The sequence below is a fragment of the Pseudomonas sp. TYF_14 genome (genome assembly GCF_043105275.1).
Lineage (GTDB): Bacteria > Pseudomonadota > Gammaproteobacteria > Pseudomonadales > Pseudomonadaceae > Aquipseudomonas > Aquipseudomonas alloputida.
Genome location: NZ_JBICLK010000029.1, coordinates 56,813 through 114,174 on the forward strand (window position 1 = coordinate 56,813; position 57,362 = coordinate 114,174).

The 57,362-nt window shown below is 64.3% G+C and carries 48 protein-coding genes; 15 read left to right on the forward strand and 33 right to left on the reverse strand.

Translation table 11 applies throughout. From position 1 onward, the window contains the following. Positions 1-113: 113 nt before the first annotated feature. A complete protein-coding gene (locus ACF8O8_RS08010) occupies positions 114-1,325 on the reverse strand; it encodes a M24 family metallopeptidase (RefSeq protein WP_010954506.1) in 1,212 nt (403 codons plus the stop codon). Between the two features lie 161 nt (positions 1,326-1,486). Continuing rightward, positions 1,487-3,742 carry a catalase/peroxidase HPI gene (gene katG, locus ACF8O8_RS08015; protein ID WP_392509485.1) on the reverse strand — a complete coding sequence of 752 codons (2,256 nt, stop codon included), beginning with the start codon at positions 3,740-3,742 and terminating at the stop codon, positions 1,487-1,489. Positions 3,743-4,128: 386 nt separating this feature from the next. Here katG and ACF8O8_RS08020 point away from each other — a divergent pair, with 386 nt between their 5' ends. Then, a complete protein-coding gene (locus tag ACF8O8_RS08020; protein ID WP_020192324.1) occupies positions 4,129-5,034 on the forward strand; it encodes a LysR family transcriptional regulator in 906 nt (301 codons plus the stop codon). Positions 5,035-5,093: 59 nt separating this feature from the next. On the opposite strand, the gene ACF8O8_RS08025 is transcribed toward ACF8O8_RS08020, so the two are convergent. Next, a complete protein-coding gene (locus ACF8O8_RS08025) occupies positions 5,094-5,972 on the reverse strand; it encodes a DMT family transporter (protein WP_010954509.1) in 879 nt (292 codons plus the stop codon). A 244-nt stretch (positions 5,973-6,216) separates the two neighbouring features. Between ACF8O8_RS08025 and ACF8O8_RS08030 the strand changes: the two genes are divergently transcribed. Beyond that, a complete protein-coding gene (locus ACF8O8_RS08030; RefSeq protein WP_350298023.1) occupies positions 6,217-7,041 on the forward strand; it encodes an aldo/keto reductase in 825 nt (274 codons plus the stop codon). Positions 7,042-7,055: 14 nt separating this feature from the next. On the opposite strand, the gene ACF8O8_RS08035 is transcribed toward ACF8O8_RS08030, so the two are convergent. The 5 genes from ACF8O8_RS08035 to ACF8O8_RS08055 form a co-directional block, all read right to left on the reverse strand. Then, positions 7,056-9,155, reverse strand: coding sequence for a putative bifunctional diguanylate cyclase/phosphodiesterase (locus tag ACF8O8_RS08035; RefSeq protein WP_392509486.1), 2,100 nt, complete (start codon positions 9,153-9,155; stop codon positions 7,056-7,058). A 161-nt stretch (positions 9,156-9,316) separates the two neighbouring features. Continuing rightward, complete coding sequence (locus tag ACF8O8_RS08040; protein WP_010954548.1) at positions 9,317-9,811, reverse strand: GNAT family N-acetyltransferase; 495 nt, start codon at positions 9,809-9,811, stop codon at positions 9,317-9,319. A gap of 116 nt (positions 9,812-9,927) precedes the next feature. Then, complete coding sequence (catA, locus tag ACF8O8_RS08045) at positions 9,928-10,863, reverse strand: catechol 1,2-dioxygenase (RefSeq protein ID WP_392509487.1); 936 nt, start codon at positions 10,861-10,863, stop codon at positions 9,928-9,930. A gap of 43 nt (positions 10,864-10,906) precedes the next feature. Continuing rightward, positions 10,907-11,197: a muconolactone Delta-isomerase gene (catC, locus tag ACF8O8_RS08050; RefSeq protein WP_010954550.1), complete on the reverse strand. Its 291-nt coding sequence runs from the start codon at positions 11,195-11,197 to the stop codon at positions 10,907-10,909. A gap of 21 nt (positions 11,198-11,218) precedes the next feature. Next, the gene (locus tag ACF8O8_RS08055; protein ID WP_010954551.1) at positions 11,219-12,340 is read right to left on the reverse strand and encodes a muconate cycloisomerase family protein; all 1,122 of its coding nucleotides are present in this window, start codon (positions 12,338-12,340) and stop codon (positions 11,219-11,221) included. Positions 12,341-12,475: 135 nt separating this feature from the next. Here ACF8O8_RS08055 and catR point away from each other — a divergent pair, with 135 nt between their 5' ends. After that, the gene (gene catR, locus ACF8O8_RS08060) at positions 12,476-13,348 is read left to right on the forward strand and encodes an HTH-type transcriptional regulator CatR (protein ID WP_010954552.1); all 873 of its coding nucleotides are present in this window, start codon (positions 12,476-12,478) and stop codon (positions 13,346-13,348) included. A 132-nt stretch (positions 13,349-13,480) separates the two neighbouring features. Here catR and ACF8O8_RS08065 read toward each other — a convergent pair whose 3' ends face one another. The 15 genes from ACF8O8_RS08065 to ACF8O8_RS08135 form a co-directional block, all read right to left on the reverse strand. Continuing rightward, positions 13,481-14,323 (reverse strand): helix-turn-helix transcriptional regulator, encoded by an 843-nt coding sequence (locus ACF8O8_RS08065; protein ID WP_049586547.1) that lies wholly within the window; start codon positions 14,321-14,323, stop codon positions 13,481-13,483. Positions 14,324-14,376: 53 nt separating this feature from the next. After that, positions 14,377-15,789 (reverse strand): aminotransferase, encoded by a 1,413-nt coding sequence (locus tag ACF8O8_RS08070; protein WP_392509488.1) that lies wholly within the window; start codon positions 15,787-15,789, stop codon positions 14,377-14,379. Positions 15,790-15,823: 34 nt separating this feature from the next. Next, entirely contained in the window at positions 15,824-16,927 is a 1,104-nt protein-coding gene (locus ACF8O8_RS08075) for a polyamine ABC transporter substrate-binding protein (protein ID WP_392509489.1), read from the reverse strand. 193 nt (positions 16,928-17,120) lie between these two features. Beyond that, complete coding sequence (locus ACF8O8_RS08080) at positions 17,121-17,822, reverse strand: NAD(P)H-dependent oxidoreductase (RefSeq protein WP_014590556.1); 702 nt, start codon at positions 17,820-17,822, stop codon at positions 17,121-17,123. A gap of 98 nt (positions 17,823-17,920) precedes the next feature. Beyond that, positions 17,921-19,111, reverse strand: a complete 1,191-nt coding sequence (locus ACF8O8_RS08085) for a pyridoxal phosphate-dependent aminotransferase (RefSeq protein WP_350298028.1) — start codon at positions 19,109-19,111, stop codon at positions 17,921-17,923. 24 nt (positions 19,112-19,135) lie between these two features. Beyond that, a complete protein-coding gene (alr, locus tag ACF8O8_RS08090; protein WP_010954558.1) occupies positions 19,136-20,365 on the reverse strand; it encodes an alanine racemase in 1,230 nt (409 codons plus the stop codon). A 34-nt stretch (positions 20,366-20,399) separates the two neighbouring features. After that, positions 20,400-22,007 carry a 5-guanidino-2-oxopentanoate decarboxylase gene (locus ACF8O8_RS08095; RefSeq protein ID WP_392509490.1) on the reverse strand — a complete coding sequence of 536 codons (1,608 nt, stop codon included), beginning with the start codon at positions 22,005-22,007 and terminating at the stop codon, positions 20,400-20,402. Next, positions 22,000-24,117, reverse strand: a complete 2,118-nt coding sequence (locus ACF8O8_RS08100; RefSeq protein WP_010954559.1) for an acetate--CoA ligase family protein — start codon at positions 24,115-24,117, stop codon at positions 22,000-22,002. Before ACF8O8_RS08100 ends, ACF8O8_RS08095 begins: the two co-directional genes overlap by 8 nt. Positions 24,118-24,134: 17 nt before the next feature. Then, complete coding sequence (locus tag ACF8O8_RS08105) at positions 24,135-25,295, reverse strand: acyl-CoA dehydrogenase family protein (RefSeq protein WP_010954560.1); 1,161 nt, start codon at positions 25,293-25,295, stop codon at positions 24,135-24,137. 33 nt (positions 25,296-25,328) lie between these two features. Beyond that, positions 25,329-26,123: an enoyl-CoA hydratase/isomerase family protein gene (locus tag ACF8O8_RS08110; RefSeq protein ID WP_392509491.1), complete on the reverse strand. Its 795-nt coding sequence runs from the start codon at positions 26,121-26,123 to the stop codon at positions 25,329-25,331. Positions 26,124-26,362: 239 nt separating this feature from the next. Then, the gene (locus ACF8O8_RS08115; RefSeq protein ID WP_010954562.1) at positions 26,363-27,769 is read right to left on the reverse strand and encodes an amino acid permease; all 1,407 of its coding nucleotides are present in this window, start codon (positions 27,767-27,769) and stop codon (positions 26,363-26,365) included. 196 nt (positions 27,770-27,965) lie between these two features. Further along, positions 27,966-30,218 (reverse strand): ATP-binding protein, encoded by a 2,253-nt coding sequence (locus tag ACF8O8_RS08120; RefSeq protein WP_392509492.1) that lies wholly within the window; start codon positions 30,216-30,218, stop codon positions 27,966-27,968. Next, entirely contained in the window at positions 30,215-30,997 is a 783-nt protein-coding gene (locus ACF8O8_RS08125; RefSeq protein ID WP_010954564.1) for an ABC transporter substrate-binding protein, read from the reverse strand. The genes ACF8O8_RS08120 and ACF8O8_RS08125 overlap by 4 nt, the downstream gene beginning before the upstream one ends. Next, the gene (locus ACF8O8_RS08130) at positions 30,994-31,710 is read right to left on the reverse strand and encodes a response regulator (RefSeq protein WP_010954565.1); all 717 of its coding nucleotides are present in this window, start codon (positions 31,708-31,710) and stop codon (positions 30,994-30,996) included. The genes ACF8O8_RS08125 and ACF8O8_RS08130 overlap by 4 nt, the downstream gene beginning before the upstream one ends. 73 nt (positions 31,711-31,783) lie before the next feature. Then, on the reverse strand, positions 31,784-32,428 hold the full coding sequence (locus ACF8O8_RS08135) for a TetR family transcriptional regulator C-terminal domain-containing protein (RefSeq protein WP_010954566.1): 645 nt from the start codon (positions 32,426-32,428) through the stop codon (positions 31,784-31,786). Positions 32,429-32,544: 116 nt separating this feature from the next. On the opposite strand from ACF8O8_RS08135, the gene ACF8O8_RS08140 reads away from it, so the two are divergent. Further along, the gene (locus tag ACF8O8_RS08140; protein WP_010954567.1) at positions 32,545-33,291 is read left to right on the forward strand and encodes an enoyl-CoA hydratase-related protein; all 747 of its coding nucleotides are present in this window, start codon (positions 32,545-32,547) and stop codon (positions 33,289-33,291) included. 53 nt (positions 33,292-33,344) lie between these two features. On the opposite strand, the gene ACF8O8_RS08145 is transcribed toward ACF8O8_RS08140, so the two are convergent. The 3 genes from ACF8O8_RS08145 to ACF8O8_RS08155 are packed head-to-tail and all read right to left on the reverse strand — an operon-like array spanning position 33,345 to position 37,517. Beyond that, entirely contained in the window at positions 33,345-34,403 is a 1,059-nt protein-coding gene (locus tag ACF8O8_RS08145; RefSeq protein ID WP_392509493.1) for a lipocalin-like domain-containing protein, read from the reverse strand. After that, positions 34,393-36,852 carry an ABC transporter permease gene (locus tag ACF8O8_RS08150; RefSeq protein ID WP_392509494.1) on the reverse strand — a complete coding sequence of 820 codons (2,460 nt, stop codon included), beginning with the start codon at positions 36,850-36,852 and terminating at the stop codon, positions 34,393-34,395. The genes ACF8O8_RS08145 and ACF8O8_RS08150 overlap by 11 nt, the downstream gene beginning before the upstream one ends. Beyond that, a complete protein-coding gene (locus ACF8O8_RS08155; protein WP_392509495.1) occupies positions 36,852-37,517 on the reverse strand; it encodes an ABC transporter ATP-binding protein in 666 nt (221 codons plus the stop codon). The genes ACF8O8_RS08150 and ACF8O8_RS08155 overlap by 1 nt, the downstream gene beginning before the upstream one ends. A 280-nt stretch (positions 37,518-37,797) precedes the next feature. Between ACF8O8_RS08155 and ACF8O8_RS08160 the strand changes: the two genes are divergently transcribed. Next, entirely contained in the window at positions 37,798-38,865 is a 1,068-nt protein-coding gene (locus ACF8O8_RS08160) for an aromatic ring-hydroxylating dioxygenase subunit alpha (RefSeq protein WP_010954571.1), read from the forward strand. 12 nt (positions 38,866-38,877) lie between these two features. Continuing rightward, positions 38,878-39,828: a PDR/VanB family oxidoreductase gene (locus tag ACF8O8_RS08165; RefSeq protein WP_392509496.1), complete on the forward strand. Its 951-nt coding sequence runs from the start codon at positions 38,878-38,880 to the stop codon at positions 39,826-39,828. Between the two features lie 6 nt (positions 39,829-39,834). Here the strand turns inward: ACF8O8_RS08165 and ACF8O8_RS08170 are convergent, their stop codons facing one another. From ACF8O8_RS08170 to ACF8O8_RS08180, 3 genes are all read right to left on the reverse strand, one after another. Next, positions 39,835-40,548, reverse strand: a complete 714-nt coding sequence (locus ACF8O8_RS08170) for a GntR family transcriptional regulator (protein ID WP_003256147.1) — start codon at positions 40,546-40,548, stop codon at positions 39,835-39,837. Positions 40,549-40,693: 145 nt separating this feature from the next. Further along, the gene (locus tag ACF8O8_RS08175) at positions 40,694-41,947 is read right to left on the reverse strand and encodes an OprD family porin (RefSeq protein WP_020192871.1); all 1,254 of its coding nucleotides are present in this window, start codon (positions 41,945-41,947) and stop codon (positions 40,694-40,696) included. Between the two features lie 102 nt (positions 41,948-42,049). Then, positions 42,050-43,390: an MFS transporter gene (locus tag ACF8O8_RS08180; RefSeq protein ID WP_060489344.1), complete on the reverse strand. Its 1,341-nt coding sequence runs from the start codon at positions 43,388-43,390 to the stop codon at positions 42,050-42,052. Positions 43,391-43,950: 560 nt separating this feature from the next. Here ACF8O8_RS08180 and mrdA point away from each other — a divergent pair. Next, the gene (gene mrdA, locus ACF8O8_RS08185) at positions 43,951-45,846 is read left to right on the forward strand and encodes a penicillin-binding protein 2 (RefSeq protein ID WP_392509497.1); all 1,896 of its coding nucleotides are present in this window, start codon (positions 43,951-43,953) and stop codon (positions 45,844-45,846) included. Positions 45,847-45,888: 42 nt separating this feature from the next. Here mrdA and ACF8O8_RS08190 read toward each other — a convergent pair whose 3' ends face one another. Next, on the reverse strand, positions 45,889-46,515 hold the full coding sequence (locus ACF8O8_RS08190; RefSeq protein ID WP_392509498.1) for a glutathione S-transferase family protein: 627 nt from the start codon (positions 46,513-46,515) through the stop codon (positions 45,889-45,891). Between the two features lie 220 nt (positions 46,516-46,735). Between ACF8O8_RS08190 and ACF8O8_RS08195 the strand changes: the two genes are divergently transcribed. After that, positions 46,736-47,053 (forward strand): DUF2388 domain-containing protein, encoded by a 318-nt coding sequence (locus ACF8O8_RS08195; protein ID WP_014590534.1) that lies wholly within the window; start codon positions 46,736-46,738, stop codon positions 47,051-47,053. Positions 47,054-47,113: 60 nt separating this feature from the next. Here ACF8O8_RS08195 and glcC read toward each other — a convergent pair whose 3' ends face one another. Continuing rightward, complete coding sequence (glcC, locus tag ACF8O8_RS08200) at positions 47,114-47,878, reverse strand: transcriptional regulator GlcC (RefSeq protein WP_392509499.1); 765 nt, start codon at positions 47,876-47,878, stop codon at positions 47,114-47,116. 194 nt (positions 47,879-48,072) lie between these two features. Here glcC and glcD point away from each other — a divergent pair, with 194 nt between their 5' ends. The 6 genes from glcD to ACF8O8_RS08230 all read left to right on the forward strand — a co-directional run bounded on the left by glcD (position 48,073) and on the right by ACF8O8_RS08230 (position 54,263). Next, positions 48,073-49,572, forward strand: a complete 1,500-nt coding sequence (gene glcD, locus ACF8O8_RS08205; protein ID WP_392509500.1) for a glycolate oxidase subunit GlcD — start codon at positions 48,073-48,075, stop codon at positions 49,570-49,572. Next, positions 49,572-50,624: a glycolate oxidase subunit GlcE gene (gene glcE / locus ACF8O8_RS08210; protein ID WP_392509501.1), complete on the forward strand. Its 1,053-nt coding sequence runs from the start codon at positions 49,572-49,574 to the stop codon at positions 50,622-50,624. Before glcD ends, glcE begins: the two co-directional genes overlap by 1 nt. Positions 50,625-50,633: 9 nt before the next feature. Next, the gene (gene glcF, locus ACF8O8_RS08215) at positions 50,634-51,869 is read left to right on the forward strand and encodes a glycolate oxidase subunit GlcF (protein WP_274144663.1); all 1,236 of its coding nucleotides are present in this window, start codon (positions 50,634-50,636) and stop codon (positions 51,867-51,869) included. Beyond that, on the forward strand, positions 51,862-52,260 hold the full coding sequence (locus ACF8O8_RS08220; protein ID WP_020192880.1) for a heme-binding protein: 399 nt from the start codon (positions 51,862-51,864) through the stop codon (positions 52,258-52,260). Before glcF ends, ACF8O8_RS08220 begins: the two co-directional genes overlap by 8 nt. 139 nt (positions 52,261-52,399) lie before the next feature. Then, complete coding sequence (locus ACF8O8_RS08225) at positions 52,400-52,738, forward strand: hypothetical protein (protein WP_012051955.1); 339 nt, start codon at positions 52,400-52,402, stop codon at positions 52,736-52,738. A 91-nt stretch (positions 52,739-52,829) separates the two neighbouring features. After that, positions 52,830-54,263 carry a PLP-dependent aminotransferase family protein gene (locus ACF8O8_RS08230; protein ID WP_350298039.1) on the forward strand — a complete coding sequence of 478 codons (1,434 nt, stop codon included), beginning with the start codon at positions 52,830-52,832 and terminating at the stop codon, positions 54,261-54,263. Here the strand turns inward: ACF8O8_RS08230 and ACF8O8_RS08235 are convergent. Further along, entirely contained in the window at positions 54,256-55,452 is a 1,197-nt protein-coding gene (locus tag ACF8O8_RS08235; RefSeq protein WP_392509502.1) for a CynX/NimT family MFS transporter, read from the reverse strand. The genes ACF8O8_RS08230 and ACF8O8_RS08235 overlap by 8 nt on opposite strands. Positions 55,453-55,652: 200 nt before the next feature. On the opposite strand from ACF8O8_RS08235, the gene ACF8O8_RS08240 reads away from it, so the two are divergent. Then, positions 55,653-56,090, forward strand: a complete 438-nt coding sequence (locus tag ACF8O8_RS08240; RefSeq protein ID WP_064493037.1) for a carboxymuconolactone decarboxylase family protein — start codon at positions 55,653-55,655, stop codon at positions 56,088-56,090. 79 nt (positions 56,091-56,169) lie between these two features. Here the strand turns inward: ACF8O8_RS08240 and ACF8O8_RS08245 are convergent, their stop codons facing one another. Continuing rightward, positions 56,170-57,258 (reverse strand): AraC family transcriptional regulator ligand-binding domain-containing protein, encoded by a 1,089-nt coding sequence (locus tag ACF8O8_RS08245; RefSeq protein ID WP_392509503.1) that lies wholly within the window; start codon positions 57,256-57,258, stop codon positions 56,170-56,172. Positions 57,259-57,362 lie beyond the last annotated feature (104 nt).

Genomic DNA, 57,362 nt, shown 5'->3' on the forward strand with positions numbered 1-57,362 from the left:
ACGGGGATCTTGTTGTTGTCTGGGCCGGCCTATTCGCGGGTGAACCCGCGCCTGCGAAAACGGTGAAATCCCCGCAGGAGCGGGCTTGCCCGCGAAGCAGCCGACGCCGATGCTTATTTGCGAATGATGTTGTGCTCCGGCCCATACGGGAACTTGGTGATGTTCTCGGCGCCGCTGTCGTTGACGATCAGGATGTCGTGCTCGCGATAACCGCCCGCCCCCGGTCGCCCTTCAGGCAGCATGATCATCGGCTCGATCGACACCACCATGCCCGGTTCCAGCACAGTATCGATGTCCTCGCGCAGCTCCAGCCCCGCCTCGCGGCCGTAGTAATGGCTGAGCGTGCCGAACGAATGGCCATACCCGAAGGTGCGGTACTGCAGCAGGTCGTGGCGCAGGAAGATCTCGTTCAGTTCGCGGGCGATATCGCTGCAGCGCATGCCTGGGCGCACCAGTTGCAGCCCGGCTTCGTGCACTTCGACGTTGGCCTGCCACAGGCGCAGGTACTCGTCCGGGCAGTGGTCAAGGAACAGGGTGCGCTCCAGCGCGGTGTAATAACCGGCGATCATGGGGAAACAGTTGAGGCTGAGGATCTCGCCCTTGCCCACACGGCGGCTGGTGACCGGGTTGTGTGCGCCATCGGTGTTGAGCCCGGACTGGAACCAAGTCCAGGTGTCCATCAGCTCGGCGTCGGGGAAGCGTTTGGCAATTTCGCGCACCATCGCCTGGGTGGCATGCAGTGCCACCTCGTACTCGGGCACCTGCTCACGCAGGGCTTCGACCACTGCCGCCCCGCCGATGTCGGCCACCTGTGCACCGTGACGGATAAGTGCCTGCTCCTCGGCCGACTTGATCATGCGCATACGCATGCACGGCGCAGCGATGTCCACCAGCTCGGCCTTGGGGTAGCAGGCGGCGAGTTTGCCGTGGTTCTGCAGGTTCAGGTGGTCGTACTCCACGCCGATGCGCGAGGCCAGCGGCAACGCCTGCTGGATGGCGACGAAATAGTTGTCGCGCTGCCAGTCGGTGTAGACGATGTTGTCAGTGCCCACCGTGCGCCGCCAGGGTTGCCCGCCGTCGATATTGGCGCTGATCGAGACCACCTTGTCCTGGGTGATCACCAGCGCATAAGGGCGGCCGAACGAGCAGTAAAGGAAATCGCTGTAATAGTTGACGTTGTGATACGAGGTGAAGATTGCCGCCTCAATGTCCTGCTCGGCCATATAGGCCCGCAGCCGGGCGTGGCGAGCAGCGTATTCCTGAGCGGAAAAGGTTGGCTGCACCTTGTCGCCATTGCGGATTTTCAGGGTCTTGGGCATTTGCATGGTCGGGGTTCCTTGTCGTTGTGAGCACGCTGTTCAGGCCGGCCGCCTGAGAAGCATTGCAACAGAACCGACGAGGACACTTTTGTATCTATCCGACCTGGAATTGGCGGGATAACCACTGGCCAAGGGGGCGCTGAGCGCGCCCCCCCCGCCAGGCAACGCTATTTCAGATCAAAGCGGTCCAGCTCCATGACCTTCTGCCAGGCGGCCACAAAGTCTCGGACAAACTTGTCACCGCCATCACTGCTGGCATACACCTCGCTCAACGCCCGCAACTGGGCATGCGAACCGAACACCAGATCTACCCGGCTACCGCTCCACTTCACCTGCCCGGTCTTGCGGTCGCGGCCTTCAAAGGTTTCGTTGTCCGCCGAGGTCGGTTTCCACTCCACGCTCATATCCAGCAAGTTGCGGAAGAAGTCGTTGCTCAGCGTCCCCGGCTTGTCGGTGAACACGCCGAGTTTGCTGCCACCATGGTTGGCACCGAGCACCCGCAGGCCACCGATCAGCACGGTCAGCTCCGGCGCGGTCAGGGTCAGCAACTGCGCCTTGTCCAGCAACAGTTTCTCGGCCTTGACGCTGTAGCGTGCCTTGGTGAAGTTGCGGAAGCCATCGGCCAGCGGTTCCAGCACGGCGAACGACTCGACGTCGGTCTGCTCCTGCGACGCATCGACTCGGCCCGGGCGGAACCCTACGCTGCCGCTGTAGCCCGCATCCTTGGCAGCTTTTTCGACTGCCGCGGTACCGGCCAGCACGATCAGGTCAGCCAGGGAAACCTTCTTGCCGCTGCTGTTGAACTCGCCCTGGATCTTCTCCAATGCCGCCAGCACCTTGTCCACGCCCTGGTTTGCAGCCCAGTCCTTCTGTGGCGCCAAGCGCAAACGTGCGCCGTTGGCACCACCGCGCTTGTCGGAGCCGCGGAAGGTCGACGCGGATGCCCAGGCGGTGGAGACCAGTTCGCCCACGCTCAAACCCGAGGCCAGGATCCTGGACTTAAGGGTCTCGATGTCTTGCTCGCTGATCGTGGATGGGTCAGCTTTGGGCAACGGGTCTTGCCACAGCAACTCTTCATTGGGCATTTCCGGGCCCAGATAGCGCGCCAGCGGGCCCATGTCGCGGTGGATCAGCTTGTACCATGCACGGGCAAAAGCATCCGCCAGCTGGTCAGGGTTTTCTTTGAAGTGGCGAGCGATTGGCTCGTAAATGGGGTCGAAACGCAATGCCAGGTCGGAGGTCAACATCGACGGTGCATGCCTTTTACCGGGATCATGTGCATCGGGCACCGTGCCTGCGCCTTTGCCGTCTTTCGGCCGCCACTGGTGCGCGCCGGCCGGGCTTTTGGTCAGCTCCCACTCAAAGTCGAACAGGTTATTCAGGTACTCGTTGCCCCACTGGGTCGGGGTGGAGGTCCAGGTCACTTCCAGGCCGCTGGTGATGGTATCCCCGCCTTTGCCGGAGCCAAACGTGTTGTGCCAGCCCAGGCCCTGCATCTCCAGGCCTGCCGCTTCCGGCTCGGGGCCGACGTTGTCGGCGGGGCCGGCACCATGGGTCTTGCCGAACGCGTGACCACCGGCGATCAAGGCCACGGTTTCTTCATCGTTCATGGCCATGCGGCCAAAGGTTTCACGGATGTCCTTGCCCGAGGCCACGGGGTCGGGATTACCTTCCGGGCCTTCCGGGTTCACGTAGATCAGGCCCATCTGCACGGCGGCCAGCGGGTTTTCCAGGTTACGCTCGGCCGACAGGTCGCGATTCTGCTCTTCACCATGCTTGGCCGGCTCGGCCACCAGGTCACCCTGCCCCGGCGGCTGCGCCTTGACCTGATCCTTGCCGTAACGGGTATCGCCGCCCAGCCAGACCTTTTCCGACCCCCAGTACACGTCTTCGTCCGGCTCCCACACGTCGGCACGCCCGCCGGAGAAGCCGAAGGTCTTGAAGCCCATGGACTCAAGGGCAACATTACCGGTGAGTACGATCAGGTCGGCCCAGGAAATCTTGTTGCCGTACTTCTGCTTGATCGGCCACAGCAGGCGCCGGGCCTTGTCCAGGCTGACGTTGTCCGGCCAGCTGTTGAGCGGGGCGAAGCGTTGCTGGCCAGAGCCCGCACCACCGCGGCCATCACCAATGCGGTAGGTGCCCGCGCTGTGCCAGGCCATGCGGATGAACAGCGGGCCGTAGTGGCCAAAGTCGGCCGGCCACCAATCCTGCGAGTCGGTCATCAGGGCAGTCAGGTCTTTCTTCAGGGCCTGGAAGTCGAGGCTCTTGAACGCCTTGGCATAGTCGAAGTCCGGGTCGGGGCTGGACTTGGAGGAATGCTGGTGAAGAATTCTCAGGTTGAGCTGGTCAGGCCACCAGTCACGGTTGGTGGTGCCGCCACCTGCGGTTTGATGGAACGGGCATTTCGATTCGTTCGACATCTGCGGGTACCTTTGGGTCGGTTATCCAGATTTCCGGTCTATGCCAGTGTTCTTTCAGCCGAGCGGGTGGGCTCGTACTACCCCTCATCAGGTGTACACGGGGCTTGCGAAGCTGTCACGGCGGGGGGACACGGTCTTGCACGCAGGTGCTGACGCGCTGCCCTGTCGCGGAATTCGCGGGGCCACGAGAAAGACTAGCCGAGCTTGGGCAGAGGTCTAATAGAGTGGCTGTTGGAGCCTGATAGGCTGGCTCTGTCAGGCGCAGGCCTGTATCGGCCTCATCGCGGTCAAGCCCGCGATGAGGCCGGCACATCCATACAAGGCACAAGGCCCCGCGCCATGCTTCAATACACAGCCATACCCTTTGCCCAGGACGCCGAGCCCTCATGAACCGCAACGACCTGCGCCGCGTCGACATGAACCTGCTGGTGCTGTTCGAAGCCCTGATGATCGAACGCAACCTGACCCGCGTGGGTGAAAAGCTGTTTATCACCCAATCCACCGTCAGCGCCGCCCTCGCCCGCCTGCGCGAGCTGTTCGACGACCCGCTGCTGATCCGCAGCGGCCGGGCCATGGAACCCACCCCACGGGCCATGCAGATCTTTGCTGAACTGGGCCCGGCCATGGACGTGATTTCCGCTGCCATCAGCCGCGCCCGCGAGTTCGACCCGGCCAACAGCTGCAACGTGTTCCGCCTGGGCCTTTCTGACGATGCCGAGTTCGGCCTGTTTCCGGCCCTGCTGCAGGCCCTGCGTGAAGAAGCCCCCGCCATCAGCGTGGTAGTGCGGCGGGCCAATTTCCTGCTGATGCCGGGCCTTCTGGCCAGCGGCGAGATCTCGGTAGGTGTGAGCTATACCACCGACCTGCCGGCCACCGCCAAACGCCGCAAGCTGCGCGACATAGGTGTACGGGTGCTGCGCGCCGACGACCGCCCGGGGCCTCTGACCCTCGACGAATACTGCGCCCGCCCGCATGTGATGGTGTCGTTTTCCGGTGACATGAGCGGCAACATCGACCTCGACCTGGCACGCATCGGGCGTTGCCGCAAGGTGGTGCTGGCGGTGCCGCAGTTCGGTAGCCTGCGCGCCCTGCTGCGCAACACCGAGCTGATCGCCACGGTACCGGACTATGCCGCTTGTGCCCTCGCCGACGACGGCAGCTTGCGCGCCGACCCGGCGCCGTTCGACATCACCGAGGCCGAGCTGTCGATGGTCTGGAGCGGCGCCCAGGACAACGACCCCGCCGAGCGCTGGCTGCGCGACCGCATCCTGCAGTTCATGGCCACGCAGTGATGCCCTCTTCGCAGCACAACGCTGCGCCTACCGGTCGCCCAGCCTGAAGCACGCGGCTGCTATTTGCCGCGCTGCATCCAGGCTGCGCCAAGCCCACTGAGGCAGATCACCAAAATCCCCACCAGGCTCAGGGTATCCGGCACCTGGCTGTACACCACGAAGCCAAGCAACCCGGCAAACACGATCTGGCAATAGCTGAACGGCGCCAGCAACGCCGGCGCTGCATGGCGGAAGGCCTGGGTCAACAGCAGGTGCGCAGTCATGCCAAAGCCGCCCAGTGCCAGCATCAACAGGGCATGATCCCAGCGCGGCACCTCCCAGAAGAACGGCACCAGCGCACTCATTGCCAAGGTGTTGCACAACCCCGCATAGAAGTTGCTGGTGGTCGGGCTGTCGTGCGCCGCCAGAATGCGCGTCAGCAACTGATAGAAGCAGAAGCCCAATGCCGAACCGAACGGATACAGAATGGCCGGGGTAAACATCGCCCCGCCAGGGTGCACCACCACCAGCACGCCGATAAAGCCCATCACCACCGCCACCCACTGCCCCACTGTCACTCGCTCTTTGAGCAGCGGCGCCGACAGCGCGGTGACCAGCACCGGGGCAAGGAAGTTGACGGCCGTGGCCTCGGCCAGTGGCAGGTATTGCAAGCCGGTCGTGAACAGCAGGCTGGTGCTCAGCAGGCTCAGGGCCCGCAAGGTCTGCAATACCGGCCGGCGGGTGCGCAACACGTTGAGCCCAGACTTGGGCAGGAAGATGCCGGCCATCAGCAACGTGTGCACCACATAACGCGCCCACACCACCATGACTATCGGGTACAGGCCACCCAGGAATTTGGACAAGGCATCGTGGCTGGCGAACAGGAACGTCGCCACCACCACCAACGCGATGCCGCGCAGGGGTTGGTTGACGCCGGACAGCGGTGTGCTGGAACTCATGGCTCTCTCGATGACGGCGCGGCAGCATGCCCCGCCCAAGGAAGGCCGCGCAGGCATTGCCTGGCGGATGTGACAGCTGGGATTCTAGAAGAGATGCTGCAGCATAAGGAAGTTCATTTGCCGCTTGACCCGGTCAAGTGCAATTTGTGTTCGCTGATCGACCACTTTCCACCTTGTCTGCATGGCCCGTACACGGTTGATCGCCGACCATCGACCGACCCTGCACACCCTACAAGGAATTTACATGCAAAGGCTCAGCACCCGCACCGGCCTGGACCTGCCCGCCATCGGCCTGGGCACCTGGCCAATGACCGGCAGTGAATGCACCCAGGCCGTGCGCCAGGCACTGGACGTGGGTTACCGGCACATCGACACCGCCACCGCCTACGAAAACGAAGCAGCCGTTGGCCAGGCGCTGCGCGACAGCGACGTGCCACGCGAGCAGATCCACCTGACCACCAAGGTCTGGTGGGACCGCCTGGAGCCTAAAGCCATGCGTCAGTCGCTGGAAGACAGCCTGCGCGCGCTGGGTACCGAACAGGTCGACCTGTTCCACATCCACTGGCCAGGCAAAGACTGGGACCTGGCCCGCAGCATCGACACCTTGGTAGCCCTGCGTGACGAAGGCAAGGCGCGCCACATTGGCGTGGCCAACTTCCCGTTGGGGTTACTGCGCCAGGTGGTGGAAACCCTGGGCGCGCCGTTGTCGGCGATTCAGGTGGAATACCATGTTCTGCTCAGCCAGCAACCGCTACTCGACTTCGCCCGCAGCCATGATCTGTTGCTCACCGCCTACACCCCGCTGGCACGCGGCCAGGCAGCGGCGCAGCCGGTGATCCAGGCGATCGCCCGCAAGCATGGCGTGCTGCCCAGCCAGGTGGCGCTGAAATGGCTGCTGGACCAGGACGGCGTGGCGGCGATCCCCAAAGCCAGTAGCCGCGAAAACCAGCTGGCCAACCTGGCCGCGTTGACCGTGCCGCTGGATGACGAAGACCGCACAGCCATTGCCGGGCTGCCGAAAGACCAGCGCGTGGTCAGCCCGCCGTTTGCCCCGGACTGGAACAGCTGAGGCCGCCGCGCAAGTCATTGTTCTTGGGTGATGACCTGCTTCAACCGCTCGCTCGCCGGTGCCGGCCGCCCGTAAAAGTAGCCCTGGAAGTGCGAACAGCCTTCCGCCGCGAGCCGGCGCATCTGCTCCTCCGACTCCACGCCTTCAGCCGTGATCTTGATCATCAGGCTGTTGGACAGCTCGGTAATGGCGCGAATGATCGACATGGCCTCGCGGCTGTCGCACATGTCATGCACGAACGACTTGTCGATCTTGATCCGGTCGAACGGGAACGAACGCAGGTAGCCCAACGATGAGTAGCCGGTACCAAAGTCATCCAGTGAAATGGACACGCCCAGGTCTTTCAGCGCGCGCAAGGTGCGCACGTTCTCCTCGCTGTTGCCCAGCAGTACCGACTCGGTAATTTCCAGCTCCAGCCGCTGCGGCGGCAGGCCCGAGTCGGCCAGCGCGAGGGCGACGGTATGCACCAGATCGCCGTTCTTGAACTGCACCGCCGACAGGTTGACCGACACCGTCTGCTCACTGTCCCAACTGGCCGCCTCCTGGCAGGCCAGGTTCAGCGCACGGTTGCCCAGCTCGTGGATCAACCCGGTTTCTTCAGCAATGGGGATGAAGTCCATCGGCATGACCATGCCACGGGTCGGGTGTTCCCAGCGCAGCAGCGCCTCATAACCGGTAACGCTGCTGGTCTGATGATCGACTACCGGCTGGTAGTGCAACTGCAACTGCCCCAGGTGCAGCGCTGTGCGCAGGTCGGTTTCCACCAGGCGGCGCTGGCGGGCGGCAACGTCCAGTTCGACATCGAAGCATTCATAACGATTACGGCCGTTACGCTTGGCCTGGTACAGCGCCATGTCAGCGTAGCCCAGCAGTTGCTCTGCCTGGTCATGGTCATCAGGCGCGATGGCGATGCCGATGCTCACCCCCACCGCGAACTGATGCCCTTCGATCCGGAACGGCGGGCTGATGGCCTTGATCAGGCGCTGCGCGGTATTGCACGCGGCATCCCGCCCCTCCAGGCCCGTCAGCACCACGGCAAACTCGTCGCCACCCAGGCGGGCCAAGGTGTCGTGCTCACGCAGTTCGCGGCGCAGACGCTTGCCCAACTCGCGTAGCAACTTGTCACCAAACGCATGGCCAAGGGAGTCGTTGATGTTCTTGAAGTTGTCCAGGTCCAGGCACAGGGCAGCCGTCAGCTTGGCGTTTTCGCTGCCGCGCAACAGGGCCTGGCGTAGCCGTTCGTGGAACAGCGTACGGTTGGGCAACCCGGTGAGCGCGTCATGGTGCGCCATGTGGTGGATCTGCGCATGGGCGGCCAGCTCTTCGGTGGCGTCTTCAGCCACGAACAACACGTAATCGGCCTGCCCTTCGCGGTTTTGACTAAGCAGGGTACGGCTACGCAGTGTGCGTGGGCCGCGGGCGGTGTCGACGCGGGTTTCGGCGGCGTGCCCCTTGGTGCTGCGGGCACCCCGCACGAATTGCTGCTCCAGATAGTCACCGGCAGCCGGCGCCAGGCATTCCCTGGGCAACTGGCCGATCATGCTGCGCTGCGGCCCGCCGAACAGGCGTTCGGCCTGCTGATTGGCCAACAGGATGCGCTGGCTTTCCAGGTCCTGGACGATGACGCTCGCGGGAATGTTGGCAATGACCGAATCGAGAAACTGCGAAAGCTTGGCCATTTCCTGGCTGTACTGCTCGGCCAGCTCTTTGGCCTGCAGCAGTTCGAGCTCCTGGCGGTGGCGTTCGGAAATGTCGCGGGTGACCTTGGCGAAACCCACCAGTTGCCCGGCATCGTCGTACACCGCTTCGATGACCACATGGGCGTGGAAGGCCGTGCCGTCCTTGCGCAGGCGTGCGCCCGTTTCTTCAAAGCGTCCGGTGCTGCGCGCCTGCTCCAGGTTGAATGCCGGCAACCCGGCTGCGCGCTCGGCATCGGTGTAGAACAACGAGTAGTGCTGGCCGACGATTTCCTCGGCACGGTACCCCTTGGCGCGCTGGGCGCCAGGGTTCCAGTTGGCGACGATACCTTCAGGGGTGAGCAGGTAGATGGCATAATCCACCACGCTCTGGATCAACAGCCGGTACATGATGTCGGGGTTTGCTGCGAGCGACATGAACTTTACCTGAACCTTCGAAGCGCATGAAAAGGGACCCCGGCAAGCGGCGGCCGGGTCTTGGAAAGCGATGGTGGCATTATGCCGCTCGCGAGCATTTTGTGAAGCACATCACAAAAATGGCGCTATCCCTTATCTGGACGAACGAAAGCACCCCGCTCTCAATGGCGGGTGCCGGTCACCAGGAAGTTGAGCAAGTCCGGCTCATCCCCCAGGGCGATAGCCTGCGCCGGCCGCGGCAGGCTCGCCAGCACGGCATTGCAGAAAGCCACGGCGGGCAGATCCTGTGCGTAGCAACGCAGCAGCCAGTCACCCTCGCCCCCCAGCAACTGCAACGCCACAGCTCGGCCGATGCCCTGGCGACGGTACTTCTTCAAGATGAACAGGTCGGCAAGCTCCTGCGCAACGATGCCAGGCAGCTCGCTGCGCTCGACCAGCACGAAGCCGGCGATGAAGCCGTCCACCAGCACCAGATACGCGCCCCAGCCGTCGTCCTGCCAGTAGCGTTGCAGGTGCTCCTCGTGGATGTAGAAACGGCCGTCCGCCTCGACGTCTTCCTGCTCCCAGTCGGAGGACTCGTAGCAATAGAACTGGTAGAGATTGCGGATCAGCGACGCCTGGTCGATGGTGGTTGGCAGCAGCGCGATGGGGAGCATGGTGTGGGGGCCTGAACAAAAAGACGATTCTAGATCACCCGCCCCTGGCGACAAAAAGCCCGAGGCCTCCCCGCACGGAAAGCCCCAGGCAAAATCACAGTGACATAACCTCGAACTCAGCCCTCCTGCAACGCCCGCGGCCGATGGCTTCGCGCCTCGGCGTCAGGCGACTTGGCACCCTGCAAGCGGAAGTCGAATGACAGCTCGGCAAAGCGCTCGCCTTGCACGCCGCGGTCGCGCGCCGCCGCCGCATCCTCGACAAAACGCAGTTCGCCGATCAGCCCGTCGCGGGTGGCATAGGCAAAGTCGTCCCACAGGTACTTGTCGCCAGCAAAGTTGATCTGCGTGGTCAGGTGGCGGTGCCCCGGTGCCGAGATGAAGAAGTGCACGTGCGCCGGGCGCTGGCCGTGGCGGCCGAGCAGGTCCAGGCATTCCTGGGTTGGGCCCTGCGGGTCGCAGCCATACCCGGACGGCACGATCGAGCGCGCGCGGTAGCGGCCCTCGGCATCGGTGATGATACGCCGACGCAGGTTGAACTCGGACTGGGTCGAATCGAAGTACGAATAGGTGCCCTGGGTATTGGCGTGCCACAGGTCGACGGTGGCACCGGCCAACGGCTTGCCGTCGGCATCGAACACCTGGCCCTGAAGGAACATCACCACGCCTGGGTCAGTGCCGTCGTCCATGCGCGCTTCGCCCTGGGCCAGCGGCGCCCCGGCAACGTACAACGGGCCTTCGATGGTGCGCGGGGTGCCGCCGCCAAGGCCGGCTTCGGCATCCTTGGCATCCTGAAGCAGGTCGAGGAAGTGCTCGACGCCCAGGCCAGCAGCCAGCAGGCCTGCCTCGTTACAGCCACCCAGGCGGTTGAGGTAGTCGACGGCGTGCCAGAACTCGTCCTCGGTAATCTCCAGGTCTTCGATCAGGCGAGCAGTGTCTTGCAGCACGCGCAGAATGATCTGCTTGAAGCGCGGGTTTCCTTCGGCATGGTCCAGGCCAGCTACCCGGTTGAAGAAGGCTTGAATGTCGGCAGTGTGGGAAATTTTCACGGTCATCGTGCTTACCTCGTATTGTTCTTGTCAGGCATACAGGTGCGAATCAGCGATCGTCGCTGTGAATAGACGAGGGATGCCGACACAGGCCGTCGACCTCGATATCCATGTACGGGAACAGCGGCAGCTGCATCAGCGTGTCATGCAATGCCTCGACGCTGGGCACATCGAACACGCTGTAGTTGGCGTAATGCCCGGCAATGCGCCACAGGTGACGCCAGATGCCTTCGCGCTGCAGGCGCTGGGCCAGTTCCTTTTCGTCGGCCTTGAGCTGGGCGGCCTTGGCCGGGTCCATGTCGACCGGCAGCTTCACGGTCATCTTCACGTGGAACAACATGGTTATCTCCTTGATTGCTGATCAGCGACGGGCGAAGCGCGCCAGGCGCTGTTCGTCCAACGTCAGGCCCAGGCCTGGGGTGTGGGGGATGTGCAGCTGGAAGTCGCGGTATTGCGGCGGCTCGTTGACGATCTCCTCGGTCAGCAGCAGCGGCCCGAACAGCTCTGTACCCCAGGTGAGCTGGCGCAGGGTGAGGAATGCATGAGCCGAAGCCAGGGTGCCGATCGAACCTTCGAGCATGGTGCCGCCGTACAAGGCGATGCCAGCGGCCTCGGCGATCTGTGCAGTGCGCAGAACCGCGCGCGGGCCACCATTCTTGGCGATTTTCAGCGCGAAGATGCTGGCGGCGCCGTCGGCGGCCAGGCTGAAGGCGTCCTCGACGCTTTCGATCGACTCATCGGCCATGATCGGAGCCGGACTGCGCTGGTTCAGGCGCACCTGGCCAGCGCGGTTGATGCGCGAAATCGGCTGCTCGATCAGGTCGATGCCGTTGTCGCCCAATACCTGGCAGGCGCGGATGGCCTGGGACTCGTCCCAGTACTGGTTGACGTCGACCCGCACGCTGGCGCTGTCACCCAGCTCGCGCTTGATCGCGACCACGTGCTTGAGGTCCTGCGCCACCGGGTTGGCGCCGATTTTCAGCTTGAACACGCGGTGCCGGCGAATGTCCAGCATGTGCTGTGCTTCGGCGATGTCGCGGGCGGTGTCGCCGCTGGCCAGGGTCCAGGCCACTTCCAGGCTGTCACGCACGCGGCCACCCAGCAGTTCGCTGACCGGCAGGCCCAGGCGTTTGCCCTGGGCGTCGAGCAAGGCGCTTTCGATGCCGGACTTGGCGAAGGTGTTGCCCTTGGCCAGCTTGTCCAGCTTGAGCATGGCGGCATTGATGTTGTCTGCCGGCAGGCCAATCAACGCCGGGGCGAGGTACGCGTCGATGTTGGCCTTGATCCCTTCGGGGCTTTCGTAGCCATACGCCAGGCCACCGATGGTGGTGGCTTCACCGATGCCTTCCACGCCATCGCTGCAGCGCAGTCGCAATACCACCAGGGTCTGCTGCTGCATGGTGTGCATCGCCAGCTTGTGCGGGCGAATGGTCGGGAGATCGACGATAATTGCATCTATGTGTTCAATCAGCACGCTTGTCATTGTTGCCAGGTCCCGTCAGGTCGGGCTTTCAGTTGCAGGCCCGAGTGATGCGTTTACTTGATTGCTGAAGGATTGCGCGAGACCCTGACGACCGTCCAATATCAAATGAATCTCCCACCATACCCTGGAGGTCTGATGGAGCTGCGCCACCTGCGTTACTTCAAAGTCTTGGCCGAGACCCTGAACTTCACCCGCGCCGCCGAGCTGCTGCACATCGCCCAGCCACCCCTGAGCCGGCAGATCAGCCAGCTGGAGGACCAGCTCGGGACCCTGCTGGTGGTGCGCGAACGTCCGCTGCGGCTGACCGAGGCCGGCCGCTTCTTCTACGAACAGACCTGCACCGTGCTGCAGCAGTTGCAGAACATCAGCGACAACACCCGCCGCATCGGCCAGGGCCAGCGCCAGTGGCTGGGCATCGGCTTTGCGCCCTCTACCCTGTACACCGTGCTGCCGGAGCTGATCCGCGAGCTGCGCCAGGACAGCGAGCTGGAACTGGGCCTGAACGAAATGACCACCTTGCAACAGGTGGAGGCGCTGAAAAGCGGGCGTATCGACATTGGCTTCGGGCGCATTCGCATCGACGACCCGGTGATTCACCAGCAGGTGCTGTGCGAGGACCCGCTGGTGGCCGTGCTGCCCAAGGGCCACCCCCTGGCGGGCAGCCCGCTCAGTCTGGCCCAGTTGGCTGGCGAAGCGTTCATCCTCTACCCGGCCAATCCCCGGCCCAGCTATGCCGACCACGTGCTGGCGCTGTTCGCCCACCACGGCATGAGCATTCGTGTCAGCCAGTGGGCCAACGAACTGCAGACCGCCATCGGCCTGGTAGCGGTTGGCGTCGGTGTGACCCTGGTACCGGCATCGGTACAGCAGCAGCACCGTCCCGACATCGAGTATGTCGGCCTGCTTGATAGCGGCGCCGTCAGCCCGATCATCCTCAGCCGGCGCAAGGGTGATGTGAGCCCGATCGTGCAGCGGTGCCTGGCGTTGATCGAGCAACAGGCCATATGAACACACCATGCCCACAGGGGCTGTATAGCCCTGCCCTATTGGCTATGCCGGCCCCGTATACCCATCGGTATAGGGATGTTCCCATTGAGCTGTTTCATGCTGCGACACGCGAATCGCCAGGGCTCAAGACAGTCAATCTAAAATCATCGGCAAATGATCACCGCGTAACCAGTCGATAAACCGTGCAAACAACTCCGATTGCGAGTTGATCTCAAGCTTCATGTACAGGTTCTTGCGGTGCATGCGCACGGTCTCCGGCGAAATACCCAACTCCAGCGCGGTAGATTTCACCGAGTGCCCGCGCAGGATCATGTGCGCCACTTCCCGTTCGCGGTCGGTCAGCACCTGGCAGCCGAAGCTGTCGAACGCTGCCTGCAGGCTGCCGCGCTCGGTTGATGCAGCGCCCGGTTCCAGGTTGTGCCGGGCATAACGCCCCAGCAGTTCGCGCACCATCGGCTCCAGCGCACGCAACAGGTCGACCTGCCCGGCGTTCAGGCGCGTGCCGCTGCAGCCCTGGAACAGGCTCAGCGACAGCTTGCGGCCTGCGCTGATGTCGACGATGTAGTAGCTGTCTTCACTGCAACCTGTACCCAGGTAATAGGCCTTGTAGTAGTCGCTGTCGAAGAAGTTGTCGGGGGCGATTTCCTGCAGGTGGTAGAAGCCTTCGGCCAGGCCGCTTTGCACGGCAAGGCAGAAAGGGTCCAGCAGGTAGCCGGCGCTGAAATAGCGCTCCAGCACCGCGGCCCGATGCCGTTCGGGGATGCCTTGCTGGTACAGCAACTGCGGCGCCCGCCCCTGGCACTCAAGGCTGATCATCATCGACTCCACCTGCACCAACTGGCCGATGGCAGCGGCCACATACTCCAGCGCCTCGGGGGTTTCACCATGGGCCAGGGCGCGCTGCAACGCCACGTGCCACTGCTGCAGCGCGCCCATTGTGAGGGTAAGCGGGGTATCGGGGGAGGCCTGGGTCATGCCCGGCAGTCTAGCCTGCCAGGCACGCCCGCGCACAGCCCTTTGCGCCAGGTTCATCGGCCTTGGTACAGGCCAAGCGCCGTGAGTTCACGCGCGGTTTCGAGGATGCACTGGCGCAGGGTCTCGACGATCTCGTCCACCTGCGCATGGGTGATGATCAACGGTGGCGACATCACGTTCAGGTGCATGATCGGGCGCACCAGCAACCCTTTTTCCTGCGCCTTGCTGTGGATGCGCTCACCGATGTTCACCTCATCGGCGAACAGCGCCTTGCTGGCCTTGTTGGCGACGAACTCGACACAGGCCATCAGCTTCATGCAGCGCACATCCCCCACCAGCGGCAGATCGCGCAGGCTCTGCAAGCGTTGCTCAAGGTAACCCCCCACGTCCTTGACATGATCGAGCAGTTGCTCTCGCTCGATGATCTCGATGTTCTTCAGCGCCGCCGTGCAGCACACCGGGTGGCCGCTGTAGGTAAACCCGTGGCTAAAGCAACGACCCTTGCCTGGCTCGGCAATCACTTGCCAGATGCGCTCGGAAAAAATACACGCGCCCAGCGGCAGGTACGCCGAGGTCAGGCCTTTGGCGGTGGTGATGATGTCAGGGATGACGCCAAACAGTTCCTCGCTGGCGAAGAAGGTGCCCAGGCGCCCGAACGAGGTCACCACTTCGTCGGCGACGAACAGGATGTCGTAGGTCTGGCACAGCTGCCACATGCGCTGGAAGTAGCCCTCGGGCGGAATGATCACCCCGCCCGAGCCCATGATCGGCTCGGCGAAGAATGCCGCCACGTTGTCGGCACCCAGCGAGAGGATCTTGTCCTCGAACTCGGCCACCAGGAAGTCGAGGAACTCCGCCTCGTCCATGTCGTCTGGCGCGCGGTACGGGTTGGGGTTGGAGACGTGGTGGATCAGGTCGTGGTGGTAATCGAACTCCGGCACCCGGTCGGCGGCCTTGTTGCCAATCGACATGGTCAGGGTGGTGGAGCCATGGTAAGCGTTGTAACGGGCGATGATGTGCTTCTTGTGCGGCTTGCCTCGGCAGTTCTGGTAGTACTGGATCAGCCGGTAAGCCGTATCGACCGCGGTCGAGCCGCCCGTGGTGAGGAACACATGGTTCAGGTCACCCGGCGCCAGCTGCGCGAGCTTCTGGCACAGTTCGATGGCGACGTCGTTGGCCATGTCGGAGAACGGGTTGGAATAGGCCAGCTGGCGTACCTGGTCGGCGATGGCCACGGCCATTTCCTCACGGCCCAGACCAATGTTGGTGCACCACATGCCGCCGACGGCATCGAGGAAGCGGTTGCCGTGGGTGTCACGAATGTAGGCGCCCTCACCGGCGACGATGTTCAACGCACCTTGCTCGCGGTGCTCGTCGAACACATGGTAGCCGTGCATGTAGTGGGCCTTGTCGGCCTCCACCAGCGGGTCGTGGGCGATAGCGAATGCTTTGCTTGGGGTGGCCATGGGCAGCTCCTTGGCGAGAATTTTTGGGCAGTGTTCAGAAACCGGTCTTGACCGTGCTCCAGACACGGGTGATGGCGCGCATGTCCTTGGGGCTCTGGGTTTTCTGCGCGAACAGGCGCTCACGGGTTTTTGCGTCGGGGTAGATGGCCGGGTCCTGGCGGATGTCGTCACGCACCAGCGCGGTGGCGGCGGCGTTGCTGTCGGCGTAGTGGATGTAGTCAGTGACCTTGGCCATGGTCTGCGGCTGCAGCAGAAACTCGATGAAACGGTGGGCGTTGGCCGCGTGCGGCGCATCCTTGGGGATGTACAGGTTGTCGAACCAGATCAGCGAACCTTCCCTGGGGATGAAGAACGACAGTTTGATGTCCTTCTTCGCTTCCACTGCGCGGGCCTGGGCGGTGGCATAGTCACCGGACCAGGTCAGCGCCAGGCAGACATCGCCGTTGGGCAGGCTGGTGAGGTAATTCACCGAATCGAACTTGCGTATGTAAGGGCGGATGCCCAGCAACAATTGTTCGGCCGCCTTGAGGTCGGCCGGCGACGCGCTGCGCGGGTCCTTGCCCAGGTACTGCAAGGCCAGTGGGATGACCTCAGTGGGCGCGTCCATCAGGGTGACACCGCAGTCGGCGAAGCGCGAGACGATCTTGGGGTCGAACAGCATGGCCAGCGAACCGATCGGCGCGTCGGGCATGCGTGCGGTGATCTTGTCGACGTTGTAGGTGACCCCAGAGCTGCCCCAGGTGTAGGGCGCCGAATACTTCAGGCCAGGGTCGTAGCCCTGCAGGTCGTTCACCACCTGCTGGTCGAGGTTGTGCCAACTGGGCAGTTGCTGCTTGTCCAGTGCCTGGAACACACCGGCGCTGATCAGCGGGGGGACCAGCGAGGCGTTGAGCATGACCAGGTCGTAGCCGGAACGGCCGGTGAGCAGCTTGGTCTGCACGGTTTCGTAGCCATCGAAGGTGTCGTAGATGACCTTGATGCCGGTGGCCTTCTCGAAGTCGGCCAGGGTGGTTTCACCGATGTAGTCGGTCCAGTTGTACAACCGTAACGTGTTACCGCTGCCCACCTCTGCCGCCTGGGCCAGGCTGGCGCCAGACGCCAGCAGCAGACCGCCAATCACCTTCAGTACCTTGCGCATGGCAACTCCATCGTGTGAGTGCTCCGGATCGAGCCGATGGGTTCACTATCGGTGGATTCGCCCAGGGGTGACATACCCCGAATGTGTGGGTGGTCGTTTTTTGGCAGGTGGCGCTGGAAGGTTTGCAGAACATCGTATGCCGACAAAATGTTGGGGCCGCGTTGCGGCCCCAGTGGTCAATACAGGAGAAAGGTCACGTCAGCGGGTACAACGCTTCATCGAACTGCGCCAGGCGCGGGAACACCAGTGGCTGGTCGTCCGAGAGCTGCTCCAGACGCTGCCGGTATTGCTGCAGAAAGTCCTGCCGCGCATCAGCACTGATGTACGGCACATGCCACGCCACGAACGGCGGCAGCACCTCGAACCCGACATAGGCCAGCGTGCCCCGCAGAATCGGCCGCAGCATGTCTTCCAGCGGCCCGTGAATCGCGCCGTCGCCAAACATGTGCTCGCGCCCGCCCAGGGTCACGGTCACCAGCGCCCTCTTGCCGGCCAACCCGCCCTGGTCGTAGAAGCGCTTGCCGCCATAGCACACCCCCGACACCAGCACCCGGTCGATCCAGCCCTTGAGCATGGCCGGGGCCGAGAACCAGAAGATCGGGAAGTTCAGCACCAGCAGATCGGCCCACAACAGCTTGTCCAGCTCCTGCTGGATATCTGCGGCAATGGCACCGCGCTTGACGCCCTGACGCTGCTCCAGCGCATACACGAGGTACTCGGGGTTCTCGCGCTGGGTAAAGTCATCGGCACTGGCCACCGGGTTCCAGCCCATGGCGTACAAGTCACTGACCTGCACCTGATGACCTTGGGCACGGAAGGTTTCCACAGCCTGGTCACGCAGGGCTGCCGTGAACGATTGCGGTTCGGGGTGAGCGTGGACGATCAGTACATTCACAAGCATTCTCCTCACACAAAACAGGTTATCTTGCCGCAGTGGTTCAGCAGCGCGCGCCTTCCTCCTGGCCCGGGCGGCGCATACGCTGGACGGTGTGCTCACGCATCCGTCTGCCCGCGCATCAGTTCGCCGGCGCAGCGGGCAATGCGCTGGCAGGCATCGACCAGCGCCTCGTTACCCAGCACCAGGCCCAGGCGGATATGCCCGGCAGCGCTAGGGCCGAATGCCTCGCCGGCAAGCACCGACACGCCCTGGCTGTCCAACAGGTAGTCGGCGAAGGCCTGGGCGCTAACGCCGGTTTCACGGATGTCGAGCATCACGAACATGCCACCATCGGGCTTCAACGCCTTCAGGCCCGGGCAGCCGGCCAGCTGTTCGCACACCAGATCGCGCCGCTGGCGGTAGGCTTCGCGCATGGCGTCCAGTTCGGGCAACGGGTGCTCCAGCGCCACCACGGCGGCATCCTGGACGAAGTCCGGCAAGCCGTAGAGCATGCACAGGGCGAGGTTTTCCAGATGCGTGGCCAGTGCTGTCGAGCCGACCACCCACCCCATGCGCCAGCCGGTCATGGCATGCGATTTGGACAGGCTGTTCAACGTTGCAGTGCGCTCGGCCATGCCCGGCAGGCTGCCGGGGCTGACATGCTCGCCTTCATACAGCAGCTCGCTGTAGACCTCGTCAGAGATCAGCCACAGATCATGGGCAACGCACAGTTCGGCCAGCGCCTCCCAGGTGGCGCGCGGCAGGCTCGCCCCTGAAGGGTTGTGCGGGCTGTTCAGGGCCAGCGCGCGGGTGCGCGGGGTAATGCGCTCGGCGACGTCACGCGGGCACACGCGAAAGCCATTCTCGGGCTTGACCGGTACCGGCACCACCTTGGCGCCACAGGCGCCGAACACGGCCTCGTAGGTGACATACATCGGTTCGGCAACGATCACCTCATCGCCTGGGTCGAGTATGCACTGGGCCACGCAGTACAACGCGCACTGGGCCCCCGCCAGCACCGTCACCTGGTCGGCGCTCACCGCCTGGCCGCTGCGCTGCCGGTGACGGTTGGCGATGGCCTGGCGCAGCGCCAGCTTGCCGCGTACATCGGCGTAATGGGTATGGCCAGCGCGCAGGCTATCGATGGCCGCCTCGACGATAGGCGCGGGAGTGTCGAAGTCCGGGTCACCCACCGACAGCAGCAGGATGTCCTTGCCCTCAGCCTGCAGCGCCAGGGCGCGGTAGTGGATGTCCCAGGCCGCAGCGCCGTCGCCGGCGATGCGTTGGGTGAGCTTGGCGTAGCGCATGGCAATCTCCTTTCAATGGCAATTTCAGTCGACGAGTATCTTCGGGTTGGAATTGCCCCATACGGTGTACAAATCGGCGAGCAACGCGCCGTTGATTTCTTCCATCTCGGCCTGGGTGATTTCGCCCCCGGCCTGCTTGCCGAACAGCACCACTTCGTTACCCCCCTTCACATCAGGGAAGTCGGTGACATCGACCATCAGCGTGTTCATCGACACCTTGCCCACGACCGGCACACGGTGGCCGTTGATCAGCACATGGCCCTTGTTGGTGAATACCCGGCGGTAGCCATCGGAGTACCCGACCGTAATGTTGGCCAGCCGCGAATCACGGGCCAGGGTGAAGGTGCGGTCATAGCCCACGGTGTTGCCGGCCGGATAGCTGTGCACCGCCGCCACGTGCGATTTGAACTGCATCGCACGTTTGTACTCGGTGCGCGCCGGCACGGTGTCGCCGAACAGCGCGCCACCCGTTCGTACCATGTCCAGGCGCGCTTCCGGCACTTCCAGCGTAGCGAACGAGTTGGCGGCGTGCAGGGTGAGCTTGCTGCGGTCCAGCCTGGCGTGCTTGATCAACCAGTCGGTCTGCTCGTTGAATGCCGCCAGGCCCTTGCGTACATCGTCCTTGTCTTCCACGGCGAAGTGGGTCATCAGCGCGACCAGCTTGAGGTGCTTCTGGTCGGTGATCTGCAGCGCTTCGCCACGGCCGGACCAGGTGGCCATCTCCACCCCGTTGCGGCTCATGCCGCTGGAGTTGAGCGCCATGTGAATGCGCAAGGTCTTGCCATGGCGCGCGGCGATGGCATCGGCCTGGCGGGCAAATTCCGCGCTGCCCACCAGCTCTTCCATGTCGTACTGCAAGCCATCTTCCAGCTCGCTGAGGCTGGCCAGGCGTACCCGCACCAGTTGCCCGGTGAAGCCACTGGCGCGGACCACGCGGGCCTCCTCGTTGCTGGCCACCGCCACGCAGGGCACGCCTTGGGCGATGATCGATGGCATTACCAGGCCGATACCGTGGCCATAGGCATCGGCCTTGAGCACGGCGCACAGCTTGGACTTGCCGGCCAGCTCGGCCTGCAGCGTGCGGATGTTGTGCTGCAGGGCGCTGGCGCTGACTTCGACCCAGGCATTGCTGTTTTGCACGGTCAGGGTGTTGGTGCCGTTGTCCATCGACAACGGTGGTGCCGCATACAGGGGGGCCTGTCCGGTGATCAGAAGTGCCAGGGATGCAGCCAGAAGGGTACGGCGAAAGGGCATGGTGATTACTCGTGTTCTTGTCGTAGTGCGCGCCTTAACAGACGCAGGTGTGTTTGAGTTCGATGAACGTCACGCCGGGTATGGCGAAACCGCTGGCCAGGTCAGCCTGCAGCGCGTCCAGGTCGCGTGGCTGGTGCACGGTGCAACCGAAGGCGCGGGCCAGGCCGATGAAATCCGGGTTGCGCGGCAGCACGCCGACCGGCTCGATATCCAGGCCGAGCATATCGTCGCGGATCTGGCCGAGGGCGTCATTGTTCCAAAGCAACACCACCAGCGGCCGGTGCAGCTCCTCGACGGCAGTGGCCAGTTCCTGCGCGGTGTACAGGAAGCCGCCATCACCCACCAGTACCAGGCCGGGGCGATGGTCGCTGGCGAACATGCCACCAATGCCGGCCGGCAGGCCGTAGCCGAGGGTGCCGTAACCGGTGGGGTGCAGCCAGCTACGTGGCGCCCGGCTGGCGAAGGCGTAGTTGCCGGTATAGGCCAGCTGGGTCATGTCGCTGCTGATGAAGGCATCGTCAGGCAGTACGGCGGCGATACGGTCCAGAATGGCCTGGTGCGTGGCCTGCAACGGGGCATGCCCATTGCGGATGGCCTGGCGCAGGGTGGCCACCGCCGCGCTGGCCTGGGCCGGGTCACGCTGAAGTGCGGGCAGGTGTTCGAGCAAACCGTCCAAGGTTTGCCGGGCATCACCCTGCAGGGCAATGGCACAGGGGTAGAAATCGTTGAACTTGCGCGGGTCGATGTCGACGCGCAGCAGCTCGCCGCGGATCGGCAGGCGCTCGCGCCAGAAGTCGGTGTCGGCCATTTCGGTGCCTACGGCAAGCACCACATCAGCCTGGCTGATCAACTGCCAGCCGGGTTCGACGCACAGGCTGGCGCCGGCATTGAGTGGCGCGTCTGGTGGCAGCAAGCCCTTGCCGGCCACGCTGGTGAACAGAGGCGCTGCCAGCCGTGTACTGAGTTGCTGCAACTGCTCAGCCGCGTGCAACGCGCCACCCCCGGCAATGATCATAGGCCGCTGGGCGGCGGCAAGCTTCAGGGCAGCCTGCTCGAGGGTTTCGCGGCACGGCTGGCCACGCCCGGGACGGCGTACCACCTCACCGCTCCAGTCCCGGCTGACCGATGCCGCCAGCACGTCCAGGGGCACCGAAATGTGCACCGGGCGCGGTCGTTCGCTGTCGAACACTGCCCAGGCGCGCGCGATCAGCTCGGGCAAGTCGTCGCCCTGCAGGGCCACCGCAGAAAACGCCGTGATGGGCGCAGTCATGGCGCGCTGGTCCTGGGTTTCATGCAGGCAGCCCCAGCCCTTGCCCAGGCTGGCGGTGTGGTTGACGCTGGAAATCACCAGCATCGGCACCGAGTCGGCATAGGCTTGGCCGATGGGGGTGGCGACGTTGGTCACGCCTGGGCCGGTGATGACGAAGCACACCCCCGGCTTGCCACTGACCCGCGCGTAGCCGTCGGCCATGAAGCCGGCGCCCTGCTCGTGGCGGGTCAATACATGGCGAATGCCGCTGCCCGGCAGGCCACGGTACAGCTCCAGGGTGTGCACGCCGGGGATGCCGAACACGGTCTCCACGCCGTAGTTGGCCAACAACCGCACCAGCGCTTGGCCGGCTGTCAGGGTAAGGTCATTCATGTCGTTCTCCTTGCGCCTGGCCAAGGCGGATCAGCGCGTCGACTGCGGTGGTACCGTTGGCACCGACCATCAATGGGTTCACATCCAGCTCCATCAACTGCCCGGCGTTTTCGCAGGCGTAATCGGCGACTGCGCGGATGGCCGAGACCAAGGCATCGAGGTTGGCGGCCGGACGGCCACGGAAGCCTTGCAGCAGGCTGGCACTGCGCAGGTTCAGCAGTGCGGCGCGGATGGCGCTGTCGGTAGTGGGCAGCAACAGGCTGACACTGTCCTTGAGCAGTTCGACCAGCACGCCGCCGGCACCGATCACCAAGGCCAGGGCAAAGTTGTTTTCACGCTTGATGCCCACTATGAGCTCGGCCAAGGGCGGCTCGGCCATGGGCTCGAGCAGCACCTGATCAAACGCAACCTGCGGGGCGTAGTCAGCGATGCACTGGCGCATCTGCACCAGTGCAGCTTCCAGGGCGCGAGCATCGCGCAGGTTCAACGCCACAGCACCAGCTTCGGTCTTGTGCGGCAGCTGCGCGCTGACCGCCTTCAGTACCAAGGGGTAACCGACGCGGGCGGCGTCTGCCACGGCGCGTTCGGGCGTACTCAGCACGCCCGCAGGCACCGGCAGACCGAAGGCGCGCAGGGCCTGCTTGGATTGCCATTCGTCCAACAGTCGGCTTTCGCCCGTGAGGGCCTGCGGGCACAGCGGTACCCGCACAGCCTCGCCCTGGTCCATCAACCGCTGGCGGTTCTTTTGGTAAGCGACGATGCGCCCCCAGGCCGCCAGGCCGTCTTCCACACCCTGCAGGGCAGCGATGCCCCGCGCATGCAGGCGCTCACGCGCACTGGCAGGCAACAGTTCCGGGAAAGCCGAGGTGACGAAGCCGATCTTGCCGTGGCGTTCAACGGCATCGCAGTACAGCCCCAGCAGCAGGTCGCATTCCTTGCGTTCGCCGGTAAACGCCGCCGGGTAGTCCAGCACCAGCATCGCCGCGCCCGCGGCGCCGCTCAGGGTGTTGTCGAGCATGCGTTGCAGGGCGGCTTCATCGCCCCAGATGGCAGTGGTGAAGTCCAGTGGGTTGACCAGGTTGGCATAGCCCGGCAACACCTCGGCCAGTGCCGCCACCTGCCCTTGCTCGAGCTTCGGCAGTTGCAACTGGTTGCGTTCGGCGTAGTCGGCAATCAGGCCGGCATCGCCGCCTGAGCAGGCCAGCGCAATCAGCTCGCCATCTGCCGGCAAGCGTCCGCAGGCTGCGGCCTTGAGCGTTTCGACAAAGCTCACCGGGCCGCTGACGCGGATCACGCCCAGGCGCTGGAACAGGCTGTCGTACAACGCATCGGAGCCGGACAACGAGCTGGTGTGGCTGAGCGCCAGTTCAGCGCCGATCTGCGAAACGCCCGTCTTCAATGCAATGATCGGCGTGCCCTGCTGCAGCGCCTTGCAAGCGGCGCGGGCAAAGCCCGGCACGTTCTTCAAGCCTTCCAGGTGCAGGCCGATGGCGGTTACCCGTGGGTCGTCGAGCAGCACATCCATCAGCTCGGCCACACCCAGTTGCGCCTGGTTGCCGACCGAGGCCATGTAGGCCACTGGCAGGGAGCGGTCGCTCATGGACAGGTTGTAGGCGAAGTTGCCACTTTGCGTGAGGATCGCCACCCCCTTCTCCACTTGCTGGCCACCATGCGCCACCGGCCACAGGGCGGCACCGTGCAGGTAGTCGAGCAAGCCATAGCAGTTGGGGCCGAGCAAGGCCATGTTGCCGGCGACGTCGAGCAGGCGTTGCTGCAACTGGCAGCCCTCCTCACCGCTTTCGGCAAAGCCCGAGGCATAGCAGATGGCGCCACCGGCACCACGTGCAGCCAGCTCGGCAACGCACTGCAGGGTCAGCTCACGGTTGGTGGCGATGAACACCGCGTCCGGGGCGTAGGGCAAGTCGGCCACCCGGGCCACGCAGGGGATGCCTTCGAGGCTTTCATGCTGCGGGTTGACCAGCCACAGCTCACCGGCAAAGCCGCCTTCGGCGCAGCGCTTGAGCGCCCGCGCCATGCTGCGCCCGCCAACGAAGGCCAGGTGCCGGGGCGCCAGCAGGCGCTTGAGGTTGTCACGAATCGATTGCGACATGAGTGTTCTCCTGGCGCTCAGCGCAGCAGCGGGCGCAGCAGTTCGCGGGCGATGATATGCCGCTGGATTTCCGAAGTGCCCTCCCAGATGCGCTCGATACGCGCGTTGCGCCAGATGCGCTCAACCGGCCCTTCATCCATCAGGCCCATGCCACCGAAGATCTGCACCGCTTCGTCGGCGACCTTGCCCAGCACCTCGCTGGCAAACAGCTTGGCCATGCCGGCCTCACCGTCGGTCATGTTGCCCTGGTCCATCTTCCAGGCGGTGTGCAGGGTGAGCATCTCGGCCGCGCGGATCTGCGTGGCCATATCGGCCAGCTTGAACGACACCCCCTGATAGCTGCCGATGGCCTGGCCGAACTGCTTGCGGTCGGCGGCCCATTGCAGCGACAGGTCGAGGGCGCGCTGGGCCTGGCCCACGCAGTTGGCGGCGACCATCACCCGGCCGGCGGTAAGCCAGGCGTTGGCCACTTCCCAGCCCTTGCCCACTTCGCCCAGCACCTTGCTGGCCGGCACCCGGCAGTCGTCGAAGAACAGCTCGTAGGTGTGATAACCACGGTTGCTCACGCACTTGGGACCACGGCGGATGGTCATGCCCGGCGTACCCCGGTCGACCAGCAAGGCGGTGACCGCATTGCGCTTGCGCCCGTTGTGCTCGTAGGTGTCGGTGACAGCGAAGACAATGGCGAAATCGGCGTGGCCGGCGTGGCTGATGAAGTGCTTGCTGCCGTTGATGACAAAGTCATCGCCCTGGCGCACGGCGCGGGTCTTGATGGCGTTGGCATCAGAGCCGGCGCCCGGTTCGGTGAGGGCGAAGCAGTCGACCTTCTCGCCCTGCACGCACGGCAGCAGGTAGTCGTTGATCTGTTCGTCCTTGCAGGCCATGAGGATTTTCGACGGCCGTGCAACGAAGACATGCAGCGCCCAGGACACCTTGGACAGCTCACGTTCGATCAGCGCCTGGGACAGGTAGTCCAGGCCGCCCCCTCCCACTTCCTCGGGCATGTTGAAGGCATAGAACCCGGCAGCGATGGCCTTGCCACGGATCTGCGCGGCCAGTTCGGGTGACACGGCGTCGGCGCGGTCCACCGCTTCCTCATGGGGCAGCAGCTCCTTGGCAACAAAGCTGCGTACCGCTTCCACCAACATTTCTTGTTCTTGGGTCAGTTGGAAATTCATCTGCGAAGGTCCTGATGAGGGTCGGGTATCGGATTACTGGCCGGTAAAACGGGGGGTGCGACGTTCCACCGAGGCTTGCAGGGCCTCGGCGCCATCCTGGCTGCGGCCACACAGCAGGCCGGCGTGGCGCTCGGCCTCCAGCTGCTCGGCCAGGGTGCGCCGGGCGCCGTCGCGTATCAGCCGCTTGGTCTGCGCATAGGCGAAGGTCGGGCCGTTGGCCAGGCGCCCGGCCAGTTCGGCGGCAACGGCAGGCAACTGCTCGTCGGCGCAGACTTCGCTGACCAACCCGGCGGCCAGGGCGCGATCGGCGCCCCACAACTCGTCGAGGAACAGCAGGCGCTTGGCCTGCTCGCTGCCGATCAGCCGTGGCAGGTGCCAGCTGGCGCCGGCATCGGGGCTGTAGCCCATGCTGGTGTAGCCGGCCTTGAAGCGCGCCGAGGCGGCGGCGATGCGCAGGTCGCAGCACAGGCTGAGGTCCATGCCACCGCCCACGGCGGTGCCGTTGATGGCGGCGATGGTGGGTTTGTCGAGGCTGTGCAGGCGCAGCATCAGGGCATGGGCAGTTTCGGTCCAGCCATAGCTTTCCAGGGTGCCGGCAGCTTCGGCGGCAGCCCATTCGGCCAGGTCGGCGCCAGCGCAGAAGCTGCGGCCGCTACCGGTCAGCACCACCACGCGTAGGGCGGGGTCGTCGGCATGGCTGTCGAGCAAGGCGTGCAGTTGCTTGAGGGTGGGAATGTCCAGCGCGTTGCGCTGCTCGGGGCGGTTGAGGGTGATCCAGGCAACGCCGGCTTCGACCTTGCTCAACAGTGACGACGACGGGGTGGTCATGGGGGGCCTCGGTGTTGTTGTGATGGTGTTGGAGGACTTGATGAGGGGGATACTAAACGAGTGTTCAGCAAGGCGGGATGGGCTGTTACAACTTCGCACAACTCGGTGTCTGGCGTTACACAAGGGCGTTCGTCATGACGGCTTTATGGCCTGTGAGATCGCGCACCGCGTAGGCGGCGCTCGACCTCACAGGCGCTGAAAATGCAGCGACCAACACCTGCCGACGACGAGCTGCGGCGTCAAACCCCTGGTGTGCTGGGTGCGAAGGCCCCCTGCCGACGGCGGTTGACGAAGAAGTACGCCGCATAGCACAGGGCAATGAAGCCAAAGCCCCAGTACAGCGACGGCCGTTGGGTTTCATCCAGCGCCAGGAACACGAACAGCGAACTGCACAGGGTGATGCACAGCAGCGGCACCAGTGGGTACAGCGGCGCCTTGTACTTCAGGTCCTGCAGTTGCCCGCCGTCACGCAGCCAGGCCTTGCGGAAACGGTACTGCGCCAGGGCGATGACGATCCAGGTCACGGTGCCGGACATGCCGCTCACCGCCATCAGCACCATGAACAGCGTGTCAGCCGCGACGAAGCTGGTCATCAGCGAGATCAGCGCAAAGCACAGGGTGATGCTCAGCGCCCGCAGCGGCACGCCACGCTTGCTCAGCGGCGACAGGCTTTTCGGTGCCATGCCAGTCTTGGACATGGCCCAGAGGATACGCGTGGAGGCATACAACCCGGAGTTGCCCACCGAGAGGATGGCCGTGAGGATGACGAAGTTCATCAAGTCGGCGGCGTAAGGGATGCCGACCATGTCGAACACCTGCACGAACGGGCTTTCCATCAGCCCGGCCTGCTCGTGCGGCACAATGGCCGACAGCACGGCAATCGCCAGCACATAGAAGATCAGCACGCGGAACACCACATTGCGCACCGCCCGCGGGATGCTCTTTTCCGGGTGCTCGGTCTCACCGGCAGCCACCCCCATGATTTCGCAGCCCTGGAAGGCATACACCACGGTCATCATCACCGCGAACACTGCCGACAGGCCATGGGGGAACAGCGACTCGCCCACCAGGTTGTTCAGCATCGGTGCGGGTGCCCCGCTGCTCAGGGGGATGGCACCGAAAATCACCAGCAGGCCAATGACGATGAAGCCGAGGATGGTTGCCACCTTGATGCCCGAGAACCAGTACTCGGCCTCGCCAAAGGCACGCGTGGCCAGGGCGTTGAGCCCGAACAGCACCACCACGAACAGCGCCGACCAGTACCAGATCGGCACCTCCGGGAACCAGCGGGTCATCAACATGCCGGCAGCGGTGAACTCCAGGCCTACGGTGGTGGCCCAGCTCATCCAGTACACCCAGCCGATCATGAACCCGGTGGCCGGGCCAATGTATTTGGTGGCGTGGGCCTGAAACGAACCGGACACCGGCATCTGCACCGACAGCTCGCCCAGGCAGACCATCACCAGGTACATCAGCAAGCCTGCGACCAGGTAAGCCAGGATCGCGCCCACCGGCCCGCCCTGATTGATGGTTACGCCCGAGCCCATGAACAGGCCGGTTCCAATAACCCCACCCAGCGACAGCATGAAGATGTGCCGGCTTTTCAGGGCGCGGGTGAGCTGGATTTTTTCAACGCTGTCAGTCATGGCACACCTCGCCATTGCGGCCGGTGCGTGGGAGGGTTCGAATGAGGGGCTGAGCGCTACGGCATGTCATTATTCTTGTCTCCAATAAGCCTCATGGACCGTGTGCAACACGGTTGCCATGGATTATTGGAAACGGATGTAAGGCGCCGTTATACGAACGGATCGAAGATGTAAAAAGTCGTAAGCTTTTTGTACGTCAGCTCTGAATCAGCTGTTCCAGCGTGGCACTGGCCTGACCTAGCTGGGTGGCCAACGGCTCGCCGAGGGCTTGCATGGCCTGTACGTCATGCTGCCGGGCCGCCTCCTCCAGACCACGCAACACCGTCGCCAGCCCGGTAAACCCCAGGGAATCGCAACTGCCAGCCAGGCGGTGGGCCAGGTGCAGCACTTCGGTGAAGTCCTGGGCTGGCAGCGCCTCGGCCAGCGCCGTGGCGTGCTGCTGCAGTGACTGGCGCAGGACCTTCAGCAGGCCTTGCAACTTCTGCTCCCCCAGCAGTGAACGGTGGGTGTCGAGCAATGACCAGTCCATGTCTGCGCCAGCGCTGGCCACTTCACCGGGCGCTACGTCAGCCAACGCCTTGCGCAGGCTGTCCAGCCGCAACGGCTTGGCCAGTACGCCCTGCATACCAGCGTCCAGATAACCCGCGACCTGGCCCGGTTGCACGCCGGCCGTCAGCGCCAGGATCCGACTGTGGCGGTTCGGCCCCCGCGAGCTACGCAGCTGTCGGCACAACGCCACCCCGCTCATGCCCGGCAAGTGCACGTCCAGCAGAACCAGGTCGAAGCGCCGCTGCGCGCATGCCTGCAGGGCTTGGCTGGCGTCTTCGGCAAAGCTTACCCGGTGACCGTCGCGCATCAGCAGGCCACCAGCAACCTCACGGTTCAGGGCAACGTCTTCGACCACCAGGATATCCAGGCTGGGCAAGGGCGAAGGAGCTGGTGACCCCGCTGAGACAGGCTGCCCGCGAGCCATGTCGAGCTCGAACCAAAAGCAGCTGCCCTGCCCTTGAACGCTCTCAAGGCCGATGCTACCGCCCAGTTTTTCCACCAGGTGCTTGCAGATCGCCAGGCCCAGGCCAGTGCCGCCATAGCGCTGGGTCACAGCTTCGCTGGCCTGGACGAAACGGTCGAAGATCTTCGCCTGAACGGCGGGCTCGATACCGATACCATTGTCACGGACCGACAGCCGCAAGCGCTGCGAGCACTCGTTATTGGCAAGCACCTGTACCGTCAGCTGTACCTGGCCGTGCTCAGTGAACTTGATGGCGTTGGCCAGCAGATTGCTCAGCACCTGTCGCAGGTACTGCTCTGCGCCGTACTGGTACGCGGCCAGTTGCTCATCGACCTGCAGTTGCAGGGTGTCGGCATTCTCCATGGCCATGGGTTCGAGCAACGCCAGCACTTCCTGGCACAACTGACGCAAGGAAAACACCACCCGTTCGGCGCGGCTCTCGCCTTCTTCGAGCCGGGCGAAATACAGCACTTCGTTGAGAATCGCCAACAGCCCCTCGCCGGCCTTGTACAAGGCCTCGACACGTTGGCGGTCGGCGACCTCCAGGCGCCCGCCGCGCAGCAGTTCGGCCATGCCCAGAATACCGTTGAGCGGCGTACGCAATTCATGGCTCATGGTCGCCAAAAAGCGCGACTTGGCCAGGTTGGCAGCCTCGGCCTCGTCCTTGGCCCGAGCCAGGCTGGCCGTACGCCGCTCGACCATGGCCTGCAATTCGTCGCGTTTGTCCTGTAGTTCCAGGCGGTCACGCTCACGGCGCTCGATATCGCTGAGGATGGCGCGACGCATATCGTCCAGGGCATTGGCCACCGTGTCGATTTCGTCGGGGCGCGACGATCGGCGGCGGCCAAGGCGCAACGGCTCCTGCCACTGGCCGGCGCCAATGCGGCGGGCGAACTCGGCCATCACTTGCAGATGGCGGGTGACCAGGCGATAGAACAGCCCTGACAGCGCCACTGCCAGGCCGCACAGAAACACACCCATCCACAACAGGCTGGCAAGGCCCGTGGCGTAAAGCCGCCGGTGTACCGCCCCAAGGTCGATGCTGACCTCCAGTTCGCCCAGGTGCCTGACCGGCCCTGAGGGCGGCTGATAGTCGAGGGGGAAGCGCTCGATGCGCAGCGGCCCTTTTGGCTCGGCCTCACCGCGTAACAATGTGAAATCATCACTGACCAGACGCACCCGCGTCACATCGGAAAAGTCCACCAGGCCGCGCAACTGAACATCCAGCTGCGCCTCGTCGAGGTCCCACAGGCTGCGCTCCAGGCTGGCCAGGTAGCCGGCGCGGATCAACGCCATGCGTGCCTCAATATCCCGCATTTCGCGACGGTACTCGAAGTACAGCTGCACGCCGCTGGCCAGCACCGTGAAGCACAAGCTGAACAGCAGGATGAACAGCAGCAGGCGGCGCAGCAGGCCATCGGTGCGCAGGCGGATCATCGTGCATCTGCCGGCAGGTTGATCATGTCGCGGTAAGTGACCTCACTTTGCTCAAGCCAACGCGCGATCTCGCCCGCCTGGTTCATCCGCTGCAACTGCGCGTCGATTTCAGCCATGTGCTGGCTCAAGGGTGACTGTCGCGATACCGCCACCCGCAGGTAGTCCACGCTCAGTGCCGTGGGCAATGCGCGAATATCCTGCGCCCCGGGCAGGTGTTCGATGAACAGCAGCCCGGTGCGCCGCTCCTGAATCACATAGTCGATGCGCCCGCGGATCAGCTTGCCGAAATTCTGCTGGCTGGACGATACCCGCTCGATGTTCTGGTGGCGGGCGACGAAGCGGTCGAACTCGGCGCCATAGCTTTCACCGTACAGCAGGCCGCCGCGATAACCCGCCAGGTCCTCCAGCTGCTGGAACTGCACCGGTCGCTTGCGGTTGTAGAACACGGCCACTTCCTCGCGCATCACCGGCTCCGTGGAAAAACGCATACGCTGGTCACGTTGGTCGCTGTTGTAGGCCAGGACCACGTCCACCCGCCCGGCGGCGGCATCCATCAGGCAGCGCTTCCAGTTGCCCAGCACCACGGTTTGCACCTCGTAGCCCATGCGCGCGAACAGTTCGCGCACCACGGTGGGGGCCAGGCCGCGCACCTGATGGCCGTCGCTCCAGGAAATGGGCGGGTACACCGGGTAGTCGCAGTAGCGCACCGGCTCACTGGCACTGGCGTGCAGGGTGGGCAACGTCAAGGCCAGCGCCAACTGCCAGGCGCGAGGAATCATGCTGCCACGCTGGCGGTGAACAGGTAGCCGGTGCCGTGAATGGTGATGATCAACTGCGGTTCGGCCGGGTCGTCATGCAGCTTGCGCCGCAGGCGGCCGACCAGCACGTCGATGGAGCGGTCGTTGGGCACCCACTCGCGGTTGCGAATCTGGTCCATCAACTGGTCGCGGCTGAGGGTGTGGCCGCTGTTGCGCAGGAACACACTGAGCAACTGGAACTCGCCATGAGTCAGCAGGGTTTGCCCGCCACAGGCGTCGATCAGGCGCCGGCGGTCGGTATCCAGTGCCCAGTCGGCGAACTGCTTCAGCGATTGCGCGCAGGCTGGGGCGGGGTGCGCCTCGCGGGCATGGCGCACGCGGCGGATCAGGTTTTTCGCCCGGGACACCAGCTCGCGGGGGTTGAGCGGTTTGATCACGTAGTCATCTGCGCCGCATTCCAGGCCAACGATGCGGTCGATATCGTCATTGCGCCCGGTGATGAGGATGATGCCAACCTCCGAGCGCACCCGCAGTTCGCGGGTCAGGGTGAGGCCGTCCTTGCCGGGCAGGCGGATGTCCAGCAGCACGAGGTCGACGTCCTGGCTGCCAAGCAGGGCTTCGGCCCTTTCGGCGGTGTCGGCGCAGTGTACGTCGTAGCCTTCCCGGGACAGGTAGGCCTGCAGCAAGTCACGAACAAGCGGATCGTCATCGACGATCAATACCCGAGGCGTCATTGCGTGTTGTCTCTTTTTATTGGTGTTGTTCTACACACTCGCGACAGCAGCGTACTCGTTACTGAACAGGCGATCAACAGCCCTCGGACAGGCTGAAGCGCCTGCGGCCACCGGCCTGCAGGCCGTCGACCCAGGCCTCGCAGATGATCACGCCCTGCTCGGGGGTGAAGGTGCCGGGGTTCAGGCCCGACTCCAGCCACAGGCCGTCGAGCAAGGCGCTCAGGCTGATGGCCGCCAGGTCGGCATCGAAGCCCTGCCAGCCCTCCTCCTCGGCCAGCCTGGCCAGTAGCTGGCCAAGTTCGTTGCGGTACTCGCCGTAGGAGTGGTCGTGCACCTGGTTGATCGCGTCGGCGGTCTTCACCGCCCCCCAGAAAGCCAGCCAGGCATCGAGCAATTGCGGGTCGAGCAGCTCGGCGCAGAACGAGGCACGAAAGAACGCGGACAGCCGCTCGCGGGCATTGGGCGCGGCCTGGGCCATGGCCTCACGCAACAGGCCCATCACCCGACCGGTGACGGCCATGTAAGCCTCTGCCACCAGTTCGTCCTTGCCCGCGTAATGGTGGCTGATCAGCCCGACCGAGACCCCGGCCTCGGCCGAAATCTTGCGGATCGACGCCCCCTGGAAACCATGGCGTTTGAGGCACACCAGGGTCGCCTCGACCAGGTTGGCTTTGCGCAATTCCGGCAGCATGCGGTGGTAGCGGGCTTCCTGAGTCATCGGTGGGTCTCTGGTTAGGGGCTGGACTGAACGACTGTACAACAAGCCGGACTGCGTGATAAACCCTAAGCACCACTGCCCGGCAGGGCCCTCTCACAACAACAAAAGCGGCTGCCATGAACGACCTGATCACACGCGAGCTGGACCAAGGCCTGCTGACCCTGGCCTTCAACCGCCCCGACAAGCTCAATGCCCTGAACACTGCCATGTACCAGCTGCTGGGTGACCTGTTGCTGGCGGCAGGTGAAGACCCCGCTGTCGATGCCATCATCATCACCGGTGGGCCGCACTGCTTCAGCGCTGGCAACGACCTTCGCGACTTCCTCGACAACCCGCCCAGCGACCTGGACAGCCCAGTGTTCCGCCTGATGCGGGTGGTCATGGGCCTGGACAAGCCGCTGATCGCAGCGGTCAGTGGTGCGGCGATCGGCATCGGGGCCACCCTGTTGCTGCACTGCGACCAGGTGCTGGTCAGCCGCTCGACCAAGCTGCGCATGCCTTTCGCGCCGCTGGGTGTGTGCCCGGAGTTTGGTTCCAGCCTGCTGCTGCCGCGTGTGCTTGGCCAGGCCCGGGCGGCACGCTTGCTGCTGACCAATGCATTGCTGGATGGCGAACAGATGCTGGCCTGGGGGCTGGCCAATGAGCTGCATGAAAACGGCGAACAGTGCCTGGAAGCTGCCCGCACGCTGGCGCGGCAGCTGCAAGGCTACCCGCAGGCGGCACTGCGTATCAGCAAGCGGCTTCTCAAGGACAGCCAGCGGGCAGAGCTGGAGGCCACGGTGGCGCGGGAAAGCCAGTTGTTCATCGAATGCTTGCGTACTGAAGAAGCGCGGGCAGTGCTGCGAGGGCTGATCAAGGATTGAAGGGTCTGGCGCGACCTTTATGGGAACAACTGTCTTGCTCAAACGTTGTTGCACTAGTAGCCGGTCATCTCCAGATACCCGCGCCCGCCCGCACTCCCCTTCAAGCGTACCGGCCCTTCCCAGTACGGGAACCGTGTCTGCATCCACGCCTGCGGCTCAACGGCATCGACCTGCACATCCACCCCATGCTCCGGCACTTGCACCCGCCAGCGCGTCGGTACCTGCTTGCCGTTTTTCTGCGCAGACCAGGCCAGGGCCTGCAGCTGGATCTGTGCGGCGTCCAGTGCCACCACGTCACCTTGTGGCCCTACCCAGGTCCCGGCGCGATAGGGTTCCCCGTGGGCTTCCCGTACCTGGAACAGCATCAGCTTGGCGCCACTGTCCAGGTGCAGGGAAAACCAGTCCCAGCCGGTCTGCCCGGGGGCCAGCGGCTGGCTGCTCCATTCCCGGTCCAGCCAGGCCTGCCCGGTAACCGCGATGCACAAGCTGCCACGCTGGACCTGCCCCTGGACCTGGTAGAACGGCTGGCTGTAATAGTACGAAGCCTGGCCCTTGCCAGATTTTTCGCTGTAGCCCTGCTCACCATGCAGCACCAAGGGAAGATCGCTGTGCAACTGCAGGTCATAGCGAAAACCATCGCCACTTGCGACCATCTGTAGCTGTTCGATACCGCCCTGGCCCTGCAACACCCAGTCATTGATCCATGCGCGAAACGGCTGGGCCTGCACGCCGGCCTGGCCGATCCCCCCCCGCGCCAGGGTTTCAGCAGCCTGATGGCCACCCGGCGCGGTCAGTGCTGCATGCCCCATCCACAGGTTCGGGCTGTTCCAGCCGCTGGTCTCCGGACCGGGGCGCAAGGCCGAGCGGAACAGTGTCCACTGGGCGCCCCAGTCACGGCCCTGGGCGTCCTTGAGGTTGGCGGTGACATACCACCACTCGATACGAAAGCCATCGTGGGGACCGTGGTCATGCGGGAAGACCAGACGATGATCGCGGGTCACCTGGCTGAACTCGCCAGCCTGCTGCCCGAGCCCGGCATAGCTTTGCGGTGCAGGCTGATCACAGCCGCACAACAACAACCCGCTCAGCAACAGCCACGCACTAAGCTTCATCGGACAACGGTCTCAACAGTTCGCGCGGCGGGCGGCGCGCCAGCTGCCACAGCGGCCAGGCGCAGGCCAGCAGGCTGGTGAGCATGCCCAGCACGGTCAACTGCAGCAGTTGCATGGGGAACACATACAGCGGTAAACGCCAGCCGAAGGCCTGCACGTTCACCACCGCGACCAGGCACCAGGCCAGCAACAGCCCAAGCGGAATCGCCAGCAGTACGGTGAAGCCGCTGAGCATGAGTGTCTGCCCCAGGCTCAACCAGACCAGTTGCATGCGCCGCACCCCCAGTGCCCACAGCGGTGCCAACTGGCCCAGCCGCGCCTGGCCCAGGGTCAGCAGGTTGATGAACAACGCCACACCGGCCACGCCAAGGGTAAGGCTGTTGAGAGCTGCGGTGGCGGCAAAGGTGCGGTTGAAGACGTCGGTCGACCAGCGTTTCAGGCGCGCCTGCTCGACCACCCGGCTGTCATCCAGGGCAAAGTGCTGTTGCAGCGCGGCCTTGAGCGATGCCACCCCTTCAGCGTTCAGGTCGACACTCAAGCCGGCCAGGGTTGCCTGTGGCCAGTGGACGCGCAACCAGCCGGCATTGACCAGTACATGCCCCTTGGGGTTGCCGTAATCGGCATAGATCCCCACCACGGGCATGGCTGGCGTGCCTGCGGGCAGCTTCAGGCTGTCACCCAGTTGCAGGTTCAATCGCCTGGCCAACTGCTCACTGAGCATCACGGCTTGTCCGCTGGCCAGTTGCTGCCAGGCGCGCGAATGCTGTTCCAGCAATGGCCAGCGCGTACGATAGGCAGGGTGATCGACAATGCCCTGCACTTGCACCGGCCAACCTTGCAGCTGCATGTCTGCGCGCCAGCCGGGCATGACCACGCTGGCCCCGGGCTGCTGCTTGAGCCACTCGACTATCTGCAAGCCTTGGGCCGTGTCCCGCGGGGTGACATACAGGTCGGCGGAGAGGCGCAGGTCAAGCCAACCGACAAACGTCTTGCGAAAACCCTCGGTCATGCTGCCCACGCCAACACTGGCAGCCAGGGCCAGCAAAAGGGCGACCAACGCCAGGCTCAGGGCTGGCAGCTGCTGGCGGCTGTCAGCCACGAACCATTGCGCCAATGGCCGGTGGCAACGACGCGCCAGCCAGGCCAGTACCTGATCGAGCAAGGCCGGCAACAGCAGCGCCGCCGCCAGCAGCAACCCTGCCAGCATGGCGAACGCGCTAAGCAAGCCAGCCCCGAAGACACCACAGCCCAAGGCCAGCAACAGCAGCAGGCCCGCTAGCAAAGCCTGCCGTTGCAACCATGGCCCCTGCGCCAGTCGCCAGGCCTGGGGTTGCGCCAGCGCCAGCAAAGGCAACCGGGCAGCGCGCATTACACTCTCCAAGCCGGCCAGCAATGCACCGAGGACACTCACCAGCACACCCAGCAGCCACCAGCCCGCCGGCAGGCTCAACGTGCCGGCGACCTGGGCGCCATACAGGCCACGCAGGCTGGCGGCCACGTCGGGCAGCAGCCACGCGGCCAATGCGTAACCACTGGCCACCCCGGCCAGCCCACCCAGTGCCGCGAACAAGCCCAGCTCCAGCACCAGGGCGCACAGCAGGGTCTTCAGGCTGACGCCGCACGCGCGCAGGTTACGGATCAGCCCACGGCGCTGCTCCAGCGCCAGACCGATTGCGGCGTGGGCAATGAACAAGCCGACGACGAACGCCAGCAGGCCGAGCGCGGTCAGGTTGAGGTGGAAACTGTCGGTCAGGCGCTGCAAGCCACCATCGTCCTGCCGCGGCTGCAGTTCAAGATAGCGGGCGATATCCGCAGGCAACGGCCCGGGGGTATCGGCCAGCAGCAGACGAGACAACTGCCCCGGTGCGTTCAGCAACGTCTGCGCGTGGCCGATGTCCACCACGATGACCCCGGGTGCCAACGCAGGCTGCAAAACCATAGGCGGCAGCAACTGCCCTTCACTGTCGCGGGTCGGCGATCCGGGGCTTGTGTTCAGTTGACGCAAGGTGTCTGGTCCAACCCAGGCTTGCCCGGGCGAGCCGACGAACGCTTGCAGATCGAATGCCTGCACCTGCACCCCGGCAATGCTACTGGCAGGTGGCAGGCTCAACGGCTCGATGCCGATCAGTCGCACACTGCGTGCGGGCTCGCCCGGCAAGCGCAAGCGCCCTTCCAGCACCGGCGAAACAGCCCAGCCCAGCCTGCGCAGTTGCACGTACAACGCCTGATCGAAGCGCTCGCCATTGCGCGCGATCAGTTGCGCCTGCAGCGGCCCGGTCAATACCGCGCTGGCCCGGGCATAGTCGCTGCGTGCCTGGCTGTTCAACGCCTGCACGCCGGTCCACAACGCCGTGGCCAGCCACAGGCCAGTGAAGATGCTGAAGCACTGCACACGATGGCGCCGCCAGTGGCTGAGCAGCGCCAACAGGGCCAGCGACAAAAGCTTCATCAGCCCTGCTCGGGCCGCAAGCGGCCGGCCTGCAGGTAGCAACGGTGCTGCAAACGCGCCGCCAGCCGCGGGCTGTGGGTCACCATCAGTACCCCGCTGCCGGCTTCGGCGACCAACTGCAGCAACAAACTCAGCACCTCGTCACTGCTGGCTTCATCGAGGCTGCCGGTCGGTTCGTCAGCCAATAGCCAGGCCGGGCGCCCGGCAAGCGCACGGCCGATCGCGACGCGCTGCTGCTGGCCGCCAGACAGTTGTTCCGGGTAACGCCCGAGCAGGTCCGCCAGGCCCAGGCGCTGCGCCAGGTAAGCCGCCCAATGCGGGTCATGCCGCCCGGCGAGACGGGCCTGGAAGGTAAGGTTCAGGCCCACGTCCAGGCTGCTGATCAGGTTGTACTGCTGAAACACCAGGCCGATCCCCTCCCGTCGCCACTGCGCCAGCGACGCTTCCGAACGGCCATCGAGCGGAACGTCGTCGATCAGAATACGGCCACTGTCCGCTCGGTCCAGGCCAGCCACCAGGTGCAGCAAAGTACTCTTGCCGCTGCCCGACTCGCCCATCAGCGCCAGGCTGCTGCCCCGCGCCAGGCGCATGTCCACCCCCTGCAAAATGGGGAGCGGGCCTTGGGGGGTGGGGAATGATTTGTAGAGTTGTTCGATGGCTAGCATCGAGTGGCCTTGATGGGTTGGGTGTCCCTTTAGGCATAGCAGGTTCGGCCAGGCCTGCTCCCGCACCGGCCGCATTGATCGATCTCGCCGGTGCCTTCCTGTTCAGACGACGTGCCGCTGCAGCCGCCCCCTCGAATCGCAGAGGGGCCCCATCAATGGATCCACTAAAAACCGATAATCGCACAGAATCTGCACTTACCAAGCAAAATGCATTGACCTACCACGCCGACCGTAGCCTTAATGGATCCATTAAATAAAAACAAAACCCGGAGAGCCTCCCATGTACCCCAAAAACACCTGGTACGTCGCCTGCACCCCCGATGAGATCGCCACCAAACCCCTGGGCCGACAGATCTGCGGGGAAAAAATCGTGTTCTACCGCGCCCGCGAGAACCAAGTAGCCGCCGTCGAGGACTTCTGCCCGCACCGCGGCGCACCGTTGTCGTTGGGCTATGTCGAGGACGGCAACCTGGTGTGCGGCTACCACGGCCTGGTGATGGGTTGCGACGGCAAGACCGTGTCGATGCCGGGCCAACGGGTGCGTGGCTTCCCCTGCAACAAGACCTTTGCGGCCGTCGAGCGCTATGGCTTCATCTGGGTCTGGCCCGGTGACCAGGCGCAGGCCGACCCGGCGCTGATTCCGCATCTGGAATGGGCGGTGAGTGATGAGTGGGCCTACGGCGGCGGGCTGTTCCACATCGGTTGCGACTACCGCCTGATGATCGACAACCTCATGGACCTCACCCATGAAACCTATGTGCACGCCTCCAGCATCGGCCAGAAGGAGATCGACGAGGCACCGCCGGTCACCACCGTGACCGGCGACGAAGTGGTCACCGCCCGGCACATGGAAAACATCATGGCGCCACCGTTCTGGCGCATGGCCTTGCGTGGCAATGGCCTGGCCGACGATGTACCAGTGGACCGCTGGCAGATCTGCCGTTTCACCCCACCTAGCCATGTGCTGATCGAAGTGGGTGTAGCGCATGCCGGCAAGGGCGGCTACCACGCCGAGGCACAGCATAAGGCGTCGAGCATCGTGGTCGACTTCATCACCCCTGAGAGCGATACCTCTATCTGGTACTTCTGGGGCATGGCGCGCAACTTCGCTGCGCACGACCAGACCCTGACCGACAACATTCGTGAGGGCCAGGGCAAGATTTTCAGCGAAGACCTGGAAATGCTCGAACGCCAGCAGCAGAACCTGCTGGCCCACCCCGAGCGCAACTTGCTGAAGCTGAATATCGACGCCGGCGGCGTGCAGTCACGCAAAGTGCTGGAGCGGATCATCGCCCAAGAGCGTGCGCCGCAGCCGCAACTGATCGCCACCAGCGCCAACCCTGCCTGAGGAACAGCCGACATGATCGATGCCGTAGTGGTATCCCGTAACGATGAAGCGCAGGGTATCTGCAGCTTCGAGCTGGCCGCGGCAGATGGCAGCCTGCTGCCGGCGTTCAGCGCCGGCGCCCATATCGACGTGCACCTGCCCGACGGGCTGGTGCGCCAGTATTCGCTGTGCAACCATCCCGAAGAACGCCATCGCTATCTGATTGGCGTACTCAACGACCCGGCTTCGCGGGGCGGCTCACGTAGCCTGCACGAGCAGGTGCAGGCCGGCGCCCGGCTGCGTATCAGTGCGCCGCGCAACCTGTTCCCGCTGGCCGAGGGTGCGCAGCGCAGTTTGCTGTTTGCTGGCGGTATCGGCATTACCCCAATCCTGTGCATGGCCGAGCAGCTGTCCCACAGCGGCCAGGCCTTCGAGCTGCACTACTGTGCCCGCTCCAGCGAGCGTGCGGCGTTTGTCGAGCGGATCCGCAGCGCGCCGTTCGCTGATCGGCTGTTCGTGCATTTTGACGAGCAGCCGGAAACGGCGCTGGACATCGCCCAGGTGCTGGGCAACCCGCAAGATGATGTGCACCTGTATGTATGCGGGCCCGGCGGGTTCATGCAGCATGTGCTGGACAGCGCGAAGGGGCTGGGCTGGCAGGAGGCCAACCTGCACCGCGAGTACTTCGCCGCAGCACCGGTGGATGCCAGCAACGGTGGCAGTTTCTCGGTGCAGGTGGGCAGCACGGGACAAGTGTTCGAGGTGCCAGCTGACCGGACCGTGGTGCAGGTGCTTGAAGAGAACGGTATCGAGATCGCCATGTCGTGCGAGCAGGGTATTTGCGGCACCTGCCTGACACGCGTGCTGCAGGGCACACCGGACCATCGCGATCTGTTTCTCACCGAAGAGGAACAGGCCCTGAACGATCAGTTCACGCCCTGCTGCTCGCGCTCGAAGACGCCGCTGCTGGTGCTGGACATCTGACCCGGCTTACGACGAGGGCAGGATGACTTTCATGCCCGCGTCTGCCGCAGCCCCGCCAAAGGTTTCGGCATAGCGCAAGGTGGCATTGGCGTGCTCGCGCATGATCGCTTCGGCGCGGGCACCCTGGCGGTTGACCAGGGCGTCGAACACGGCGTGGTGCTGCATATGGGCGAAGTTGAAGCGCCGGTATTCGCGAGCCAGATCATGGCGGTCCACCGCCAGTGCGGTGACCGAGGCGAATGGCAGGTGATCGTTGCGCGCCAGGGCAACGGCAATGGCCGGGTTGTGGCTGGCGTCGATGATCACCTGATGAAAGCGCATGTTCAGGTCGTGATAGACCTGCAAGTCGTCTTCGCTCACAAAGCCCTTGTCGAACAGTTGATCGCCGTCGACCAGGCATTGTTGCAACGCAGCGCGTGCTTGCACCGACAAGCCACGTTCTGCAGCCTGACGCGCCGCCAACCCCTCCAGCACACCGCGCACCTCGACCGCACCCGCGATGTCATCGGCGCTGACCGAGCGCACCTGAAACCCCCGGCCACCAAAGCGCACCAGCAGGCCTTCCTGTTCGAGGGTGCGAAATGCCATGCGCACCGGCATGCGTGAAACGCCGAACAGTTCAGCGGTTGGGACTTCCATCAAGCGCTCGCCGGCCGCCAACTCGCCTGAAGCGATCATCTTGCGCAACGCAACCAGCACCATCTGACCGGGTTTGCTCATCCAGGCGACTTCCAAAGACATGAGCGGGCATCTTAGCGCAAGCCGAGGGGTTGCTGCAGGCCTGTTGTAGGAGCGGGTTCACCCGCGAAGCAGGCAACGCGGAACATGGCACCGGCTGCGCCGGTGTTCGCGGGTGAACCCGCCCCTACAAGGTCAGCGGATAGCTGACGATCAGGCGCGTCTGGTCGAGATCACTGTTGAAGCTGCGCCGGTTGGTCGCGTTGTTCAGCCGGATGTTGAGGTTCTTCAAAGCCCCGCTCTGGAAGGTGTAGTTCACCTCGGCATCGCGCTCCCACTCCTTGCCATTGCTGCCCGCCGCCGTGGTGGCGTTCTCGCCATGCCCGTACCGCACCATGGCCAGCAGCCCTGGCACACCGAGCGCGGCAAAGTTGTAGTCGTAACGCACTTGCCACGAACGCTCGTCAGCATTACTGAAGTTACCGTTGAACATGTCGTTGCCCAGGGTTCGCCCACTGCTGCCGTAAACCGACATCCACTGACTGTCGCCACTGACCTTCTGCAACCCCAGGTACAGCGTGTGGCCACTGTGCGAAGCTGACAGCAAAGCGTAACCGGTGCGGCTCTGGATGTCGCCGATGCGCGCCTGTCCGTCATCCCGGTCGATGAAGTAGCCAAGGTTGGCCCCCAACGTCCACTCCCCTACCCGCTGACTGTGCAGCAGGTTGAAGTAGCTTTGCTGGTAGATGTCCTCCAATTGCGAGTGCCAGGCGCCGATCAGTGTTCGCTGCTGGTTGAAGCGGTACTCGGCGCCGGCGTAGTTGAAGCCGTCCGAGGTGACCCCGGGCGCGGCCCAGGCAGATAGGTCCTGCATGTCCGAAGAGTGGCGCAGGCTCACCTCGCGGTACTGGCCGGCCTGCAGGCTCAGGCCTTCGATTTCCCGCGAGTCGAGCATGGCACCACGGAAGGTCTGCGGCAGCAGGCGGCCATCGTCGTAACGCAACAGCGGAATATCCGGCAACAACTCCCCCACCTTCAGCTCGGTCGCGGACATACGCAGCTTCGCCGCCAGCCCGGCCCGACCGTAGTCGTCGGCCGCTCGCCCGTCATCGTGCACCGGCAACAGTTCTGAGCCGCTTGTACCGCCGCCGCTGTCCAGCTTCACGCCGAACAGGGCGATACCATCCAGGCCAAAACCGATCAGCCCCGGGGTGTAGCCAGAGCTGAACTTGAAGATGAAACCCTGGGCCCACTCTTCAACCTTGCCCTTGGCGGCCCCCGGGTCGCGGAAATCGCGGTTGAAGTAGTAGTTGCGCAATGTCAGCCCACCCTTGGCATCCTCAAAGAAGCCACCCTCTTGCGCCCAGGCCGGCAAACCAAGGCCAAACGCCAGCGAAACAGCCAGGACCGAACGGGCCAGCGTGCAAGTTGTGTCCATCATTATTATTGTTCTCCACGTTCAATAGGCGCAGCAGACCGCCCCAGGCCAGCATGACCCGGAGCAGTAAGTTGCATTCAGATACCCGGCCAGGCCGGGTTACACTCAGTGGCTCAGTGCATCAGCAGGCAAGGCAGACGCAGGCTTGGCCGTTGGGCGCAACAGCAGCAGGCAACCTGCGGCAAGCACGAACACGCTGGCGAACACGCCATACAGATGCAGGGGTTGCCAGCCACCATCGAGCAGCACGCCAGCTACGGTCGGCGACAGGATCGCGCCCATGCGGCCGATGCCGATCCCCCAACCCACACCGGTGGCGCGTACCGATGCGTCATAGACCACCGGCGACAAGGCATACAGCCCAGCCACGCAGCCGTTGGAAAACAGCCCGATCAGCAGGCCCAACGCCAGCGCCGCAGTGACCGAGGCACCATTGGCCACGAACAGCACCAGCAGCGCGGCGGTGATGAGCATGAACAACGCCAGCACGCGAGTCAGTGGCCAGCGCGAAGCCAGGCCGCCGATCAGCGCCGCGCCAACGATGCCGCCCACGCTCAACAGCACGCCGCCGGTGATGCCTTGCTGGGCCGACAAGCCGGCGGCCACCAACAGTTTCGGCGTCCAGCTCATCACGAAGTAGAAGCCGAACATGACCAGGAAGAACAGCAACCAGATCACCAGCGTGGTGCGGCGCATGGCCGGCGCCAGCAGCTGCCTGAACCCGGTTTTGGCACCCTCTGCCCTTGCGGCAACAGCCGGTAGTTGCGCCAATGCCGGCTGGCCAAGGCGCACGGCCAGGCGGTTGACCCGGGCCAGAGCATTGGCCGGCCGGCGTGCCAGCAGAAAGTCCAGCGACTCTGGCAACCACAGCAGTACCAGCGGGATCACCAGTACGGTGACGACGCCGCCAAACAGAAATACCGAGCGCCAGCCCCAATGCCCCAGCAGCCATACCGCCAGCAAACCGCCAAGGGTCGCACCCAGCGCATAGCCAGTGGACTGCAGGCTCACCGCCAAGCCGCGCCAGCGTTTGCTGGCATATTCACTGGCAATCACATTGCTGCTGGCCAGGATGCCACCGATGCCCAGCCCGGTCAGGCCGCGCAGCAGCGCCAGTTGCAGCGGGCTCTGGCTCAGTGCCGAGAGCAGCATGCCGATACCGGACAGCGCCAGACACAGCAGGATCAGCGGACGTCGGCCAAAGCGGTCAGCCCACGGCGCGATGAACAATGACCCGGCCGCCATACCGAACAAGCCGGCACTGAGCAGAAGCCCAACCTGCGCCCCATTCAGGCCCCACTCGGCAGACACCGAGGCGGCGGTGAAGGCCATGACCAGCACGTCGAAGCCATCGATCATGTTGAGGATGATGCAAATACCAATGGCCAGGCACTGAAAGCGACCCATCGGGTCGTTGTCCAGACGTTGCTTGAGATCGGTATTCATGGGGTCACCTGCCGGCCAGGCTTGGCCAAAGGCGAGAGGAACGATGCGCACGCGCAGGCGCAACGGGAGGAACCCTGACGGTTCAGTGCCGCTGGATAGCCATTCATGACTGGACCCTTTTTGTAATTGTTATCGCATACGGCAGGAGGGCTCCGGCCGTTGTCAGGCGCTAATCAACCAGATAATGGATCCACAGACAACGTGACGAAACCACTGCCTAACTATCAGGCGCGACCAATTTCAGTTCATTGCCAGTAAAAATCATATTTTTTATAAATAAATTCAATAGTTTATAAATTCACAACCAACGAAAACTGATGTTCGGTTACCGAACAGAATCGATTTGTGGATCCACAAATCATAAAAAACCACCCCTGACTCGTCATCATGACTCCGCAATGAACAAATCTTCATATTCCCCCTCAGCGCCCTGATCATGGGGCACACAGCCGATGCCAGCCAGCGGGCAGCCGGGGCTCGTCTTGAGGGTGCGGTACGGGTTGCGTAGCATCCGCGGCCCGATCGCGCGCGTATTGCCACCCCTCAGGATCGATTCACAGATGCCGCAACCCATCCCGCTAAAGGACCACGAAAAGGAAAAGCACCTGGTCAACCGTCGGCTTCTGGCCTGCGCTGCCATGGTGTTCAGCCTGTGTGCCGTCTTGGTGGGCCGGCTCTATGTACTGCAAGTGATGCAGCACGACCAGCAAACGGCCGTGTCGGAAAACAACCGCGTGCACGTGCTGCCCATCGCCCCCGAACGCGGGCTGATCTACGACCGCAACGGCGTGGTACTGGCCGACAACAAGCCCAGCTTCGACCTGACCATGACCCGGGAGCGGGCCGGCGGCGACTCGGCCAAGGTGCTCGACACCCTGACGCAGGTGCTGGGCCTGACCGAAGACGACCGTAAGCAGTTCGACAAGGACCTGCGCCGTGGCCGCAAACCGTTCGAGCCCGTAACCCTTATGGTGGGCCTGAGCGAGGAGCAGATCGCCCTGGTAGCGGTGAACCAGTTCCGCCTGCCGGGCCTGGAGGTGGAGCCGCAGTTCATCCGCGAGTACCCACTGGCCGGGCATTTCGCGCATTCAGTGGGCTATGTGGGGCGCATCAACGAGAAAGAAGCCAAAACGCTCGACAGCACTGAGTACCGCGGCACCCAATCGATTGGCAAGACCGGCATCGAGCGCTTCTACGAAAGCCAACTGCATGGCCACGTGGGCTACGAAGAGGTCGAGACCAACGCTCAGGGGCGGGTGATGCGCGTGCTCAACCACAAGGACCCGACCCCCGGGCAGGATATAGTCCTCACCCTCGACGCCCATTTGCAGATAGCCGCAGAAAAAGCGCTGGGTGACCGCCGTGGCTCGGTGGTGGTATTGGACCCGGCCAATGGTGACGTACTGGCGATGGTCAGCAACCCCAGCTTCGACCCCAACTTGTTCGTCAAGGGCATCAGCTTCAAGCAGTATGCCGCGCTGCGCGACTCCATCGACCGCCCACTGTTCAACCGCGTCCTGCGCGGCCTGTATGCGCCCGGCTCGACCGTGAAGCCTGAAGTGGCCATCGCTGGCCTCGACAGCGGGGTGATCACCCCTGGCAGCCGGGTGTTCGACCCGGGCTACTACGAACTGCCCAACTATGACCACAAGTACCGCAACTGGAACCGCAGCGGCGACGGCTGGGTGGACATGTACACCGCCATCATGCGTTCCAACGACACCTACTTCTACGACCTGGCGCACAAGTTGGGCATCGACCGGCTGCACGACTACATGGCCGAGTTCGGCCTGGGCCAGAAGGTGTCGCTGGACATGTTCGAGGAAGCCTCCGGGCTGATGCCCTCGGCCGAGTGGAAGCGCGCCACACGACGCCAGGCCTGGTTCCCCGGCGAGACGCTGATCCTTGGCATTGGCCAGGGTTACATGCAGGTCACCCCCCTGCAGTTGGCCCAGGCCACCAGCCTGCTGGCAAGCAAGGGCGTGTGGCACCGCCCGCACCTGGCCATGACCGTGGGCGGCGATACGCCGATCGACCCAAACCCCATGCCCGACATCGTGCTGCACGACAAGCATGCCTGGGACCAGGTCAGCCAGGGCATGCAGATGGTCATGCACGACCCGCGCGGCATTGCCCGCGCCGCGGCCGCCGGTGCCCAGTACCGAATTGCCGGCAAAAGCGGTACCGCGCAGGTGGTGGCGATCAAGCAGGGTGAGCGTTACAACCGCAACAAGACCCTTGAGCGCCACCGCGACAACGCCCTGTTTGTCGGCTTTGCTCCGGCTGAGCACCCCAGTGTGGTGGTGGCGGTAATGATCGAGAACGGTGAGGCTGGAGGCCGGGTCGCAGGGCCGGTGGTGCGGGAGGTGATGGATGCTTATCTGCTGGACGAGCAAGGGCACCTGAAGCCGGAGTATGCGGGCGGCGCACCCACTCGGGGTGTGCCACACACGTGATTTCGCCGGGCCGCCGTGGTGCCGGTTTTTGCCGCGAATGGGTCAGGATGCCGTGCGCGGCATCAGCTCATACGGGTGTTTCCACCCCGGCAGTGCCTGGATGCGGGCTTTCCACGCCTCGATGTGCGTGAACACTGCCAACGGGATACCGGTGTCTTCCGGCATGAACACATACCCGGCCAACGACAGGTCGGCGATGGTCAACCGGCCACCGACCATGAATGGCGTCTTCGCCAGGTGCGCGTCGACAATACGGTAAGCCGCCGTGGCACGCTCGCGCAGGAACCGCGTCACATCGGTTTCGCCGGTGTTCTTCAGGCAAAACAAAAAGCGCAGCGCAGCGTAATAGCTGGTGAACTTATGGTTGTCGAACAGCATCCAGCGCCAGATCTCGCGCTTTTCATCTTCATCGCGAGGCCCGAACTGGCCGGTCTGTTCGGCAAGGTATTCCAGAATCAGCGCAGACTGGGTGAAGCGCTTGCCAGCATGCTCCATCACCGGCACCTCGCCCTGCTCGTTCACCTCATCGCGCCAGGTTTGCTCACGCGTCTGGCCGTGGAAGAAGTCGACGAACACCGGCTGCCAGTTCTGGCCGGTGAGTTCAAGCATGAGCGCAGCCTTGTAGGCGTTGCCGGATTCGGCGAAGCAATGCAGCTTGTAGTCGGACATGGGCGAACCTTCAGTTTCCTTTGAATGATCGGCAGGGCCCTCTGCGGATTTGCCCGCGAAGCACCATCCACCCAAGCAAATCACGCGCGTCCCGACGCGGTCAATCCATCGTCAGGCCCGACACTCTCAAGCCAGAGAAAGGGAACTACCCGCACTCCCCACCCGTCTTACTCACTGAGTGGTTTATTTCCCTGTGCTTCACGCTTCTGGAGAACACGACATGCGCCACCTACTGCTCGCCCCTGCGCTGCTGCTTCTGATGCCTGCCGGAGCTGCCCTCGCCCGCGTCGATGCGGGCGACGTCGCTACCTCGGCCGGTGTTTCCGCTTCGCTGTATTCGACCTTCAAGGATGACAAACGCATCATCCCGGCCCGTGACGAACTTTCAGCATTCGTCGCCAGCGGCGGTGCCATCCGCGGCGCCTATGTGGAGTCGGCGCTTGAACAGGCCCGCAAGGACCATCCAGGGCTACAGGCCAATGATGAAGAACTGGCCCGGGCTATCTTGTCGCAAGATGACCCTGTGGCTGACCATTGAGTAAACCTGTACCGGCCCTTGCGCGGCGGTTCGACACGAGAGGGCCGGTACAGGGCCGTTTCACCCCCAGCCATCCATGCGCATGGTCGCCCTGACCAGGCGCTGCTCTTCCTGCTCGATCTCCCGCAAACTGTCGCGTATGCCATTGACATGCTCGCGCGCGGCCCGCTGCGCCTGCTCGGGCAGTTGCTCCATGACCGCGCGATACAAGCGCGCATGCTGCCGATCAATCTGGCGTTTCTGCGCTGGCCGGCAATACAGGTTGTTGACCGAAGCGAACACCGTGCTCAAGGTCAGGTCACTGAGCGATTGCAGGGTATGCACCAGCACCGGGTTATGCGACGCCTCACTGATCGCCCGGTGAAAGGCATGGTCACGGCGGGCATGCTCACGGGCATCGAGCGCCTGCGCAGCCTCGTGCGCAGCCAGCATTTCTTCGTAGCGCCGGCGGATCAGCAGGCGGTCGACGTCGGTAGCCCGCAACGCCGCCAGCCGCGCCGACTCTGCCTCCAGCAACGCCCGGACCTCCAGCAGGTCGAACAGCGTGCGCGGTTGCGAACTGAACAGGTGCATCAAAGGCGTAGCACCCGCCTGCCCGGTGAGATCGGCGACGAACGAACCCCGCCCCTGTTCGGTGTCGATGATGCCGCGCCCACGCAGAACGCGCAGGCCCTCGCGCAAGGCCGAACGTGAACAGCCAAGCTTTTCCACCAGACGCCGCTCCGACGGCAGTGCCTGGCCCACCTTGAGCACGCCTTCGACGATAAGCCGCTCAACCCGTTCGGCCACCTGGTCGGCGACCTTGGCCTTGCCTTCAGTACCCACTGCGCACACTCCTGCTGGTAGGACCACTTTGACTTATATCGCCAATCTAGCCAGACAGAACCGTGAATAGACAGTACTGCCCGAAGAAACTGGTAGGACCAGTCAACATCTCACTCGACCCCGAACGCTAGCACGCGCACGCTGCATCGGTGACCGCTTCGCCAACAACAACAAAAACCGTTGCGAGTGAGCCAATGAATATCCTGTATGACGAACGCGTCGATGGCGCGCTGCCCAACGTGGACCTGGCCGCCCTGTTGCAGGCGCTGCGCGATGCACTGCCGGACCTTGAAATCCTGCACCGCGATGAAGACCTCAAACCGTACGAATGCGACGGCCTGTCGGCCTACCGCACCGTGCCACTGCTGGTGGTACTGCCCGAGCGCCTGGAACAGGTGCAGACGCTGTTGAAGCTTTGCCACCAGCGCGGCGTACCGGTGGTTGCGCGTGGCGCCGGTACCGGCCTGTCCGGTGGTGCCCTGCCGCTGGCCAAGGGCATCCTGCTGGTGATGGCGCGCTTCAACCGTATCCTCGAGGTCAACCCGCAGGGGCGTTACGCCCGCGTGCAACCGGGCGTACGCAACCTGGCCATCTCCCAGGCCGCCGCACCCCATGGTATGTACTACGCACCCGACCCTTCCTCGCAAATTGCCTGCTCGATCGGTGGCAACGTCGCCGAAAACGCCGGTGGCGTGCACTGCCTCAAGTACGGCCTGACCGTACACAATGTGCTCAAGGTGGACATCCTTACGGTCGAGGGCGAACGCCTGAGCCTGGGCAGCGATGCCCTGGACAGCCCCGGCTTCGACCTGCTGGCATTGTTCATCGGCTCCGAAGGCATGCTCGGTATCGTCACCGAAGTCACCGTCAAGCTGCTGCCCAAGCCCCAGGTGGCGCGGGTGATACTGGCCAGTTTCGACAGCGTCGAGGACGCCGGCCGGGCAGTCGCCGACATCATCGCTGCCGGCATCATTCCCGGCGGCCTGGAGATGATGGACAACCTGGCGATCCGCGCCGCTGAAGACTTCATCCATGCCGGCTACCCGGTGGACGCGGCGGCGATCCTGCTGTGCGAACTGGATGGCGTGGAAGCCGATGTTTACGACGACTGCGAGCGCGTCGCCGCCGTGCTGACGCAAGCCGGGGCCCGCGAGGTGCACCTGGCCTGCGACGAAGCCGAGCGCGCTCGTTTCTGGGCCGGGCGCAAGAACGCCTTCCCGGCCGTGGGACGCATCTCCCCGGACTACTACTGCATGGACGGCACCATCCCGCGCCGCGAGTTGCCACGGGTGCTCAAGGGCATCAGCGACCTGTCCGCGGAGTACGGCCTGCGGGTGGCCAACGTGTTCCATGCCGGCGACGGCAACATGCACCCTTTGATCCTGTTCGATGCCAACCTGCCCGGCGAGCTGGAGCGTGCCGAAGCGATCGGCGGCAAGATTCTGGAGCTGTGTGTGAAAGTGGGCGGCAGCATCACCGGTGAACACGGCGTGGGGCGCGAGAAGATCAACCAGATGTGCGCGCAGTTCAACAGCGACGAAATTACCCTGTTCCACGCGGTGAAGGCCGCCTTCGACCCCCAGGGCCTGCTCAACCCCGGCAAGAACATTCCCACCCTGCACCGCTGCGCCGAATTCGGCGCCCTGCACGTGCACCAGGGGCAACTGCCCTTCCCCGAGCTGGAGCGCTTCTGATGAGCATGGACCGCGACATGAGCCAGACGCTGTTGGAGCAGGTCAACCAGGCGCTGAACGAAGGTACGCCGCTACGTATCCAGGGCAGCAACAGCAAAGCGATGCTCGGCAACCCGGTGGCTGGCGAAGTACTCGACACCCGCAAGCACCGCGGCATCGTCAGCTACGACCCCACCGAGCTGGTACTCACGGCCCGCGCCGGTACCCCCCTGCGCGAGATCGAGGCAGCCCTGCACGAGGCCGGCCAGATGCTGCCCTGCGAACCACCTCACCTGGGCCCCGAGGCCACCTTGGGCGGCATGGTTGCGGCCGGGTTGTCTGGCCCGCGACGGCCGTGGGCCGGGTCGGTGCGCGACTTTGTACTGGGTACACGGGTAATCACCGGCCACGGCAAGCTGCTGCGCTTTGGTGGCGAGGTGATGAAGAACGTCGCCGGCTACGATGTGTCACGCCTGATGGCGGGCAGCTTCGGATGCCTGGGGCTGCTGACCGAGGTTTCGCTGAAAGTGCTGCCACGCCCGCGCCTGTGCCTGAGCCTGCGCCTGCCAATGGGCCGCAATGAAGCGCTGGCCGAGCTGGCCGAATGGGGTCAGCAACCGCTGCCGATCAGCGCCGCCTGCCATGAAGGCGAAACGCTGTACCTGCGCCTGGAAGGCGGCGAAGGGTCGGTGCAGTCGGCACGCCAGCGGCTGGGGGGCGACACGCTCGATAACCGCTTCTGGAGCGACCTGCGCGAACAGCGCCTGGCGTTCTTTGCCGACGCCGCCCCCCTGTGGCGCCTGTCCGTACCCACCGTCACCGGCGAGCTGGACCTGCCCGGCCAGCAACTGATCGACTGGGGGGGTGCCCAGCGCTGGCTCAAGACCTGCGCACCGGCGCAGGCCATTCGCGACCAGGTCGCCAGGGTGGGCGGCCACGCCACCTGCTACGCCCCCGGTGCAGCCAGCAGCCCGCCGCTGCCGGTTGCACTGATGCGCTATCACCGCGCCCTCAAGCAGCAGCTCGATCCCCAGGGGGTGTTCAACCCTGGTCGCCTGTACCCGGACCTGTGAGGCCAGCCCATGCAAACCAACCTTAGCGAAACCTCGCGCCGCCTGGCCCGCGCCGACGAAGCCGAGCGCATCCTGCGCACCTGCGTACATTGCGGCTTCTGCACCGCCACCTGCCCCACTTACCAGTTGCTGGGCGACGAACTCGACGGCCCTCGCGGGCGCATCTACCTGATCAAGCAGATGCTCGAAGGCGAGCCGGTCACCGCCAGCACCCAATTGCACCTGGACCGCTGCCTGACCTGCCGCAACTGCGAAACCACCTGCCCATCGGGGGTGAAGTACCACGACCTGCTGGACATCGGCCGCGCAGTGGTCGAGCAGCAGGTGCCACGCCCACTCGGCCAGCGCCTGTTGCGCCTGGGCCTGCGTGCGGTGGTGCCGCGCCCGGCACTGTTCAAGGCCCTGACCCGCAGCGGCCAGGTGCTGCGCCCGCTGCTACCGGCCTCAGTCAAACGCAAGTTGCCGGCGCAGGTCACCACACCGGGCCAGCGTCCGGCAGTTCGCCATGCACGCCGGGTACTGATGCTGGAAGGCTGCGTGCAGCCGGCCCTGTCACCCAATACCAATGCCGCTGCTGCGCGGCTGCTCGACCGCCTGGGTATCAGTGTGCAACCGGTCCGGCAGGCCGGATGCTGTGGCGCGGTGGACTATCACCTGAATGCCCAGGAGCAAGGCCTGCAGCGGGCACGGCGCAATATCGACGCCTGGTGGCCCGCCATCGAAGCGGGTGTCGAGGCTATCGTGCAGACCGCCAGCGGCTGCGGTGCGTTTGTCCGCGACTATGGCCACCTGCTGGAAAAAGACCCCCATTACGCTGCCAAGGCCGCCCGGGTCAGCGCCCTTTCCCGCGATCTGGTGGAAATCCTGCGCGATGAGCCGATCGAACAATTGGCCCTGTGCGCCGAACAGCGACTGGCCTTCCACTGCCCATGCACCCTGCAGCACGCACTGAAGCTGGGCGGCGCGGTGGAAGCGTTGCTGACGCGGCTTGGCTTTACCCTGACCTCGGTGCCCGATGGCCACCTGTGCTGTGGCTCGGCGGGGACCTATTCGCTGACCCAGCCAGAACTGTCACTGCAACTTCGCGACAATCGTCTGAATGCGCTGGAAAGCGGTAAACCGCACCTCATTGCCACAGCCAACATAGGCTGCCAGGCCCACCTCGACGGAGCTGGACGCACGCCCGTGCGCCACTGGGTCGAAATCGTCGAAGCAGCCTTGAACCCGGAGCCCGCCCATGCTTAGCAAGTTCGTTATCGGCCAGACCGAAATCGCCCGCGTACTGACCGCCGCCCGCCAGGAAGCCCAGGCCCGACAATGGAGCGTGACCATCGCCGTGGTCGACGACGGCGGCCACCCACTGGCCCTGGAACGCCTGGACGGCTGCGCGCCGGCCAGTGCCTACATCGCGATGGAAAAGGCCCGCACCGCCGCACTGGGGCGCAAAGAGACGCGGGATTATGAAGAGATGGTCAATGGTGGCCGTACGGCATTCGTGACCGCCCCCCTGCTGACCAGCCTTGAAGGTGGCGTGCCGCTGCGGGTGGAAGGCCAGGTGGTGGGCGCCATTGGTGTATCCGGCGTCAAATCCGAACAGGATGCCCAGGTGGCCAAGGCGGGGGCTGCTGCCTTGTAGACCCTGAGGTTAGACCACCGCCCAGCATCTTAAGACGTTTCCTACGCCGCCCTCAGAAGCGCCCTACTTGCTGCCTCTGCCCACAGAAAACATGATCGGCACTGGAGGACGCAAGGTCGCGATCCAGAGGAGGCTCCGCATGCACCCGTACGCCCGCCCCATCGCCGAACTGCGCAGCAGCCTGCGCGAAATGCTGGCCCATGACATGACCAACCCCGACAACGACCCGCACTTGTCGGGGGTCATGTTCTTCTGCGCCACCGATGAACATTCCCGGCAATTGATCGAACGCATCGAGTTGCTGGCCAGCGAGGTGTTCTTCGACGCGAACGGGCGGGCCATTTCAGAGCATATGAAAGCGTCGACGGTTGAAGGCGTGCGCATCAAGCGCAACCGCAACGCGCCGGAAGACGAAACCGTGATACGCATTGCCCTGGCAGAAAAAGGCTATATCACCGTCAGCACCGCTCGGCTCTGAGCGGTTGGCTCGGCCTCTTCGTAGCCTGTGACAAGCACCTGAGTCGCAGCCAATCCGCTATCCTGAGCAATCCTCCGCTCCGGACCCGCCCATGGAACTGCACATTCGCCTGGAGGGCCGCAAAGGCCTGGCCGATCAGCTTTACCAGCAATTGCGCGATGGTATCGACAGCGGCCACCTGGCCGCCGGCTCCCAACTGCCGCCTACCCGTCTGCTGGCTGAACAACTGGGCGTATCGCGCAAGACCGTGGCCGAGGCCTATTCGCGGCTGACCTACGATAACCTGCTCAGCGGCGTGGTCGGCCGTGGCACATTCGTCACCCCACGCCATCCGCTGCGCAGCAACGAATCAGCCACCCTCCCCCTGGCCGGCGCCGCCTCCCTCGAGCGCTGGCAGCAACGCGCCACCGTGCTCAGCCAACGCCAGTTGCAGGCGCCATCGCGCTATGACTTCGTCGGGGGTGCTTCGAGCAAGGCACAGTTCCCCTTCGACCAGTGGCGCAGTTGCCTGAACTACGCACTGCGCCGCAGCCAGCGCCACCCCGAGCGCCAATTCCCGGCCCAGGGCTTGCCGGAACTGCGCGAAGCCATTGCCCACCACATCGCCTACTCGCGCGGGGTGCACTGCAGCGCAGCCGACCTGCTGGTGTGCAACGGCGCCCAGCAGGCGCTGGACCTGATCGCCCGGGTGCTGGTCGAACCGGGCTGCCAGGTGGCCATGGAAGATCCTGGCTACCCGCCGGCACGGCAATTGTTCCTGGCCCTGGGTGCACGCCTGCAATCGGTGCCGGTGGATGATGAGGGCCTGTGCGTGGAACAGATCGCCGACGGCACCCGGCTGATCTACGTCACACCCTCGCACCAGTTCCCGCTGGGCATGCCGATGAGCGAGCCACGCCGGCATGCCCTGCTTGCGCGGGCCGCCGAGCTGGGTGCACTGATCATCGAAGACGACTACGACTGTGAGTTCCGCTACCACGGGCCAGCCTCGGACGCGCTGCAGCGTCTGGACCGGCATGGGCTGGTCGCCTACGTCGGGACCTTCTCCAAGACCTTGCTGCCCGAGCTGCGCCTGGGCTATGCCGTATTACCGCCTGCCGTACTGCAGGCCGCTTGCGTGGCCAAGCACCTTAGCGACTGGCACAGCCCTACCCTGCTGCAGTGGGCGCTGGCGCGCTTCCTTGGCGAAGGCCACCTGAACAAGCACATCCGCCGCTGCCACGAGGTCTACAGCGCACGCCGCGAGCGCATCCTGGCGCGCCTGGGCGGCGATCTGGCACCGTGGTTCAGCGCCATCCCCGCCAGCGCAGGCTTCCACCTCAGTGCCTTGGCTACGCCCGCAGTGGATGTGGAACTGTTGGCCAACCTCGCGCGCAAGGTAGAGGTCGGCCTGTATTCACTGGCACCCTTCTTCAGCGAAGCGCCGGTCCGCCCGGGGCTATTGATGGGCTTCGGCGCCATTGAACTGCTGGACATCGACCCGGCGCTGGACCGGGTACGCGATACCCTGCAACGCCTCAGTTGACCGGTGCGGCCTTGCCGGTTGCGGCCGGCCGGGCGATAGCCGCCGCATAGCCGCGCGGATTGAAGCACGCAGTCACCAGCAGCATTGCCATCACGGTCACGGTCAACAGCGTCCACGAAGCCTGGAAGTCGCCACTGACATCCCGCAGCCAACCCGTGATATACGGCACGATGCCGGTGATGATAAAGCCGATACCCTGTACGAACGCCGCCAGGCTGCCGGCTTCGGCAGGCGTTTTCAGGTGTTCCAGGGTCAACGTCAGGCACTGGCTGAAGCAGGCACCCAAGCCAAAGCCGATCATGGCGACCCAAAGCCCGGAAGCCGCCGCAGGTGCCAGCAAAAGCCCCAGGAAGCCCGCCAGCTGGATCGCCAGCGCCAGCCACAAACCCGGGCGCCTGTCTGCCCAACGTCGCAGCAGCAGCGGCAGGCCGAGCGCACCGAGCACCTGGAAGACGGTCATCAGGCCCACCAGGTCGGCACCGCCCTGAGCGCTGCCGCCATGCTCGATGTGGTAAGCCGGCAACCAGGCCACCATGCTGGTGTAGCCGCCGTTGATCAGGCCGAAGTACAGGGCCAGCAACCATGCCCGGCGGGTGCCGAACCAGTGCCCGCCTGCGGCCCCAGACAGCTTCGGCGCCTCCTGCCTTGGCCGCAGCACGGCCCAGGCCAGCACCGCCAGCACGGCCGGGACCGCCCATACGCCCAGGCCCGCCTGCCAGTAGCCGAAATGGCCGCTGATGTGTGGCCCGAGTACTGCAGCCAGGCCGCCGCCGCTCATCAGCGCCGCCGAGTACAGCCCCATCGCCCCGGCCAGACGTCCGGGGAACCAGCGGTTGACCAGCCCCGGCATCATGCCCTGCACCATCGCCACGCCCAGGCCGGCGACCAGCGCACTGGCGATCAGCGCCCAGGCACTGTCCAGTTGCAGGCGCCACAGGCAGGCCAGGGCAATCGCGGCCAGGCCCCCCAGCATGCCGCCATGCTCGCTGACCCAGCGTCGCAGCCACGGTTGCAACAAGGGCACCAGGCCCATGCACAGCACCGGTAGCGCCGTCAGTAGGGCAGCCTGCTGGTAACCCAGGCCGGTGCTGGCGCGCATGGGTTCGAGTAACGGGCCGATACTGGTCAGGATCGGCCGCAGGTTCAACGCCAGCAGGATCACCAGCAACAGGTTCAGTACAGCGCTCATTGTGAGTCGGTTCTCTTGTAACAGGAACTGGCCATTATCCCGGCTCGGCTGGCCTGGCAGAAATGAAGAGATTGGATGCAGGTCAGTGGCCACCTGAATGGACGATTGGCCTCCCGCTTATGCGCAAAATTGGCTATCGGGGTGGCCAATGAGCGGCGCTACAGTAGCGCCATGTCCACCCCACACTTCTGGAGACTGCCATGCACAACCGTATCGAATGGGCCAAACACGCGCCGCAAGCCTACAAAGCCATGGTCGGCCTGGAGCAGGCGCTGGCCAACAGCGGCCTTGAACACTCGCTGCTGGAGCTGATACGCCTGCGCGCTTCGCAGATCAACGGCTGCGCCTACTGCGTCAACCTGCATGCCAACGATGCGCGCAAGGCCGGTGAGACCGAAGCACGCCTGCAGACCTTGTGCGTGTGGCAGGACACCAGCTACTTCACGCCGCGTGAACGTGCTGCCCTGGCCTGGGTCGAGAGCCTGACCCGCTTGCCTGAACGGGGTGCGCCGCAAGAGCAATATGAAGCCCTGCAGGAACACTTCGAGCCGGGCGAGGTGGCCAACCTGACCTTGGCAATTGCCACCATCAATGCCTGGAACCGGTTCGGCGTCGGCTTTGCCATGGTGCCGGCCTGATCCTTTCGGGTGGCCTGTGCTGGCCTATTCGCGGGCAAGCCCGCTTCTACAATTCTGGGCGTGCCCTGTAGGAGCGGGTTTACCCGCGAACACCGGCAGAGCCGGTGCCATCCACCGCGGTGGTTTCTTCGCGGGCATGCCCGCTCCCACAGGTAGAACGCAGGCCGGCCAACCGTGCCCGGTAGCTCCCTGGGCTCTGCCCGGTCCACTTCTTGAACGCCCGGTGGAAGGCACTCGGTTCCTGAAACCCCGCCTGCTCGGCAATTTCGGCAATGCTCAACGCGCCTTCGCGCAGCCGCTCGAAGGCCATGGCCCGGCGCACTTCATCCTTGATCTGCTGGTACGAACGCCCCTCCCGCTCCAACTGCCGGCGAAAGGTACTGGCACTGATCCCCTGTTGCTGCGCCAGTGCGGCCAATGTCGGCCACTGTCCATAGCGCAATGCCCGCAGGTGCCGATACACCTCAGCCACCAGCCCGTTCTGATTGCGAAAGCGGATCACCAGCCCTTGAGGTGCACTGCGCAGAAAGGTCTTCAGGGCTGCCCGATCCTGCACCACCGGCAGGCGCAGGTAGGCGCTGTCGAACTCCACCTCGGTGCGTCCGCTGCCCAGCCGCAGGTCCGGCCCCCACAGCAGCAAGTCGTCCTCCTGGGCCGGGCGCGACACCGCGAGCTCCGTGCGGTCGATGGCAATCCGCCGCCCGGCCAGCCAGCACAGCATGCCGATCATCAGCACCAGGTAGGTTTCCTCGGCATAGACCCGGGTCAAGGGGTCGGCAATGTTCGACTGCACGCTGATCACCGCCCGCCCGCCACGTACCGTCAGGCTGCCACGCAGGTCACGCAGGAACAGGCCGAAGCCCCCCATGCACTGGCGCAAGGCCTTTTCCAGGTTCGGCTCGAGGATCAACCCCCGGCAGATCAGGGCAAAACTGCCCAGCGGCATGCCATGGCTGTCGAGGCCAAAGAACTCATCGTCCAGGCGCTGGATCAACGCCAGCCACAGCTGGGCGAACGCCTTGGCCGGCACCCGCGCCAGAGGCTGATCGAGCAGCTGCGGGGCGATGCCCACCGCAAGCAGCTGGGCATCACGCTCGGCGGGTGTGTCGCGCAGGGCGTGGAGCATGGCGTTGAGGAAGTACACGGCGACTGAATCGCTTTCGCGCATGGCGGTTTTCGCTGTCTATGCTGAGTGGCAAAAAGTGCCAGGTTGTTTGAACAGATTCGGCATAGGCTGCAACAGAGCCTTTGCCTAGACTCGATCCCACTTCG

Coding starts and splice junctions, on each gene's coding strand:
- ACF8O8_RS08010 (WP_010954506.1), bottom strand. CDS start 1,325: ATGCAAATGCCCAAGACCCTGAAAATCCGCAATGGCGACAAGGTGCAG.
- katG (WP_392509485.1), bottom strand. CDS start 3,742: ATGTCGAACGAATCGAAATGCCCGTTCCATCAAACCGCAGGTGGCGGC.
- ACF8O8_RS08020 (WP_020192324.1), top strand. CDS start 4,129: ATGAACCGCAACGACCTGCGCCGCGTCGACATGAACCTGCTGGTGCTG.
- ACF8O8_RS08025 (WP_010954509.1), bottom strand. CDS start 5,972: ATGAGTTCCAGCACACCGCTGTCCGGCGTCAACCAACCCCTGCGCGGC.
- ACF8O8_RS08030 (WP_350298023.1), top strand. CDS start 6,217: ATGCAAAGGCTCAGCACCCGCACCGGCCTGGACCTGCCCGCCATCGGC.
- ACF8O8_RS08035 (WP_392509486.1), bottom strand. CDS start 9,155: ATGTCGCTCGCAGCAAACCCCGACATCATGTACCGGCTGTTGATCCAG.
- ACF8O8_RS08040 (WP_010954548.1), bottom strand. CDS start 9,811: ATGCTCCCCATCGCGCTGCTGCCAACCACCATCGACCAGGCGTCGCTG.
- catA (WP_392509487.1), bottom strand. CDS start 10,863: ATGACCGTGAAAATTTCCCACACTGCCGACATTCAAGCCTTCTTCAAC.
- catC (WP_010954550.1), bottom strand. CDS start 11,197: ATGTTGTTCCACGTGAAGATGACCGTGAAGCTGCCGGTCGACATGGAC.
- ACF8O8_RS08055 (WP_010954551.1), bottom strand. CDS start 12,340: ATGACAAGCGTGCTGATTGAACACATAGATGCAATTATCGTCGATCTC.
- catR (WP_010954552.1), top strand. CDS start 12,476: ATGGAGCTGCGCCACCTGCGTTACTTCAAAGTCTTGGCCGAGACCCTG.
- ACF8O8_RS08065 (WP_049586547.1), bottom strand. CDS start 14,323: ATGACCCAGGCCTCCCCCGATACCCCGCTTACCCTCACAATGGGCGCG.
- ACF8O8_RS08070 (WP_392509488.1), bottom strand. CDS start 15,789: ATGGCCACCCCAAGCAAAGCATTCGCTATCGCCCACGACCCGCTGGTG.
- ACF8O8_RS08075 (WP_392509489.1), bottom strand. CDS start 16,927: ATGCGCAAGGTACTGAAGGTGATTGGCGGTCTGCTGCTGGCGTCTGGC.
- ACF8O8_RS08085 (WP_350298028.1), bottom strand. CDS start 19,111: ATGCGCTACGCCAAGCTCACCCAACGCATCGCCGGCGACGGCGCTGCG.
- alr (WP_010954558.1), bottom strand. CDS start 20,365: ATGCCCTTTCGCCGTACCCTTCTGGCTGCATCCCTGGCACTTCTGATC.
- ACF8O8_RS08095 (WP_392509490.1), bottom strand. CDS start 22,007: ATGAATGACCTTACCCTGACAGCCGGCCAAGCGCTGGTGCGGTTGTTG.
- ACF8O8_RS08100 (WP_010954559.1), bottom strand. CDS start 24,117: ATGTCGCAATCGATTCGTGACAACCTCAAGCGCCTGCTGGCGCCCCGG.
- ACF8O8_RS08105 (WP_010954560.1), bottom strand. CDS start 25,295: ATGAATTTCCAACTGACCCAAGAACAAGAAATGTTGGTGGAAGCGGTA.
- ACF8O8_RS08110 (WP_392509491.1), bottom strand. CDS start 26,123: ATGACCACCCCGTCGTCGTCACTGTTGAGCAAGGTCGAAGCCGGCGTT.
- ACF8O8_RS08115 (WP_010954562.1), bottom strand. CDS start 27,769: ATGACTGACAGCGTTGAAAAAATCCAGCTCACCCGCGCCCTGAAAAGC.
- ACF8O8_RS08120 (WP_392509492.1), bottom strand. CDS start 30,218: ATGATCCGCCTGCGCACCGATGGCCTGCTGCGCCGCCTGCTGCTGTTC.
- ACF8O8_RS08125 (WP_010954564.1), bottom strand. CDS start 30,997: ATGATTCCTCGCGCCTGGCAGTTGGCGCTGGCCTTGACGTTGCCCACC.
- ACF8O8_RS08130 (WP_010954565.1), bottom strand. CDS start 31,710: ATGACGCCTCGGGTATTGATCGTCGATGACGATCCGCTTGTTCGTGAC.
- ACF8O8_RS08135 (WP_010954566.1), bottom strand. CDS start 32,428: ATGACTCAGGAAGCCCGCTACCACCGCATGCTGCCGGAATTGCGCAAA.
- ACF8O8_RS08140 (WP_010954567.1), top strand. CDS start 32,545: ATGAACGACCTGATCACACGCGAGCTGGACCAAGGCCTGCTGACCCTG.
- ACF8O8_RS08145 (WP_392509493.1), bottom strand. CDS start 34,403: ATGAAGCTTAGTGCGTGGCTGTTGCTGAGCGGGTTGTTGTTGTGCGGC.
- ACF8O8_RS08150 (WP_392509494.1), bottom strand. CDS start 36,852: ATGAAGCTTTTGTCGCTGGCCCTGTTGGCGCTGCTCAGCCACTGGCGG.
- ACF8O8_RS08155 (WP_392509495.1), bottom strand. CDS start 37,517: ATGCTAGCCATCGAACAACTCTACAAATCATTCCCCACCCCCCAAGGC.
- ACF8O8_RS08160 (WP_010954571.1), top strand. CDS start 37,798: ATGTACCCCAAAAACACCTGGTACGTCGCCTGCACCCCCGATGAGATC.
- ACF8O8_RS08165 (WP_392509496.1), top strand. CDS start 38,878: ATGATCGATGCCGTAGTGGTATCCCGTAACGATGAAGCGCAGGGTATC.
- ACF8O8_RS08170 (WP_003256147.1), bottom strand. CDS start 40,548: ATGAGCAAACCCGGTCAGATGGTGCTGGTTGCGTTGCGCAAGATGATC.
- ACF8O8_RS08175 (WP_020192871.1), bottom strand. CDS start 41,947: ATGATGGACACAACTTGCACGCTGGCCCGTTCGGTCCTGGCTGTTTCG.
- ACF8O8_RS08180 (WP_060489344.1), bottom strand. CDS start 43,390: ATGAATACCGATCTCAAGCAACGTCTGGACAACGACCCGATGGGTCGC.
- mrdA (WP_392509497.1), top strand. CDS start 43,951: ATGCCGCAACCCATCCCGCTAAAGGACCACGAAAAGGAAAAGCACCTG.
- ACF8O8_RS08190 (WP_392509498.1), bottom strand. CDS start 46,515: ATGTCCGACTACAAGCTGCATTGCTTCGCCGAATCCGGCAACGCCTAC.
- ACF8O8_RS08195 (WP_014590534.1), top strand. CDS start 46,736: ATGCGCCACCTACTGCTCGCCCCTGCGCTGCTGCTTCTGATGCCTGCC.
- glcD (WP_392509500.1), top strand. CDS start 48,073: ATGAATATCCTGTATGACGAACGCGTCGATGGCGCGCTGCCCAACGTG.
- glcE (WP_392509501.1), top strand. CDS start 49,572: ATGAGCATGGACCGCGACATGAGCCAGACGCTGTTGGAGCAGGTCAAC.
- glcF (WP_274144663.1), top strand. CDS start 50,634: ATGCAAACCAACCTTAGCGAAACCTCGCGCCGCCTGGCCCGCGCCGAC.
- ACF8O8_RS08220 (WP_020192880.1), top strand. CDS start 51,862: ATGCTTAGCAAGTTCGTTATCGGCCAGACCGAAATCGCCCGCGTACTG.
- ACF8O8_RS08225 (WP_012051955.1), top strand. CDS start 52,400: ATGCACCCGTACGCCCGCCCCATCGCCGAACTGCGCAGCAGCCTGCGC.
- ACF8O8_RS08230 (WP_350298039.1), top strand. CDS start 52,830: ATGGAACTGCACATTCGCCTGGAGGGCCGCAAAGGCCTGGCCGATCAG.
- ACF8O8_RS08235 (WP_392509502.1), bottom strand. CDS start 55,452: ATGAGCGCTGTACTGAACCTGTTGCTGGTGATCCTGCTGGCGTTGAAC.
- ACF8O8_RS08240 (WP_064493037.1), top strand. CDS start 55,653: ATGCACAACCGTATCGAATGGGCCAAACACGCGCCGCAAGCCTACAAA.
- ACF8O8_RS08245 (WP_392509503.1), bottom strand. CDS start 57,258: ATGCGCGAAAGCGATTCAGTCGCCGTGTACTTCCTCAACGCCATGCTC.